This is a genomic window from Cribrihabitans marinus (assembly GCF_900109035.1).
In the GTDB taxonomy this organism is placed as follows: domain Bacteria; phylum Pseudomonadota; class Alphaproteobacteria; order Rhodobacterales; family Rhodobacteraceae; genus Cribrihabitans; species Cribrihabitans marinus.
The window spans coordinates 109040-163658 of sequence record NZ_FNYD01000003.1; the positions used below are offsets into that span (position 1 = coordinate 109040).

Annotated in this window: 61 protein-coding genes (2 of these 61 cut by a window edge); 39 read left to right on the plus strand and 22 right to left on the minus strand. The window is 67.7% G+C overall.

The window, feature by feature from the left end; genetic code table 11:
* From BMX57_RS05485 to rpsF, 5 genes are all read right to left on the minus strand, one after another.
* A protein-coding gene (locus tag BMX57_RS05485; RefSeq protein WP_092363348.1) for a helix-turn-helix domain-containing protein crosses the window boundary here: on the minus strand, positions 1-194 show its 5' end (the start). 211 nt of this gene lie to the left of the window's left edge; the window shows 194 of its 405 coding nt (coding positions 1-194); it begins with the start codon at positions 192-194; its stop codon lies beyond the left edge, outside the window.
* 299 nt (positions 195-493) lie between these two features.
* Complete coding sequence (locus BMX57_RS05490; RefSeq protein ID WP_177175395.1) at positions 494-1003, minus strand: lytic transglycosylase domain-containing protein; 510 nt, start codon at positions 1001-1003, stop codon at positions 494-496.
* Positions 1004-1156: 153 nt separating this feature from the next.
* Complete coding sequence (gene rplI / locus BMX57_RS05495; protein WP_092363351.1) at positions 1157-1795, minus strand: 50S ribosomal protein L9; 639 nt, start codon at positions 1793-1795, stop codon at positions 1157-1159.
* Between the two features lie 11 nt (positions 1796-1806).
* The gene (gene rpsR / locus BMX57_RS05500) at positions 1807-2034 is read right to left on the minus strand and encodes a 30S ribosomal protein S18 (protein ID WP_058860938.1); all 228 of its coding nucleotides are present in this window, start codon (positions 2032-2034) and stop codon (positions 1807-1809) included.
* A 26-nt stretch (positions 2035-2060) separates the two neighbouring features.
* Positions 2061-2414 carry a 30S ribosomal protein S6 gene (rpsF, locus tag BMX57_RS05505; protein WP_092363354.1) on the minus strand — a complete coding sequence of 118 codons (354 nt, stop codon included), beginning with the start codon at positions 2412-2414 and terminating at the stop codon, positions 2061-2063.
* A 320-nt stretch (positions 2415-2734) separates the two neighbouring features.
* Here rpsF and BMX57_RS05510 point away from each other — a divergent pair, with 320 nt between their 5' ends.
* Positions 2735-3253 carry a hypothetical protein gene (locus BMX57_RS05510; RefSeq protein WP_092363357.1) on the plus strand — a complete coding sequence of 173 codons (519 nt, stop codon included), beginning with the start codon at positions 2735-2737 and terminating at the stop codon, positions 3251-3253.
* 229 nt (positions 3254-3482) lie between these two features.
* On the opposite strand, the gene BMX57_RS05515 is transcribed toward BMX57_RS05510, so the two are convergent.
* Positions 3483-4721, minus strand: a complete 1239-nt coding sequence (locus tag BMX57_RS05515; protein WP_092363360.1) for a cytochrome b/b6 domain-containing protein — start codon at positions 4719-4721, stop codon at positions 3483-3485.
* A 170-nt stretch (positions 4722-4891) separates the two neighbouring features.
* Between BMX57_RS05515 and fabD the strand changes: the two genes are divergently transcribed.
* From fabD to BMX57_RS05640, 25 genes are all read left to right on the plus strand, one after another.
* Positions 4892-5830, plus strand: coding sequence for an ACP S-malonyltransferase (fabD, locus tag BMX57_RS05520; protein WP_092363363.1), 939 nt, complete (start codon positions 4892-4894; stop codon positions 5828-5830).
* Between the two features lie 55 nt (positions 5831-5885).
* Complete coding sequence (gene fabG, locus BMX57_RS05525) at positions 5886-6623, plus strand: 3-oxoacyl-[acyl-carrier-protein] reductase (RefSeq protein WP_092364322.1); 738 nt, start codon at positions 5886-5888, stop codon at positions 6621-6623.
* Positions 6624-6832: 209 nt separating this feature from the next.
* Positions 6833-7066, plus strand: a complete 234-nt coding sequence (locus BMX57_RS05530; protein ID WP_092363366.1) for an acyl carrier protein — start codon at positions 6833-6835, stop codon at positions 7064-7066.
* 182 nt (positions 7067-7248) lie between these two features.
* On the plus strand, positions 7249-7788 hold the full coding sequence (locus BMX57_RS05535; RefSeq protein ID WP_092363369.1) for a GNAT family N-acetyltransferase: 540 nt from the start codon (positions 7249-7251) through the stop codon (positions 7786-7788).
* A gap of 112 nt (positions 7789-7900) precedes the next feature.
* Entirely contained in the window at positions 7901-8644 is a 744-nt protein-coding gene (locus BMX57_RS05540; RefSeq protein ID WP_092363372.1) for a 1-(5-phosphoribosyl)-5-[(5-phosphoribosylamino)methylideneamino]imidazole-4-carboxamide isomerase, read from the plus strand.
* A gap of 149 nt (positions 8645-8793) precedes the next feature.
* A complete protein-coding gene (gene fabF, locus BMX57_RS05545; RefSeq protein ID WP_092363375.1) occupies positions 8794-10059 on the plus strand; it encodes a beta-ketoacyl-ACP synthase II in 1266 nt (421 codons plus the stop codon).
* Positions 10059-11219, plus strand: coding sequence for an endolytic transglycosylase MltG (gene mltG / locus BMX57_RS05550; RefSeq protein WP_092363378.1), 1161 nt, complete (start codon positions 10059-10061; stop codon positions 11217-11219). Before fabF ends, mltG begins: the two co-directional genes overlap by 1 nt.
* A 226-nt stretch (positions 11220-11445) precedes the next feature.
* A complete protein-coding gene (locus tag BMX57_RS05555; protein WP_092363382.1) occupies positions 11446-11790 on the plus strand; it encodes a hypothetical protein in 345 nt (114 codons plus the stop codon).
* Entirely contained in the window at positions 11768-13069 is a 1302-nt protein-coding gene (locus tag BMX57_RS05560) for a DNA-packaging protein (RefSeq protein ID WP_229724200.1), read from the plus strand. The genes BMX57_RS05555 and BMX57_RS05560 overlap by 23 nt, the downstream gene beginning before the upstream one ends.
* A 176-nt stretch (positions 13070-13245) precedes the next feature.
* Positions 13246-14418, plus strand: coding sequence for a phage portal protein (locus BMX57_RS05565; protein ID WP_092363385.1), 1173 nt, complete (start codon positions 13246-13248; stop codon positions 14416-14418).
* The gene (locus tag BMX57_RS05570) at positions 14411-14635 is read left to right on the plus strand and encodes a GTA head formation protein, RCAP_rcc01685 family (protein ID WP_092363388.1); all 225 of its coding nucleotides are present in this window, start codon (positions 14411-14413) and stop codon (positions 14633-14635) included. Before BMX57_RS05565 ends, BMX57_RS05570 begins: the two co-directional genes overlap by 8 nt.
* A gap of 34 nt (positions 14636-14669) precedes the next feature.
* Positions 14670-15221, plus strand: coding sequence for an HK97 family phage prohead protease (locus BMX57_RS05575; RefSeq protein ID WP_092363391.1), 552 nt, complete (start codon positions 14670-14672; stop codon positions 15219-15221).
* A gap of 36 nt (positions 15222-15257) precedes the next feature.
* Positions 15258-16436, plus strand: coding sequence for a phage major capsid protein (locus tag BMX57_RS05580; RefSeq protein ID WP_092363394.1), 1179 nt, complete (start codon positions 15258-15260; stop codon positions 16434-16436).
* A 172-nt stretch (positions 16437-16608) separates the two neighbouring features.
* The gene (locus tag BMX57_RS05585) at positions 16609-17208 is read left to right on the plus strand and encodes a head-tail connector protein (protein WP_092363397.1); all 600 of its coding nucleotides are present in this window, start codon (positions 16609-16611) and stop codon (positions 17206-17208) included.
* Complete coding sequence (locus BMX57_RS05590; RefSeq protein WP_092363400.1) at positions 17205-17546, plus strand: head-tail adaptor protein; 342 nt, start codon at positions 17205-17207, stop codon at positions 17544-17546. Before BMX57_RS05585 ends, BMX57_RS05590 begins: the two co-directional genes overlap by 4 nt.
* On the plus strand, positions 17543-17956 hold the full coding sequence (locus BMX57_RS05595; protein ID WP_092363403.1) for a DUF3168 domain-containing protein: 414 nt from the start codon (positions 17543-17545) through the stop codon (positions 17954-17956). Before BMX57_RS05590 ends, BMX57_RS05595 begins: the two co-directional genes overlap by 4 nt.
* A gap of 21 nt (positions 17957-17977) precedes the next feature.
* Positions 17978-18391, plus strand: a complete 414-nt coding sequence (locus BMX57_RS05600; protein WP_092363406.1) for a phage major tail protein, TP901-1 family — start codon at positions 17978-17980, stop codon at positions 18389-18391.
* Between the two features lie 3 nt (positions 18392-18394).
* Positions 18395-18715, plus strand: a complete 321-nt coding sequence (locus BMX57_RS05605; protein ID WP_092363409.1) for a gene transfer agent family protein — start codon at positions 18395-18397, stop codon at positions 18713-18715.
* A complete protein-coding gene (locus BMX57_RS05610; RefSeq protein WP_092363412.1) occupies positions 18712-18921 on the plus strand; it encodes a rcc01693 family protein in 210 nt (69 codons plus the stop codon). The genes BMX57_RS05605 and BMX57_RS05610 overlap by 4 nt, the downstream gene beginning before the upstream one ends.
* Positions 18908-19570 (plus strand): phage tail tape measure protein, encoded by a 663-nt coding sequence (locus BMX57_RS05615; protein WP_092363415.1) that lies wholly within the window; start codon positions 18908-18910, stop codon positions 19568-19570. Before BMX57_RS05610 ends, BMX57_RS05615 begins: the two co-directional genes overlap by 14 nt.
* A 10-nt stretch (positions 19571-19580) precedes the next feature.
* A complete protein-coding gene (locus tag BMX57_RS05620; RefSeq protein ID WP_092363418.1) occupies positions 19581-20213 on the plus strand; it encodes a DUF2460 domain-containing protein in 633 nt (210 codons plus the stop codon).
* The gene (locus BMX57_RS05625) at positions 20213-21103 is read left to right on the plus strand and encodes a DUF2163 domain-containing protein (RefSeq protein WP_092363421.1); all 891 of its coding nucleotides are present in this window, start codon (positions 20213-20215) and stop codon (positions 21101-21103) included. The genes BMX57_RS05620 and BMX57_RS05625 overlap by 1 nt, the downstream gene beginning before the upstream one ends.
* Positions 21100-21546, plus strand: coding sequence for an NlpC/P60 family protein (locus BMX57_RS05630; protein WP_092363424.1), 447 nt, complete (start codon positions 21100-21102; stop codon positions 21544-21546). Before BMX57_RS05625 ends, BMX57_RS05630 begins: the two co-directional genes overlap by 4 nt.
* Positions 21546-25499, plus strand: coding sequence for a baseplate multidomain protein megatron (locus BMX57_RS05635; RefSeq protein WP_092363427.1), 3954 nt, complete (start codon positions 21546-21548; stop codon positions 25497-25499). The genes BMX57_RS05630 and BMX57_RS05635 overlap by 1 nt, the downstream gene beginning before the upstream one ends.
* 4 nt (positions 25500-25503) lie before the next feature.
* Positions 25504-25800 carry a DUF7742 family protein gene (locus tag BMX57_RS05640; protein ID WP_092363430.1) on the plus strand — a complete coding sequence of 99 codons (297 nt, stop codon included), beginning with the start codon at positions 25504-25506 and terminating at the stop codon, positions 25798-25800.
* Here the strand turns inward: BMX57_RS05640 and BMX57_RS05645 are convergent.
* The gene (locus BMX57_RS05645) at positions 25781-26119 is read right to left on the minus strand and encodes a TraR/DksA family transcriptional regulator (protein WP_092363433.1); all 339 of its coding nucleotides are present in this window, start codon (positions 26117-26119) and stop codon (positions 25781-25783) included. The genes BMX57_RS05640 and BMX57_RS05645 overlap by 20 nt on opposite strands.
* Positions 26120-26228: 109 nt before the next feature.
* On the opposite strand from BMX57_RS05645, the gene cysE reads away from it, so the two are divergent.
* Positions 26229-27047 carry a serine O-acetyltransferase gene (cysE, locus tag BMX57_RS05650; protein ID WP_092363435.1) on the plus strand — a complete coding sequence of 273 codons (819 nt, stop codon included), beginning with the start codon at positions 26229-26231 and terminating at the stop codon, positions 27045-27047.
* 69 nt (positions 27048-27116) lie between these two features.
* On the opposite strand, the gene BMX57_RS05655 is transcribed toward cysE, so the two are convergent.
* From BMX57_RS05655 to BMX57_RS05685, 7 genes are all read right to left on the minus strand, one after another.
* Positions 27117-28430 (minus strand): pyruvate dehydrogenase complex dihydrolipoamide acetyltransferase, encoded by a 1314-nt coding sequence (locus BMX57_RS05655; protein WP_092363438.1) that lies wholly within the window; start codon positions 28428-28430, stop codon positions 27117-27119.
* A gap of 1 nt (position 28431) precedes the next feature.
* Entirely contained in the window at positions 28432-28683 is a 252-nt protein-coding gene (locus BMX57_RS05660; protein ID WP_092363441.1) for a hypothetical protein, read from the minus strand.
* The gene (locus BMX57_RS05665) at positions 28683-30077 is read right to left on the minus strand and encodes a pyruvate dehydrogenase complex E1 component subunit beta (RefSeq protein ID WP_092363444.1); all 1395 of its coding nucleotides are present in this window, start codon (positions 30075-30077) and stop codon (positions 28683-28685) included. Before BMX57_RS05665 ends, BMX57_RS05660 begins: the two co-directional genes overlap by 1 nt.
* Positions 30078-30079: 2 nt before the next feature.
* The gene (locus BMX57_RS05670; RefSeq protein WP_092363447.1) at positions 30080-30469 is read right to left on the minus strand and encodes a VOC family protein; all 390 of its coding nucleotides are present in this window, start codon (positions 30467-30469) and stop codon (positions 30080-30082) included.
* On the minus strand, positions 30469-31485 hold the full coding sequence (pdhA, locus tag BMX57_RS05675) for a pyruvate dehydrogenase (acetyl-transferring) E1 component subunit alpha (protein ID WP_092363449.1): 1017 nt from the start codon (positions 31483-31485) through the stop codon (positions 30469-30471). Before pdhA ends, BMX57_RS05670 begins: the two co-directional genes overlap by 1 nt.
* Positions 31486-31588: 103 nt before the next feature.
* On the minus strand, positions 31589-31888 hold the full coding sequence (locus BMX57_RS05680) for an FtsB family cell division protein (protein ID WP_092363452.1): 300 nt from the start codon (positions 31886-31888) through the stop codon (positions 31589-31591).
* Between the two features lie 147 nt (positions 31889-32035).
* A complete protein-coding gene (locus tag BMX57_RS05685) occupies positions 32036-32965 on the minus strand; it encodes a hydrogen peroxide-inducible genes activator (RefSeq protein ID WP_092363455.1) in 930 nt (309 codons plus the stop codon).
* A gap of 131 nt (positions 32966-33096) precedes the next feature.
* Here BMX57_RS05685 and BMX57_RS05690 point away from each other — a divergent pair, with 131 nt between their 5' ends.
* Complete coding sequence (locus tag BMX57_RS05690; protein WP_092363458.1) at positions 33097-33342, plus strand: YdcH family protein; 246 nt, start codon at positions 33097-33099, stop codon at positions 33340-33342.
* Between the two features lie 26 nt (positions 33343-33368).
* Positions 33369-33551 (plus strand): hypothetical protein, encoded by a 183-nt coding sequence (locus BMX57_RS05695; protein ID WP_092363461.1) that lies wholly within the window; start codon positions 33369-33371, stop codon positions 33549-33551.
* A gap of 74 nt (positions 33552-33625) precedes the next feature.
* Here BMX57_RS05695 and BMX57_RS05700 read toward each other — a convergent pair whose 3' ends face one another.
* A complete protein-coding gene (locus tag BMX57_RS05700) occupies positions 33626-34816 on the minus strand; it encodes a phosphoglycerate kinase (RefSeq protein WP_092363464.1) in 1191 nt (396 codons plus the stop codon).
* Positions 34817-34949: 133 nt separating this feature from the next.
* Here BMX57_RS05700 and BMX57_RS05705 point away from each other — a divergent pair, with 133 nt between their 5' ends.
* The 3 genes from BMX57_RS05705 to BMX57_RS05715 all read left to right on the plus strand — a co-directional run bounded on the left by BMX57_RS05705 (position 34950) and on the right by BMX57_RS05715 (position 37257).
* On the plus strand, positions 34950-35456 hold the full coding sequence (locus BMX57_RS05705) for a peptidylprolyl isomerase (RefSeq protein WP_092363466.1): 507 nt from the start codon (positions 34950-34952) through the stop codon (positions 35454-35456).
* Complete coding sequence (locus BMX57_RS05710) at positions 35449-35997, plus strand: peptidylprolyl isomerase (protein ID WP_092363469.1); 549 nt, start codon at positions 35449-35451, stop codon at positions 35995-35997. The genes BMX57_RS05705 and BMX57_RS05710 overlap by 8 nt, the downstream gene beginning before the upstream one ends.
* Before the next feature lie 297 nt (positions 35998-36294).
* Positions 36295-37257 (plus strand): DUF3179 domain-containing protein, encoded by a 963-nt coding sequence (locus BMX57_RS05715; protein WP_092363472.1) that lies wholly within the window; start codon positions 36295-36297, stop codon positions 37255-37257.
* A 13-nt stretch (positions 37258-37270) separates the two neighbouring features.
* Here BMX57_RS05715 and aqpZ read toward each other — a convergent pair whose 3' ends face one another.
* From aqpZ to BMX57_RS05740, 5 genes are all read right to left on the minus strand, one after another.
* On the minus strand, positions 37271-37960 hold the full coding sequence (gene aqpZ / locus BMX57_RS05720) for an aquaporin Z (protein ID WP_092363475.1): 690 nt from the start codon (positions 37958-37960) through the stop codon (positions 37271-37273).
* Between the two features lie 162 nt (positions 37961-38122).
* Positions 38123-38638 carry a bactofilin family protein gene (locus tag BMX57_RS05725; protein WP_092363478.1) on the minus strand — a complete coding sequence of 172 codons (516 nt, stop codon included), beginning with the start codon at positions 38636-38638 and terminating at the stop codon, positions 38123-38125.
* The gene (locus tag BMX57_RS05730) at positions 38628-39956 is read right to left on the minus strand and encodes a M23 family metallopeptidase (RefSeq protein WP_092363481.1); all 1329 of its coding nucleotides are present in this window, start codon (positions 39954-39956) and stop codon (positions 38628-38630) included. The genes BMX57_RS05725 and BMX57_RS05730 overlap by 11 nt, the downstream gene beginning before the upstream one ends.
* A 213-nt stretch (positions 39957-40169) precedes the next feature.
* Complete coding sequence (locus BMX57_RS05735; RefSeq protein ID WP_092364328.1) at positions 40170-40979, minus strand: ferritin-like domain-containing protein; 810 nt, start codon at positions 40977-40979, stop codon at positions 40170-40172.
* 17 nt (positions 40980-40996) lie between these two features.
* Positions 40997-41458, minus strand: a complete 462-nt coding sequence (locus BMX57_RS05740) for a peroxiredoxin (protein ID WP_092363484.1) — start codon at positions 41456-41458, stop codon at positions 40997-40999.
* A 59-nt stretch (positions 41459-41517) separates the two neighbouring features.
* Here BMX57_RS05740 and BMX57_RS05745 point away from each other — a divergent pair, with 59 nt between their 5' ends.
* The 4 genes from BMX57_RS05745 to BMX57_RS05760 all read left to right on the plus strand — a co-directional run bounded on the left by BMX57_RS05745 (position 41518) and on the right by BMX57_RS05760 (position 48231).
* A complete protein-coding gene (locus BMX57_RS05745) occupies positions 41518-44922 on the plus strand; it encodes a YhdP family protein (RefSeq protein WP_092363487.1) in 3405 nt (1134 codons plus the stop codon).
* 48 nt (positions 44923-44970) lie between these two features.
* Positions 44971-46056, plus strand: coding sequence for a tRNA preQ1(34) S-adenosylmethionine ribosyltransferase-isomerase QueA (gene queA / locus BMX57_RS05750; protein ID WP_092363490.1), 1086 nt, complete (start codon positions 44971-44973; stop codon positions 46054-46056).
* A gap of 72 nt (positions 46057-46128) precedes the next feature.
* Entirely contained in the window at positions 46129-47391 is a 1263-nt protein-coding gene (locus BMX57_RS05755; protein WP_092363493.1) for an MFS transporter, read from the plus strand.
* Positions 47392-47652: 261 nt separating this feature from the next.
* Positions 47653-48231 (plus strand): DUF924 family protein, encoded by a 579-nt coding sequence (locus BMX57_RS05760; protein ID WP_092363496.1) that lies wholly within the window; start codon positions 47653-47655, stop codon positions 48229-48231.
* On the opposite strand, the gene BMX57_RS05765 is transcribed toward BMX57_RS05760, so the two are convergent.
* A complete protein-coding gene (locus BMX57_RS05765; protein WP_092363499.1) occupies positions 48228-48644 on the minus strand; it encodes a hypothetical protein in 417 nt (138 codons plus the stop codon). The genes BMX57_RS05760 and BMX57_RS05765 overlap by 4 nt on opposite strands.
* 142 nt (positions 48645-48786) lie before the next feature.
* Between BMX57_RS05765 and lpdA the strand changes: the two genes are divergently transcribed.
* The 3 genes from lpdA (at position 48787) to uvrA (ending at position 54403) form a co-directional block, all read left to right on the plus strand.
* Complete coding sequence (gene lpdA / locus BMX57_RS05770) at positions 48787-50181, plus strand: dihydrolipoyl dehydrogenase (RefSeq protein WP_092363502.1); 1395 nt, start codon at positions 48787-48789, stop codon at positions 50179-50181.
* A 96-nt stretch (positions 50182-50277) separates the two neighbouring features.
* On the plus strand, positions 50278-51441 hold the full coding sequence (locus BMX57_RS05775) for an MFS transporter (RefSeq protein ID WP_092363505.1): 1164 nt from the start codon (positions 50278-50280) through the stop codon (positions 51439-51441).
* Between the two features lie 79 nt (positions 51442-51520).
* Entirely contained in the window at positions 51521-54403 is a 2883-nt protein-coding gene (gene uvrA / locus BMX57_RS05780; RefSeq protein WP_092363508.1) for an excinuclease ABC subunit UvrA, read from the plus strand.
* On the opposite strand, the gene BMX57_RS05785 is transcribed toward uvrA, so the two are convergent.
* Positions 54404-54619: the 3' end of a hypothetical protein gene (locus BMX57_RS05785; protein ID WP_092363511.1), read on the minus strand. It continues 786 nt past the right edge of the window; only the last 216 of its 1002 coding nucleotides appear in the window; its start codon lies off the right edge, out of view — the gene reads right to left on this strand; its stop codon occupies positions 54404-54406.

A 54619-nucleotide genomic window follows, 5' to 3' on the forward strand; every position in this document is an offset into this window, starting at 1 on the left:
TAGCTGATATGGACCTTGAGAAATTCCGCGACCGCCCAGAGCCGCGAGGCGCTGACCCGGTTGGCGCCGGATTCGTATTTCTGGACCTGCTGAAAGCGGACCCCCACCGCACTGCCAAGCTCGGCCTGGCTGTACCCCATTGCAATTCTTCGGGCCCGAATACGCTGGCCCACGATACTGTCAACCGTTTCCATACAAGTCACCTGTTGCTACTGACGCCGGCCGCCCGAGAACAAATGGCCGGGCGTCCGGATTAACGATTGCGACAGTGCAGTATCCTGAAAACCCGATCAACGGATTTCAGGTTAAGGTTGATTTCAATTGGGCATGAACGGCGCTTTGGCCGGTATTGTACGATCTTTTGGCACCACTTGTTTACTTCGGCGTAAACAAACCTTCCAAACACCGGTTTCTGTGTCCGATTTGGGGCGGCACGCAGCGGGCGCGGCGTCTCCGAATCACTTTCCGGGCGAGCGCATGGCGCGCCCTTCATTCATGTAGGTTGAGTCTGAGCGGGCGCCGGGCGCAACCCGGTTTCGACCAGCATGCCGCGCCGTTTCGCCTCGTAGTAGTAGCCGCGCGCATAATGCTGGATCGCCCGGTCCATGCTGCCATCCGACAGCAGCCAGGCGCCGCGCAGGTATTTTCCGGCGTATTTCAGGTTAGTGTCGGCATCCAGCAACCCCTGCGGCGCACCGCGATAGCCCATCGAGCGCGCGGTGGCGGGCAGGATCTGGAGCAGCCCGTAATAGGGCCGGGCCACCGCCCAGGGGCGGTGCGTGCTTTCGCGGATCGCCAGCCGGTGCACCAGCTGGCGGGGCAGTTCGTAATGGTCCGCCCATTTGTTGATCGAGGCCCGCAGCTCGGGCGTCTCGTTGGGATAGAGCGGTGGGTCGTAGGGCTCGTTTCGGGTGCTGGTGCGGGTGACGCTGGCGCCACAGGCGGGCAGGGCGGTCATTGCGGCGAGGCCCAGAATGGCGCTGCGGCGGGTGAACAGGGTCATTGCGAACTCCGATTTTTGCGCAACTCTAGGGCGGTGCGGCCACCGGCGAAACCGCCGCGACGCGCGATCGGCCGGATGTTGCCGAAACCGGGACCAAGAAAAAGCCGCGCAGGGATCCCCGCGCGGCTTTGCATCCCGGACCAGTCGGCCCGATCAGGACTTGGTTTCGTCGTCCTCGACCGGGTTCTCGCCGGTCTGCTCTTCGACAACCTCGGCCAGGGCCTCGTCCTCGGAGGCGGCGCTGCCGATGTCGTCGAACAGCTCGGCGATCTCGAACTCGGCCTCGGCCTCTTCCTCGGCGGCCAGCTGCTGAATCGACTTGCCCGATTCCTGCAGCTCGGCCTCTTCCGGCGAGCGGGCGACGTTCAGCGTGATGTTGACCATCACCTCGGGGTGCAGGTGCACTTCGACGTCGTGCAGGCCCAGTTCCTTGATCGGCTGACGGATCAGCACCTGCTTGCGGTCGATCGAATAGCCGGCCTCGGTCGCCACCATGGCGGCGTCGCGGGTGCTCACCGAACCGTAGAGGTTGCCACCGTCGGACGCCTGGCGGATCACCACGAACCGCTGACCGTCAAGACGCTCGGCCAGGGCCTCGGCTTCCTTGCGGGATTCCAGGTTGCGGGCTTCCAGCTGCGCTTTCTGGTCTTCGAAGGCGGCGATGTTCTCTTTCGAGGCGGTCAGCGCCTTGCCCTGCAGCAGCAGGTAGTTGCGGGCGAATCCGGCCTTGACGTCGACGACATCGCCCATCTGGCCCAGCTTGGCCACACGTTCCAGAAGGATAACTTGCATGATCGCTCTCCTTACTTCACGGCATAGGGCAGCAGGGCGAGGAAACGGGCGCGCTTGATCGCCCGGGCCAGCTCACGCTGCTTTTTCGACGACACGGCAGTGATGCGCGAGGGCACGATCTTGCCGCGCTCGGAAACGTAGCGTTGCAGCAGGCGCGTGTCCTTGTAGTCGATCTTGGGTGCATTGTCGCCCGAGAAGGGGCAGACCTTGCGGCGGCGGAAAAACGGTTTTGCAGCCATTGTCAGTTCCTTTCTTCAGGCGTGGGTCAGCGGCGGTCGCGGCGGCCGTCGCGCTCGTCGCGCTTCTGCATCTGGACCGAAGGGCCCTCGGCGTGCTCGTCGACCTTGATGGTCAGGACGCGCATCACGTCGTCATGCAGGCGCATCAGGCGCTCCATCTCCTGCACGGCGCCGGCGGGCGCGTCGGTGCGCAGGAAGGCATAGTGGCCCTTGCGGTTCTTGTTGATCTTGTAGGCCATCGTCTTGACGCCCCAGTATTCGCTGTCGACCAGCGAACCGCCGTTGTCGGCCAGAACGGTGCCGAAATGTTCGACCAGACCTTCGGCTTGCGTGTTGGACAGGTCCTGACGCGCAATCATGACATGCTCGTAAAGCGGCATGTGAACTCCTGTTTCTGTCAAGGCGCATTTCATAGGCAGGGTCTTTGGCCCTTTCGCGACCCGGCCACGAGAGACTGCGCGGAAAAACGAAAGATGCGAAGGGCCGTGCCCATATACACGCCTGCGCGCCACACGCAAGCCCCCGCGGCCCTTGTGACACCGCGTTCCGGCCTTGTGGCAGGAAGGTGGCGGCGCCGGTTGCGCCGGTCGTCCAATTACCCCCTGCCTGCCCCATTTCGGTCTTTTTGTTTACCGAAGGTTGAACGCGTCGGGACGAGATACCCGGCGTAACAAGAACAGCCTGACGGGACGCGAGAAAAATGACAGCCGTAAGACAGGACGTAATGAAGAACGCCGTGGCCCTGCCTTCCTTCGAGGAGTCGGTGCCGCTGACCATCACATTCGCGGCCAACTGGCCGGTGCGCAAGGTCCTGCTGCGGATCGTCGGGACCGCGCTGATCCTGGGATCGGCCGGGCTGTGGATCCTGCCGGGCTCCAGCGTGATGCCCGAGACCGCGCTGATGAAGCTGGGCGTCTCGGTCTTCTTCTTCCTGGTTGGCCTGGCCCTGCTGATGGTCCATCACGAGCACAACCAGCCCGACGCCTATTTCGACCCGATCCGCCGCGAGGTCCGGGTGTTGCAGAAGAATGCCCGGGGCCGGCCGCAGACGGTGCTGCGCCGGGGCTATGACAGCCTGGGCAGCGTCAAGTTCTCGGACTGCTTCATGGAGCTTTACGACATGGACGGCTCGGTGCTGATGCGCCTGCCGATCGAGACGCCGGAGATTCGCCACGCCCTGCGCACGCAGCTGAACGGGCTGGCACACTCGGCCGCCTGACACCTGTTCACCTGATCGTACAGGCTGTTGGCTGATGTGGACTTCGCGCCGCCTTCGGGCGGCGCATTTCTTGTGGGATGTCGCGGTGATTTCGGCCAGTCATGCAGCACCCGCCATCCAACAGGAGACCACGCAATCAAGTCCACCATGCTTGCCGCCGACCTGACCGCAGCCGACGCAACAACCGCCGGGCCATTGGTTCGGCGGTTTTCGTTTGCGGTTCCTGGTTCTAGGGCTTGCGGGCGGCGGTGAGGGCGACCTCGACCACCACCTGCATGCCCAGCGTCGCCGCGTCGCCGACCTGGGCGCCAACCCCGAAGTCGCGCCGGTCCAGCGTCAGGTTTCCGGCCATCGTCGCAACCCCGTCCTGAATCTGCAGATCGAACGGCAGGACGATGTCGACGCTTTGGTCGCGCAGGGTCAGGGGGCCGTGGGCCTCGTATCCGGTTTCGGTCTTCAGGATCTGGCCGATGAAGCGCGCGGTGGGAAACTGGCTGGCCTCGAGGAAGCCGGGCCCCAGCGCATCGGAGGTGACCGAGCCCAGCGACAGCGAGGCGATCGCGACCCTGACCTGCACCTGCCCTGCCGGGCCGGTGGTCGCAACGGGCTCGAACGTGATGTCCGCGGTCCAGTCGGAGAATTGTCCGGTGAGCGGGGTGCCCATCTGGGTCACGGTCATCGACAGTGTGCCATCCGTCACCTGCCAGTCCGAGGCGGATGCGGCCGGGCGGGCAGGCTCGGCAGCCTGAGCGGCGCCGCCGGAGACTGCGGGCGTTTGGTAGAGGCCCTGAGCGGCCCCGATTACGATCACCGCGGCCCAGACCGCCAGGGCGGCCAGGGCCGGCACTAGGCTGCGTGGCATCGGTGCGGGTTCGGGTGCGCCGCCGCCCGACAACATGCGCCCGAGCGTGGCGTCGCGGTCGATGAAGTGATGTTTCAGCGCGCCGGCCACGTGCAGCAGGATGGCCCCGGCCAGCGCCCAGATCAGCACACGGTGCAGCCCGCCGGTCAGCTTGGCCAGGGCCGGATCCTTTGGCACGAGCGGCAGGTCCTGACCCAGGGGCCACAGGATCGGCGCGAAACCGCTGGTTGCGGCATGCTGGATCCAGCCGCTGAGCGGAACCAGGACGAGCGAGCCATAGAGCAGCCAGTGCACGGTCTGCGCCAGCAGCACCTCGGGCCGCCTGTGGGCGTTGAGTGGGCCGGGATGTGTCTGCGTGATCGCCCAGAGGATGCGCGCGAGCGCCACCGCGAAGATCGCGACACCCAGCGTCTTGTGCAGCGAGAAGAGCAGCGCGGTGCGGGTCAGCAGCTCTTCGCTGGCCACTGTGGAAGGGTCGCGCAGCGACTGTGCCATGGTGTTTGCGATCTTCCCCAACGGCAGGTTGGTGAGGACCAGCAGGGCAGTCAGCCAGTGGAACCACTTGGCGACACTGCCATAGCTGCGGGTGGTGTTGGCAAGGGGCATTGCGGGCTCCGGGTCATTCTGCGCCGGGTCAGCTTGCCGGCGGGCTGGTGCCGCGGCAATGGGCGCGGCCGAACTGGCATTGTGCCGGCATGCAGATCTTGTGCGCCGCGCGCGGGTTGTCTACACGGGCGGGAACGTGGTTTTCGGACGGGTTGAGGCAAGGGGCAGCAATGACAGTCGCTTTCGTTTTTCCGGGGCAGGGGGCGCAGACCATTGGCATGGGGCGCGCGCTTGCCGAGGCATATCCCGCCGCGCGCGCGGTGTTCGACGAGGTCGATGCGGCGCTGGGCGAGGCGTTGAGCGCACTGATCTGGGAGGGCGACATCGCCGATCTGACCCTGACGCAGAACGCGCAGCCGGCGCTGATGGCGACCTCGGTGGCGGCGATGCGCGCGCTTGAGGCCGAGGGCGTGGCGGTGGACCGGGCGGCCTTCGTCGCCGGTCATTCGCTAGGCGAATATTCGGCCCTTGCGGCGGTGGGGGCGATCTCGCTGGCCGACACGGCGCGGCTGTTGCGCACACGCGGGCAGGCGATGCAAAGCGCGGTGCCGGTGGGCGAGGGTGCGATGGCGGCGATCCTGGGCCTGGACCTGGAGGCCGTGCGCGCCGTGGCCGAGGAGGCGGCCCAGGGCGAGGTGTGCCAGGCCGCCAATGACAACGATCCGACCCAGGTGGTCGTCTCGGGGGCCAAGGCGGCGGTGGAACGTGCCGCGACAATCGCCAAGGAGCGGGGCGCGAAGCGGGCGGTCATGCTGCCGGTGAGCGCGCCCTTCCACTGCGCGCTGATGCAGCCCGCCGCCGAGGAGATGGCCGCGGCGTTGGCCGATGTCTCGATCGCCGCGCCGGCGGTCCCGCTGGTGGCCAATGTGCGCGCCGAGGCGGTGAGCGATCCCGAGGTGATCCGCGGCTTGCTGGTCGAGCAGATCACCGGATCGGTGCGCTGGCGCGAGAGCGTGCAGTACATGGCGGCCCAGGGGGTCGACGAGGTCTGGGAAATCGGTGCCGGCAAGGCCCTGTCCGGCATGATCCGCAAGATTGACCGTACCATTGCCTGCAAAGCCGTGGGCACACCGGAAGATGTGCAAAGCGCGGCCGCCGGACCGGCGTGACGCGACCCTTATCTGCAAGCGAGAAGCCGCGGCGGCGGCGGGGAGACTGAAAGACATGTTCGATCTGAGTGGAAAGACGGCCCTGGTCACCGGCGCATCCGGCGGTATCGGGGCCGAGATCGCCCGCGGCCTGCACGCGGCGGGCGCCAGCGTCGGCCTGTCGGGCACGCGGCAGGAACCGCTGGAGGCGCTGGCGGCGGAACTGGGCGAACGCGCCCATGTGCTGCCGTGCAATCTGAGCGACGCCGACGCGGTCGAGGCGCTGCCGAAACAGGCGGCCGAGGCGATGGGGTCGGTGGGCATCCTGGTCAACAATGCCGGCATCACCCGCGACAACCTGTTCATGCGGATGTCGGACGACGAATGGGCGCAGGTGCTGGAAGTGAACCTGACCTCGGCCATGCGTCTGAGCCGGGGCGTTTTGCGCGGCATGATGAAGGCGCGCTGGGGCCGGATCGTGAACATCTCGTCCGTGGTGGGCTCGATCGGCAACCCCGGACAGGCGAATTATGCCGCGGCCAAGGCCGGTATGGCGGGCATGGGCAAGTCGCTGGCCTATGAGGTGGCGAGCCGGGGAATCACCGTCAATTCCGTCGCGCCGGGCTTTATCGAGACCGCGATGACCAGCAAGCTGACCGACGAGCAGAAGGCGGGTCTGATGGTCAAGATCCCGGCCGGCCGGATGGGTTCGGCCGGTGAGGTGGCCGCCGCCGTGGTCTACCTGGCCAGCCCCGAAGCGGGGTATGTTACCGGTGCGACCTTGCACGTAAACGGCGGCATGGCGATGCTGTAGGCAGCCGCGCCGGAGGCTGCGCGAAAGCGTTTGCCTCTGCTGCGGACTGTGCTATAGGCGGCGCATCTTTCGCAAGGGCAGGCCGGCACGGTCGTCCGAAAATCCCCGGTTCGCCGGGGTCCCAACCGCCCGGAACGGGCAACCAAGCCACCCCGTGCGGGCAAGGGCAGAACCGGGCCAGATCGGCCCCGCAGGAATGAGGAATTGACATGAGCGACGTCGCAGACCGCGTGAAGAAGATTGTGGTTGAGCACCTGGGCGTGGAAGAGGACAAGGTCACCGAGAACGCGTCCTTCATCGACGACCTCGGCGCCGACAGCCTGGATACCGTGGAACTGGTCATGGCCTTCGAAGAGGAATTCGGCATCGAGATTCCCGACGATGCGGCCGAAACCATCCAGACCTTCGGCGACGCCGTGAAGTTCATTAAGGAAGCGTCGTAAACGCAGCGCGACCGCAGTAATCGAAAACGGCGCCGCCTTCGGGAGGCGCCGTTTTTCTTTGCGGGGGTGCCCGGATGCGGGTGAATGCGCATCAGCCGGGACCGGACGCCGCGAAACGGGCTTGACCGACCGGCCCGGCTGCCGTCACGGTTCTCTTGAGGCAGAACACGGACCGGCGAGCAATGATCCGATCCATACCGATGATCAACACCGCGCGGCTGACGCTGAGCGGGATGCGGCCCGAGGATTTCGAGCGCTTTGCGCAGATCTGGTCGGACCCGGATGTCGTGCGCCAGATCGGCGTCAGCCCGAAAAGCCGCGGCGAGGCGTGGACCGCCTTTCTGCGCAACGCGGGCCATTGGCAGATGACCGGCTTTGGTCAATGGGCCATCGTGCGGCAGAGCGACCGGCGCATGGTGGGCCAGGCGGGGTTCTTCTTCGAGGACCGGTCGCTGGGCGACGATTTCGATCCCCATCCCGAGGCCGGCTGGGTGCTGAGCCCCGAGGCGCAGGGCGCCGGTCTGGGTTTCGAGGCGGCGCAGGCGGCGCATGACTGGTTCGACCGGGTGATTCCCGGCCCGCTGGTGGCGATGATCGATGCCGGCAATGCGCCGTCGAAGAAACTGGCGGAAAAGCTGGGCTATCGCCGGATGCGCGAGGCCGAATTTGCCGGGACGCCGGTGGAACTCCACTTTCGCAAGGGGCCGCCTGTCGGCGACTGACCGCGCAGGCCGCAAATCGATCGGAAGGTGCCGAAACTGACGCAGTGCGCGACTCGGTCCGCTGTATGCTAGGCTGGTCGAAGAACGGCGAGGCTAGCGGAGGAAGCGGCCGATGAGGATCTACCCCACGATGGAGCTCCGGAAGGGGCGTTGTGTGACTTTGGACAAGGGGCGGCTTGAGGCGGCCATGCTGTGGCATGTCGATCCGGTCGAGACCGCCCGCGCCTGGGCGGCGGCCGGGGCGGAATGGATGCACCTGACGGATTTCGACGCGATCGAGGGCAGCGATGCCAATGCGGACCTGGTCGAGGAGATCATCCGGTCGGTCGGCATACCGGTCCAGTTGGGCGGCGGCATGCGCCGGCGGGAGACGGTCGAGCATTGGATCGACCGTGGCGCGGGCCGCGTCGTTGTCGGAACGCTGGCGGCGCGCGATCCGGCGCTGGTCAAGGAATTGGCCAAGTGGCATCCCGATCAGATCGTCCTGGCGGTCGATGTCTGGAAGGGCAGCGTGATGACCGAGGGCTGGCGCACCGAAAGCGCCTTTGCGCCCGAAGCGTTCATCGACGCGTTCGAAGCGGCGCCCTTTGCCGCGATCATCGTCACCGACATCGACAGCGACATGGCCGAGGTCGAAGCGCAGCTGGGGCTGATTTCGGGTCTGGCGGCGCATTCCCGCACCCCGGTCATCGCCAGCGGCGTGGTTCGCAACGTCGACGACATTTCGCGACTGGCCTATATCCCGAATATCTCGGGCGCGCTTGTGGGCAGGGCGCTGTTCAACAAGTCGATCACGCTGGAACAGGCGCTGGAGGTGGCGGGATCGGCCCGCGAGCCGGTAGCGGAATTCCGCTGAGCGCGCCAGAACCAGCCATACGCGAAGGCACGGCGGCGGCATCCCGGCCCGGGCCGGCGGGCGCCGCTGAACGGTGCGGCCCCTTGCCCCCGGCCCCCCGGGCGCGGTAAGAGCGTTTCTCGTAAAGGCAAGCAGGCAAGAGGCACTTCATGCGCAGAGTCGTTGTTACCGGTCTGGGGCTCATCACCCCATTGGCCAGCGGGGTCGAGGAATCCTGGACGCGGCTTTTGGCCGGCCAGTCGGGGGCGGGCCCGATCACCCGTTTCGACGCGGTGGCGTCGGGCGTGACCACAACCTATGCCTGCGAGGTTCCGCGTGGGGACGGCAGCAACGGGACGTTCAATCCCGATGACTGGATGCCGCCCAAGGAACAGCGCAAGATCGAGGACTTCATCCTCTATTCCATCGCCGCGGCCGAAATGGCCTGCCGCGATGCCGATTGGACGCCCGAGGACGAGGCCGACCGGCTGCGGACCGGCGTTCTGATCGGGTCGGGCATCGGCGGGCTGGGCTCGATCGCCGACACCGCAGTGATGATCAAGGAGAAGGGTCCACGCCGGGTGTCGCCCTTCTTCATTCCCGGTGCGCTGATCAACCTGGCCTCGGGGCAGGTGTCGATCCGGTTCGGGTTCAAGGGGCCGAACCATTCGGTGGTGACGGCCTGTTCGACAGGCGCCCATGCCATCGGAGACGCCAGCCGGATCATCCGTGCCGGCGACGCCGACGTAATGATCGCCGGTGGCGGCGAGGGCTGCATCTGCGAGATCGGCATCGCCGGCTTCAATGCCTGCAAGGCGCTGAGCACAAAGTACGCCGACGACCCCAAGGCCGCGAGCCGCCCCTATGACCAGGACCGCGACGGGTTCGTGATGGGTGAGGGCGCCGGTGTCGTGGTGTTGGAGGATTACGAGCACGCCAAGGCGCGCGGTGCGAAGATCTATGCCGAGGTCAAGGGCTATGGCATGTCGGGCGACGCCTATCACATCACCGCACCCAGCGAGGATGGCGATGGCGCCGAGCGGTCGATGCGCGCGGCCCTGGCCAGTGCCGGGCTGGAACCCACGGATATCGACTATATCAATGCGCATGGCACCTCGACCATGGCCGACACGATCGAGCTGGGCGCTGTGGAGCGCATGCTGGGCGACCATGCCGGAAACGTGACCATGTCCTCGTCCAAATCCATGACCGGGCACCTTCTGGGTGCAGCCGGCGCGATCGAGGCGATCTTTTCGATCCTGGCGATCCGCGACCAGGTCGCCCCGCCGACGATCAACCTGGACAATCCGGCAGTCGAGACGCCGGTGGATCTGGCGCCCAACGCCAAGCGGGAGCGCAAGATCGACTTTGCGCTGTCGAACTCGTTTGGGTTCGGCGGCACCAATGCAAGCGTGATTTTCGGGAAGGTCAGCTGATGTGGCGGGCGCTGGCCTCGAACATGCTGACCGTCCTGGCGGTCGGCCTCTTTCTGCTGGCGGGGCTGCTGGTGTGGGGGCAGAATCAGTTCACCGCCAGCGGGCCGCTTGACGAGCCGATCTGCCTGCGGGTCGAGCGTGGCTCGACCATGACGCGGGTGAGCCGTGAATTGCAGGAGGATGGGGCGGTCAGCAGCGCCACGATCTTTCGACTGGGTGCGCAGTATTCGGACAAGACCGGGCAGTTGAAGGCGGGCAGTTTCCTGATCCGCGAAGGCTCGTCCATGGACGAGATCATCGAACAGATCACCCGCGCCGGTGCCAGCACATGCGGCACCGAGATCGTCTATCGCATCGGCGTCACCCGTCAGACCGCCGAGGTGCGCGAGCTGGACCCCGCCACGCAGGCCTATGTCGAGCTGGTCGAGTTCGATCCCAACGCCGAGGACATCCCGCCGGTCTATGCAGAAAAGCGCGAGAAGTCCGACACGCGGTATCGCATTTCCCTGGCCGAGGGGGTCACCAGCTGGCAGGTGGTCGAGGCGCTGAAGGCGTGGGACGCCCTGTCGGGAGAAGTGGCGGAGGTGCCCGCCGAGGGCATGCTGGCGCCCGACAGCTACGAGGTCGTGGATGGGGCCGAACGCGCCGCGCTTCTGGACCAGATGCAGAGCCGCCAGCGGGCGCGGATCGACGCGGCGTGGGAAACCCGGCAGTCTGATCTGCCGATCTCGACTCCCGAGGAGATGCTGATCCTGGCGTCGATCATCGAGAAGGAAACCGGCGTGCCGGAAGAGCGTGGCCAGGTGGCCAGCGTCTTTGTGAACCGCCTGCGCCAGGGCATGCGCCTGCAGACCGACCCGACGGTGATCTATGGGGTCACCAAGGGCCAGGGCGTGTTGGGGCGCGGGTTGAGGCAAAGTGAGCTGCGCCGTGCAACGCCCTGGAATACATATGTGATCGAAGGGTTGCCGCCAACGCCGATCGCCAATCCGGGGGTTGCGAGCCTGGAGGCTGCGGTGAACCCGGACGAGACGGAATACGTGTTCTTCGTGGCCGATGGCAGTGGCGGGCACGCCTTTGCCGAAACCCTGGAGGAACACAATCGCAACGTCGCCAAGTGGCGCCAGATCGAGGCCGAGCAGCAGAGTTCGGGCAACTGAGGCGGTCTGGCGGAGGCCTATCGCCGGGTATTCGTAAGAATTCGGTAATCATTCCGGACGGTTAAGTGTTGCGCCTGTTGCGGAAGAGCTTGACTCTGCGCGCCTTGTCGCGTATAGGTTGTGTCATGCTAGAGGACGTGGGCAAACGGCCCCGGGGGTGACCCCGGTGGCCGTTTTTTCATGTCTCTCGTGCGGAGATCACTCTCGCATGAGGTCACGAGCACACATGACTTTGATTACCCCGGAGGAGCGAATCCTCGAGACGGCCGAGTTGCTGCGGTCGATTCACGAGTCCATTCGAGGTCTGAGGCAAGCGGCAGAAGACCTGCGCCGTCAGATTGTGGCCGGGGAGGATGCTGAACTTGCTGGCGCAACAAAGCAGTTCGGACAGGTGCAGAGCCTGATCCGCAACTGCCAGACCGTGGAGGCGCAACTTGCCGAACAATACAACCGACAGGCCGGAATCGCACAGGGAGGATACGCGCTCGACCTTGACGCCGCCCGGGTTGAGGTCGGGTGCCGGCTGGCTCGCCTGCGCGCCTGCTGCGGTGCGCGACCGGTTTCTGAGTGACATCGGGGAGGGAGGGCTGTGTGCCCTCCCTTTCCTGTTCGAGTTTTGGGCGCTGCCGCATCAGCTGCCGCCCGAGGGGAATTGGCGGAGCTGGGTGATCCTGGGCGGCCGTGGCGCGGGCAAGACGCGCGCCGGGGCGGAATGGGTGCGCGATCAGGTCGAAGGCGCGCGCCCGCTGGACCGCGGCCGGTCGCGGCGCGTGGCGCTTGTGGGCGAGACCCATGACCAGGTGCGCGACGTGATGGTGTTCGGGGACAGCGGAATCCTGCAGTGCTCGCCCCCCGACCGCCGCCCGCGCTGGAAGGCCACCGAGCGCAAGCTGATCTGGCCCAATGGCGCCGAGGCGCAGGCCTTTTCGGCACAGGACCCGGAAGGGTTGCGCGGGCCGCAATTCGACGCGGCCTGGGTGGACGAGCTGGCCAAGTGGAAGAAGGGCGGTGAGACCTGGGACATGCTGCAATTTGCGTTGCGGCTGGGCGAGGATCCGCGGGTCTGCGTAACGACGACACCGCGCAACGTGAAAGTGTTGAAGGATCTGTTGGCCGTGCCTTCGACGGTGCAGACCCATGCGCCGACCGAGGCGAACCGGGCCAACCTGGCGGCGTCGTTCCTGGAGGAGGTGCGGGCGCGCTATGCCGGGACTCGGCTGGGGCGGCAGGAACTGGACGGCGTGCTGCTGGCTGATGCCGAGGGGGCGCTGTGGACCACGGCGATGCTGGAGGGCGCGCGGGTGGCGCGGGCGCCGGCGTTGGACCGGGTGGTGGTGGCGCTGGATCCGTCGGTAAGCGGTGATGCCCGGGCCGATGCCTGCGGGATCGTGGTCGTGGGGGCGCAGCTTCAGGGGCCGCCGCAGGACTGGCGGGCCTATGTGCTGGCCGATTGCACGGTGCAGGGCGTGGGGCCTGCGGGCTGGGCGCGCGCGGCCGTTGCGGCACGTGATCGGTTCGGGGCGGAACGGCTGGTGGCCGAGGTCAACCAGGGCGGCAAGCTGGTGGAAGAGGTGCTGCGGCAGGTCGATCCGCTGGTGCCTTACAAGGCGGTGCACGCGGCGCGGGGCAAGGTGGCGCGGGCCGAGCCGGTGGCGGCGCTCTATGAGCAGGGGCGGGTGCGGCACCTGGGCGGTCTGGCCGAGCTGGAAGAGCAGATGTGCCTGATGACCGCGCGCGGATACGAGGGGCCCGGCTCGCCCGACCGGGTCGATGCGCTGGTCTGGGCCCTGCACGAGCTGATGATCGCGCCGGCGGCGCGGATCCGGCAGCCGCGGGTGCGCGTGCTCTAATCTGGATCGAACAAGAGCCTGGCACGGAGCGGGCGTCCCTCGGGGCGCCCGTTTTTCGTTTTTCCGGGGCGTTGCGGCAGCGCCGTGCGGTGGCTTTCACCGGTGTCAACGTCTTTGCGGGATAACGATCCCAACACGCCGGATGGTGCGGTGGTGAGCAGATAGGAGCGTGACAGATGGTATTTGATTTCCTGCGGCGGGGCAGCAGCGACGCGGTGCCGGAGGCCAAGGCGAGCGCCTCTGGGCCGGTCGTGGCCCTGCAGGATTCCGGCCGGGTGGCCTGGTCTCCGCGCGACACCGGATCGCTGACACGCACGGGGTTTGCGGGCAACCCGGTCGGGTTCCGGTCGGTCAAGCTGATCTCGGAGGCGGCGGCGGCGCTGCCGCTGGTGTTGCAGGATGCCGCGCAGCGCTATGACACCCATCCGGTCCTGTCGTTGATCCGGCGGCCCAACGCCGCACAGGGCAAGGCCGAACTGCTGGAGGCGCTGTTCGGGCAGCTGCTGCTGTCGGGCAACGCCTATGTCGAGGCGGTGCCGGGCGAGACGGGGGTGCCGGTCGAGCTGCATGTACTGCGGTCGGACCGGATGCGGGTGGTGCCGGGCGACGATGGCTGGCCGGTCGGCTATGTCTATTCGGTCGGCGGCAAGTCGCACCGGTACGACCGTGATGCGATCTGCCATATCAAGTTTTTTCACCCCCAGGACGACCACTACGGCCTGTCGCCGATGCAGGCCGCTGCGATGGCACTGGACGTGCACAACAGCGCGTCGCGCTGGTCCAAGGCCTTGCTGGACAATGCCGCCCGGCCCTCGGGCGCGCTGGTCTGGACCGGTGGCGACGGGCAGGGCGCGATGGCCGAGGATCAGTTCCGCCGCCTGAGTGACGAGATCGAGGCCAACTATCGCGGTGCGCGCAATGCCGGGCGGCCGATGGTTCTGGAAGGCGGCCTGGACTGGAAGCCGATGGGCTTTTCGCCCTCGGACATGGAGTTTCAGAAGACCAAAGAAGCCGCCGCCCGCGAGATCGCGCTGGCCTTCGGTGTCCCACCGATACTGCTGGGGATCCCGGGTGACGCGACCTATTCGAACTACCAGGAGGCCAACCGGGCATTCTATCGCCTGACCGTCCTGCCCCTGGTGACGCGGGTGGCGGCGGCGCTGTCGGAGTGGTTGTCGGGGATCGCCGGCGCGGCGCTGGAGCTCAAGCCCGACCTGGACCAGGTGCCGGCGCTGGCGGCCGAGCGCGATGCGCAATGGGCGCGGGTTGCGGCGGCCGACTTCCTGAGCACTGCCGAGAAGCGCGCGCTGCTGGGCCTGCCGGCGCTGCCGGAGCCGGAGGATGGCTGATGGGCCCGGATACGCGCCGTTCGATTGTGCGCCGGGTCTGAAGCTGGCCGCGCATGAACGGGTGGTCGCGATCCAGCACGAGCACCTGTGCCGCAGGCTGGATCAGCTGGAGGCGGTGCTGGCGCGGCTGGAGAAGCGGCTGTGGCTGGCGGTCTATGGGGTCGTAGCAGTGGTCCTGGCCCAGGCGTTTCAGTCCCTTCTGGTCGTGACACCATGATATTTCAATGAGTTGTATGGAGGTGTTCAGGCGAATGGACACGGGACTGGAACACAAGTTCGCGCGGTTCGGAGACGGGCTGACCGTCACCGACGGAGCGGTGATCGAAGGGTATGCCAGCCTGTTCGGGCAGGCCGACCAGGGCGGTGACATCGTCGGGAAGGGCGCTTACCGCAGCTCGTTGCGGGCGCTGGGGCGGCTGGGGCAGCGGGTCAAGATGCTCTGGCAGCACGACCCGGCGCAACCCATCGGCGTGTGGGACGAGGTGCGCGAGGACGGCACGGGCCTGTGGGTCAAGGGCCGGCTGCTGGAGGCCACGCAGAAGGGGCGCGAGGCGGCCGCACTGATCGCCGCCGGCGCCATCGACGGGCTGTCCATCGGATACCGGACACGCAAGGCCGGCAAGGATGACAAGGGCCGCAGGCTCTTGACCGAACTGGAGCTTTGGGAGGTGTCGCTGGTGACGTTCCCGATGCTGCCCAGTGCGCGGGTGGCGGCAAAGGGCTGTGAGCCCGAGACCGACGACACCTGGCGCAGCATTGCCGAGGTGCTGAACGGGGCCCGGCAGGAATTGGCGCGGCGATAGCCCGCCGGAACACCGTCCAGGGAAAGGGATGTGCAGATGAGCAAGACCGAGCAGGCGGCCTTGGCCGGCGAGGATATGTCCCCGGTTCAGGAGGCGAAGCAGGCGATCAGCCGGTTCGTCAATGAATTCAAGGGGTTTCAAGGTGAAATCCAAAGCAGACTTCAACAAACGGAAGAGCGAGTGACCATGCTGGATCGAAAAACTCAAACCGCGGCGCGGCCGCACCTGGCCGCCGCGACCGATACCGGCGCGCCGCATCAGAAGGCGTTCAACGCCTATCTGCGCTCGGGCGACGATGACGGTCTGCGCGGCCTGGAACTGGAGGGCAAGTCGCTGTCCTCGGCGGTGAACAGCGATGGCGGCTATCTGGTCGATCCGCAGACCGCCGACACGGTCAAGTCGGTGCTGAAATCCACCGCGTCGATCCGGTCGATTGCCAGCGTCGCCAATGTCGAGGCCAACTCCTTCGACGTTCTGATCGACCATACGGATGTGGGCGCCGGCTGGGCCGATGAAACCAGCCCCGCCGCCGAGACCGGGACGCCGTCGATCGACCGCATCTCGATCCCGCTGCACGAGTTGAGCGCGCTGCCCAAGGCGAGCCAGCGCCTGCTGGATGACAGCGCCTTCGATATCGAGGGCTGGCTGGCCGGGCGCATCGCGGACAAGTTCGCGCGGGCTGAGGCCGACGCCTTCATCAATGGCGATGGCGTCAACAAGCCGCGCGGGTTCCTGACCCATGCCACGGTGGACAACGATGTCTGGAACTGGGGCAATCTGGGCTATGTCCCGACCGGAATCTCCGGCGGTGTCGATGCCGATGCCATCGTCGACATGGTTTATGCGCTGGGCGCGCAGTACCGCGCCAACGGCACATTCGTGATGAACTCGAAGACCGCGGGACACGTGCGCAAGCTGAAGGATGCCGATGGCCGCTTCCTGTGGTCCGATGGTCTGGCCGCCGGCGAGCCGGCGCGGCTGATGGGCTATCCGGTGGTGATCGCCGAGGACATGCCGGATGCCAGCGACGGCAGTTTCTCGATCGCGTTCGGGGATTTCCGCGCGGGATACACCATTGCGGAGCGGCCCGACCTGCGCGTTCTGCGCGACCCGTTCAGCGCCAAGCCGCATGTCCTGTTCTATGCCACCAAGCGCGTCGGCGGCGACGTGAGCGACTTCGCCGCGATCAAGCTGTTGAAATTCGGCACCGCCTAGGCGGGCCGGGCAGGGGCCGGGAAACCGGCCCCGGGTGCGGGCGCGTGTCGGGGTTCGGCCCCGCGTTGTCTAGCTGCTCCCCTCCGTCCGAGCAACGTGGGGTCCGGCAGGCGTCCGCAGTCAAGCAGAACAACAGGCGGCCCGGAGGGGCGCGCGCTTGCGGAGTGATTGGATGATGTTGATCGAAGAGACCACCGTACCCGATGCGGCGCTGCCGGTGGCCGAGTTCAAGGCGCATTTGCGGCTGGGATCGGGATTCGCCGAGGATGACGTGCAGGACGAGGTGCTGCGGGGCTTCCTGCGGGCGGCCATCGCGGCCATCGAGGCGCGCACCGGCAAGGTTCTGATCGAACGGGAGTTCTCCTGGACCCTGACCGGTTGGCGGGATCGTGCGGGCGTGCTGCTGCCGGTGGTGCCGGTTCGGTCTGTGGCAGGGATGGTTCTGGTGGATGCCCTGGGTGCCGAGACCGCTGTGGCGGCGTCTGCCTATCGGCTGGAGAAGGATAGCCAGCGGCCGCGCCTGCGCCCGACCGGTGCGCTGCTGCCGTCGGTGCCCCTGGGCGGCGAACTGCGCATCGGGCTGGTGGCCGGGATGGCGCCGGATTGGGGCGCATTGCCCGCCGATCTTGGCCAGGCTGTGCTGCTGCTGGCGGCGCATTACTACGAGTACCGGGCAGAGACGGCGCTGGGCGATGGCTGCATGCCGTTCGGTGTCACCAGCCTGATCCAGCGCTATCGGGTGCTGCGGTTTGGTCTGGGAGCGGCGCGATGAAGGCGCCGCATCTCAACCGCCGGCTGGTGCTGGAGGCCCCGACGCGGGTGCCGGATGGCGCGGGTGGCTATGTCGAAAGCTGGGCGCCCCTGGGCACGGTCTGGACCCACGTGAGTGTCCGCGGCAGCGGCGGTGAACGGGCGGAGGCCGGGATGCCGGTATCGCGCACGCGCTTCCGGATCGTGCTGCGCGGTGCGCCGGTGGGCTCGTCCATGCGGCCTGCGCCGGATCAACGTCTCACAGGAGACGGGCGGATCTATGTCATCCGGGCGGTGGCCGAGCACGACCCGGCGGGCCGCTACCTGACCTGTTTCGCGGACGAGGAGGTGGCGGCATGAGTTATGGCGTTTCGGCGGCGCTGCAGGCGGCGGTCTATCAGCATCTCATGGCGGATGCGGGCGTCGGCGATCAGGTCGGCGGTGCGATCTATGACGCGCTGCCGCCGGGCGAATTGCCGGCGACCTATGTGACGCTCGGTCCCGAGGAGGTGCGCGATGCGTCGGATGGCACCGGCGCCGCGGCGTGGCACCGGTTCACGGTGTCCGTGGTCACGGACGCGGCCGGGTTCGGCGCGGCCAAGACCCTGGCTGGCGCCATCTGCGATGCGCTGGAGGACGCGCCACTCGGCCTGAGCCGCGGGCGCCTCGTGGGGCTGCGGTTCGAACGCGCCTCGGCCCGGCGGACAGGGGCGGCGCGGCGGTTGCGGCGCATCGACCTGCGGTTTCGTGCCCGCGTGGAAGACAACTGATCAAATCCTAGGAGAGAGCATATGGGTGCCCAGAACGGAAAGGACCTGCTGGTCAAGGTCGACATGAATGGCGGCGGTCTGTTCGAGACCGTCGCGGGGCTGCGCGCGACGCGCGTGAGCTTCAACGCCGAGACCGTCGATGTCACCAGCCTGGAGAGCCAGGGCGGCTGGCGCGAGCTGCTGTCGGGGGCGGGTGTGAAATCGGCGGCGATCTCCGGCTCGGGCGTGTTCAAGGACGCCAATACCGACGAGCGGGCGCGGCAGCTGTTCTTTGACGGCGAGATGCCGGACTTTCAGGTCATCATCCCCGATTTCGGCGTGGTCGAGGGGCCGTTCCAGGTCACGGCGATCGAATATGCCGGCAGCCACAATGGCGAGGCGACCTATGAGATGTCGCTGGCCAGTGCCGGCGCGCTGACCTTCACGGCGCTTTGAGCCATGGCCAATCCGTGGACGGGTGAGGTGGCGCTGGTCATCGACGGGCGGCGGCGGGTGATGAAGCTGACGCTGGGCGCGCTGGCCGAGCTGGAGACGGCGCTGGAGAGCGGTTCCCTGGTCGAGTTGGTGCAGCGCTTCGAGGGCGGCGGGTTTTCCAGCCGCGATGTGCTGGCGCTGTTGCTGGCCGGGCTGCGCGGCGGTGGCGAGGAGGTGAGCCGCGAGGCGCTGATGACGGCCGAGATCGCGGGCGGCCCGGTGGCTGCGGCGCGGGCGGCGGCGGAACTGCTGGCGCGCGCCTTCACGGTGCCGGGCGCGGCATGAGCGGGCTGGACTGGACCGCGCTGATGCGGGCCGGGATGCAGGGGCTGCGGCTGAGGCCCGAGGCGTTCTGGCGCCTGACTCCGGCCGAGCTGCGGCTGCTTTTGGGCCAGGGTGGAGGGTCCGCGCCGCTGAATCGCGCCGGGCTGAACGCGCTGATGTCGGCCTGGCCGGATGAGAAACGAGGAGAGAGCGATGACGGATCGTGACGGGTTTTCCGACCTTCAGGACAGCGGCGAGGCCCTGGGCGACACGCTGGGCGACGCGGCGGCCATTGCGGCGGGGTTCGATGCGCAGCTGCGCCGGGTGCGCGACAGTTTCGCGGCCGCGGGCAAGGACGTCGAAGTGCTGGACCGCGGCCTGTCCAAGGGGCTGCGGCGGGCTTTCGACGGGGTCGTTCTGGACGGCATGAAACTGTCGGACGCGCTGGAGACGGTGGCGCGGTCGATGATCCAGACGACCTATTCCGCCGCGATAAAGCCGGTGACGGATCACGTGGGCGGGGTGCTCGCCAAGGGTGTCGGAGGTCTGTTCGAGGGGCTGTTGCCCTTTGCCGATGGCGGCAGTTTCTCGCAGGGGCGGGTGATGCCCTTCGCCAGGGGCGGCGTGGTCAGCGGGCCGGTCGCCTTTCCCATGCGCGGCGGCACCGGGCTGATGGGCGAGGCCGGGCCGGAGGCGATCATGCCGCTGGCCCGCGGACCCGATGGCAAGCTGGGCGTGCGCAATTCCGGCGGCGGCGGGCCGGTCAACGTGGTGATGAACATCTCGACGCCGGACGTCCAGGGATTCCGCCGCAGCCAGGGGCAGATCGCCGCACAGATGAGCCGCGCCCTGGGGCGTGGCAACCGCAACCGCTGAGGGGATGGCAATGAATTTTCACGAGGTGAGGTTTCCCGCCAATCTGAGCTTCGGCTCGGTCGGCGGGCCCGAGCGGCGCACGGATGTGGTGACGCTGGCCAACGGGCACGAAGAGCGCAACACGCCCTGGGCGCATTCGCGGCGCCGCTATGACGCCGGGCTGGGGCTGCGCTCGCTCGACGACATCGCGGCGCTGATCGCGTTCTTCGAGGCGCGGCGCGGGCAGATGTTCGGCTTCCGCTGGAAGGACTGGTCGGACTACAAGTCCTGCGCCGCATCGGGTGAGGTCGCGTTCGATGACCAGGTGATCGGCATGGGCGACGGGCAGGAGACCGACTTCGGTCTGGTCAAGATCTACCGTTCCGGCGACTTCAGCTATGTGCGCCCCATCGTCAAGCCGGTTGCCGGCACGGTGCGGGTCGGGGTCGAGCAGGACGCGCTGCGCGAAGGTGTGGACTATGCGCTTGACGCCGCGCGGGGGCGGGTGACCTTTGCCGACCCGCCGGCCGAGGGCATGGCGATCACGGCCGGGTTCGAGTTCGACGTGCCCGTGCGGTTCGATACCGACCGGATCCAGACCAGCGTGGCCAGTTTCCAGGCGGGCGAGGTGCCGAACGTCCCGGTGATCGAGGTGCGGGTCTGATGGGCGGGATGGACGCGGCGTTCCGGGCGCATGTGGAATCCGGCCTGACGACACTGGCGCGGTGCTGGGCGGTCACCCGGACGGACGGGCGGCAATTCGGGTTCACGGATCACGACGCCGATCTGCATTTCGAGGCCATCCGGTTTCGGGCCGATAGCGGCCTGACCGCGCTGGCCCTGCAGCAAAGCACCGGTCTGTCGGTGGACAACACCGAGGCACTGGGCCTGCTGAGCGATGCCTCGGTGACGGAAGCGGATATCGAGGCGGGCCGCTTCGACGGGGCCGAGGTGCGGGCCTGGCTGGTCAACTGGGCCGACCCGGCGGTGCGCTGGCTGCAGTTCCGGGGCACTATCGGGGAGTTGCGGCGCAAGGGTGCTGCGTTCGAGGCCGAACTGCGCGGGCTGACCGAGGTTCTGAACCGGCCGCAGGGGCGGACCTACCAGAAGCCCTGCACGGCGGTTCTGGGCGATGGGTCCTGCCGCTTTTCCCTGGACACGCCCGGCTTTTCGACCGAACGGCCGCTGGAGGTGGTCGAGGACCGGCGGATCTTTCGTTGGGCGGAGATGGACGATTTCGAACCCGGTTGGTTTCAACGCGGACGGTTGAGCGTGCTGGACGGCCCCGCTGCGGGGCTGTGGTCCTCGATCAAGCAGGACCGGATCCTGTCGGACGGGGCCCGCGAGATCGAGCTGTGGGAGCCGATCCGCGCCGAGGTGTCTGCGGGTGACATGGTGCGCCTGGAGGCCGGGTGCGACAAACGCATGGAGACCTGTCGCCTCAAGTTCAACAACCTTCTGAACTTTCAAGGGTTTCCCGACCTGCCCAGCGAGGATTGGGTGATGGCCGTTCCCCGGCGGAGTGGGGCCAACACTGGCGGGAGCCGGCGATGACGGGGGCGTCGGACAGGATCGTGCGGGCCGCGCGCGGCTGGATCGGAACACCCTACCGGCACCAGGCCTCCACGCGGGGCGCAGGCTGCGATTGCCTCGGGCTGGTGCGCGGGGTCTGGCGCGAGGTGTTCGGGCGGGAGCCCGAGGCGGCGCCCGCCTATTCTATGGACTGGTCCGAGCCGCAGGGCGAAGAGCGGCTCTGGGCGGCCGCGCGCCGCCATCTGAGGGTCTGCGGCGACGCCGCGCCCGCGCCGGGCGATGTCTTGCTGTTTCGGATGCGCGACGGGGCTGTGGCCAAGCACCTGGGCCTGCTGGCGAAGGTCGGATCGGCCCCCAGCTTCATCCATGCCTATTCCGGGCATGGCGTGGTCGAAAGCCCGCTGAGCGATCCGTGGAAACGCCGGATCGTGGCGCGGTTCCAATTTCCTTCGGAGGATACCTGATGGCGACAATCTTTCTTTCGGCGGCAGGCGCGGCCATCGGCGGGTCGATCGGCGGCTCGGTCCTGGGCCTGTCCTCGGTCGCCATCGGGCGCGCGGTGGGCGCGACCTTGGGCCGGGTGATCGACGACCGCCTTCTGGGCGGCAGCAGCGGCGGGTCCGAGGCGGTCGAGACCGGCAAGGTCGACCGGTTCCGGCTGACACGCACCGGCGAGGGCGCACCGGTCGCCCGCGTGTTCGGCCGGATGCGTGTGGGGGGGCAGGTGATCTGGGCCTCGGATTTCCGCGAGACCACGACGACCACGGTCACCGGGGGCGGCGGTGGCGGCAAGGGCGCGCCGCGTCCCACGCAGCCCGAGACCCGGGCCATGGAGTACAGCTATTCCGTGTCGCTGGCACTGGCGCTGTGCGAGGGCGAGATCCTCTCGGTTCCGCGGGTCTGGGCCAATGGCGAAGAGGTTGCGCCGCGCGATCTGAACATGCGCGTCTATCGCGGCACTGCCGACCAGTTGCCCGATCCGGCGATCGAGGCTGTCGAGGGCGCCGGGCAGGTTCCGGCCTATCGCGGCACCGCCTATGTGGTGATGGAGGATCTGCCGCTAGGTCCGTTCGGCAACCGGGTGCCGCAGTTCTCGTTCGAGGTGATGCGCGGCGAGCAATCCGACGACCCGGAATTTCCCGCACGGTTGAGCGAGATCGTCAAGGGCGTGGCCCTGATCCCGGGCACCGGCGAATACGCGCTGGCCTCCGAACAGGTGAACTATACCAGCGGGCCGGGCAGTTTCTGGGCCGCCAACATGCACAGCCGGTCGGGGCAGAGCGACCTGGTGACCTCGGCCACGGCGCTGGACGAGGAGCTGCCGGGCTGCGGCGCGGTCTCTCTCGTGGTGTCGTGGTTCGGGGGCGACCTGCGCTGCGGTTCATGCCGGTTGGAGCCCAAGGTCGAACGCCGCGAACACGATGGCGCCAACATGCCGTGGTCAGTCGCGGGGCTGGACCGGGCCGGTGCGGCAGAGGTGCCGCGTTGGGAGGGCGAGCCGATCTATGGCGGTACGCCGTCCGATGCCTCGGTGGTTCAGGCGATCCGCCATCTGCGCGGTGCCGGCAAGCGGGTGATGTTCTATCCCTTCATCCTGATGGATCAGCAGGAAGGCAACGGGTTGCCGGACCCCTGGACCGGGACGGTGGGGCAGCCGGCGCTGCCGTGGCGCGGGCGCATCACGCTGAGCGTCGCGCCGGGACAGGCAGGTTCGCCCGACGGCACGGCGGCGGCCGAGGCCGAGGCGCAGGCCTTCTTCGGTACCGCCTCGGCCGGCGACTTCAACATCGGTGACGGCACGGTCGCCTATTCCGGCCCGCCGGAATGGAGCCTGCGGCGCTTCATCCTGCACTATGCGGCGCTGTGCAAGGCGGCAGGCGGGGTCGACGCGTTCTGCATCGCCTCGGAGATGCGCGCGCTGACACAGATCCGCGGTGCGGCGGGCTTTCCCGCCGTGGCGCAGCTACGGGCGCTGGCGGCCGAGGTGCGGGCCATCCTGGGGCCGGGCACCAAGCTGGGCTATGCCGCCGACTGGTCGGAATACTTCGGCTATCAGCCGGCCAACGGGTCGGGCGACCGTTATTTTCATCTTGACCCGCTCTGGGCCGACACGGCGATCGACTTCGTGGGGATCGACAACTACATGCCGCTGTCGGACTGGCGCGAGGGCGAGGACCATCTCGACGCTGCGCGCGCGCGCAGCATCTACGAGCTCGGCTACCTGCGCGGGAATGTCGAGGGCGGCGAAGGATATGACTGGTTCTACCGGTCCGAACGCGCGCGCGCCCAACAGATCCGCACGCCGATCACCGATGACGCGCATGACGAGCCGTGGATCTGGCGCTACAAGGACCTGCGCAACTGGTGGGCCAATCCGCATCACGAGCGGATCGGCGGGATGCGCAGTGCCGAGCCCACGCAATGGGTGCCTCAATCGAAGCCGATCTGGTTCACCGAGCTGGGCTGCGCGGCCATCGACAAGGGCACCAACCAGCCCAACAAGTTCATCGACCCGAAATCCTCGGAATCGCGCCTGCCGCGGTTCTCGACCGGGCTGCGCGACGACCTGATCCAGATCCAGTATCTGCGCGCGGTGCTGGGCCACTGGTCCGATCCATCCGCCAACCCGGTCTCGGAGGTCTACGGCGCGCCGATGATCGACATGGCCAACGCCTATGTCTGGACCTGGGACAGCCGGCCCTATCCGGCCTTTCCGGCGATGCTGGAACAGTGGAGCGACGGGCGCAACTACGGCCGGGGCCATTGGCTCAACGGGCGCACCGGCAACCGCACGCTGGCCTCGGTCGTGGCCGAGATCTGCCTGCGGGCCGGGCTGCTGGAGTTCGACGTATCGCAGCTCTGGGGCGTTGTGCGCGGCTACACCATCGAAGAGGTGGGGGATGCCCGGGCAGCCTTGCAGCCGCTGATGCTGCGGCACGGGTTCGATGCGATCGAGCGGGATGGGCTGCTGGTCTTTCGCCCGCGCGACGGGCTGCGGCCGCGCGCGATCGAGGCCGAGCAGTTGGCCGACAGTCCGGACCTGGACGGCGACATCGAACATCTGCGCGAGGCAGAGGCGGCGATGACCGGCCGGGTGCGGTTGCGCTTCGTGCAGACCGGCGCGGATCATGACGTGGTGGCCGAAGAGGCGGTTCTGCCCGATGACACGACCCACGCGGTGGCCACCAGCGAAATCGCGCTGGCCCTGACCCGCGCCGAAGGGCGTCAGACCGTCGAGAGGTGGCTGGCCGAGGCCCGGGTCGCGCGCGAGACGGCGCGGTTCGCCCTGCCGCCCTCGGCAATGGAGCTTGGTGCGGGGGATGTCATCCGCATGCCGTCCGAGGCGGGCTCCGGCCTCTACCGGATCGACCGGGTCGAGCAGACCGACCTGCAACTGATCGAGGCGGTGCGGATCGAGCCCAATCTCTATCGGCCGACCGAGATGCCGGACGATCCGCCGGGGCTGCGCCACTTCACCGCGCCGGTTCCGGTTCTGCCGCTGTTTCTGGACCTGCCGCTCATGCGCGGCGACGAGGTGCCGCATGCGCCGCACCTGGCCGTGACGGCGCAGCCGTGGCCGGGATCCGTGGCGGTCTACGGCTCGATGAGCGACGACAGCTATACGCTCGACCAGATCGTCGCGGCGCGCGCGGTGGTCGGGACCACCGAAGCGCCAGTGCGGCGGGCCGAAAGCGGGCTTTGGGACGGGGCGAACCAGATCCAGGTCAAGCTGGTTGCCGGGGCGCTGGAATCGCGGCCGCGCGAGGCGGTGCTGAACGGGGCCAACCTGGCCGCCATCGGCGACGGCTCGCCGGGCAACTGGGAGCTGTTTCAGTTCTCGCAGGCGCAGCTGATCGCGCCGGACACCTATCTCTTGAGCGACCTGTTGCGCGGGCAGCTGGGCACGGATGCGACAATGCCCGAGGTCTGGCCGGCGGGGTCCAGCGTGGTGCTGATTGACGCCGCATTGGCCCAGGTTGACCGGCCCGGATCGGCGCGGCGGGTGGCGCGGCACTACCGGATCGGGCCGGCTGCGCGCGGATATGACGATCCCGCCTATCTGCACCGGGTGGAAGCCTTCGACGGGATCGGGTTGCGGCCCTATGCCCCGGTTCATCTGCGGGCCGAGGGCGGGCCGGCTGGCATCTGTGTCAGCTGGATCCGCCGGACCCGGATCGACGGCGACGACTGGACCAACCCCGATGTGCCGCTGGGCGAGGAGAGCGAGCGTTATCATGTGCGTGTGCGCAGTGGCGGCGGGATCCTGCGCGAAGAGAGCACCTCCACGCCAGACTGGCTCTATTCGACGGCGATGCAGGCCGAAGACGGGGCGGCGGCACCCTTCCGGATCGAGGTCGCGCAGGTCTCTGGGCGGTTCGGGCCGGGGCCGTTCCGGTCGGTCATCGTGGAGGGCTGACGCCATGCGGCCGGTTCTGCATGGCGACGTGGCCAGCGCGGCGCGCGCGCTTCTGGCCGTGCCGCGCGCGCAACGCGACGCGCTGTGCGTGCGAATGATCCGCGAGGCGGGTATCGCCTCGCGCCACGTGCAGCGCACCGGGCGGATACACCTGCTCTTCGGCAACGGCTCGCTGATGTCGGCGGCGCGCAAGCGTGTTCTGGCGGATGAGCCGGGTTTTGACGATGTCGAATACTGCCAGTGTTTCGAGACGGTTCTGCGGGCTGTGGTCCGCGCGCGCCTCAGCCGGACGCGCAGCTGACGCAGAGGGCGGCGGCGGGGTCGAGCTCCAGACGCGCCGGGGGCAGATCCTCGCCGCACCCGTCGCACCATCCGTATTCGCCCGCCTCGATCCGCCTGAGCGCACCTTCCAGCCGGCGGCGCTGGGCATCGCGGCGGGCCTGTTGGGCCTTGGCCATCGCCTGGTTCTGCAAGGCATCCATGCGGCTCAGCCGGCCCACCGATTGTTGGTCGAGCTGCACCACAGCCTGTCCGCCGGCGCCAAGCCGGTCCTCGGTATCGATCTGCTCCAGCCGCGCGCGGATCCGTTGCTCGAAGCGCGCGATCTCGGTTTCATTCATCCCGCTGATCCGGTCCTTCACAGGTTTGCGTTTGGCAAAATCGCCTCTGGACGCCTATGTTGCGATTGAACTAGATGCCAAGTCTACGGCGAAAGAAGGATGATTTGCCATGGCCCAGACGCGCCGAAACATTGCGCCCGTCGACCCGGTATGGGACCGGATCCGCCACGACGCCCAGGAGGCCGTGCGGCATGAGCCGCTGATGGGCGGGCTGGTCCATGCCTGCGTTCTGCACCACCGCAGCCTGGACAAGGCGCTGTCCTACCGGATTTCCGCGAAACTGGCCTCGAACGAGATGTCGATGGCGATCCTCCGCGAGGTCGCCGACGAGGCCTTTGCCGAGGCGCCGGAACTGACCGAGGCGGCGCGCACCGACCTGGTGGCCGTCTACGAACGCGACCCAGCCTGTCACCGGCTGTTGCAGCCGATCCTCTATTTCAAGGGCTACCAGGCGATCCAGGCTTATCGCGTCGGGCATTGGCTGTGGACGCGCGGGCAGCATGACCTGGCCTATTTCTTCCAGATGCGGATTTCCGAGATCTTCGGAATCGACATCCATCCCGCCGCGCGGATCGGCAAGGGCATCATGATCGACCACGCCCATTCCATCGTGATCGGCGAGACCGCGGTGGTGGGCGACAACGTGTCGATGCTGCACTCGGTCACGCTGGGCGGTACCGGCAAGGAGGAGGAGGACCGCCATCCCAAGATCGAGGACGGGGTCCTGATCGGAGCCGGCGCCAAGGTGCTGGGCAATATCCGTGTCGGCCATTGCAGCCGCATCGCCGCGGGATCGGTCGTGCTGTCCGACGTGCCGGCCTGCAAGACGGTGGCCGGGATCCCGGCCCGGATCGTGGGCGAGGCGGGATGCGATCAGCCCTCGATCAGTATGGACCACATGCTGGGCAAGGACGTGACCACCGATTGAGGATCGCCCGGCAAGAGATTGAAAACAAACGCCGCTCCGCAATTCTCGGCGGCGTTTTTCATGGCCGGCTCAGGCCAGCATCACCATCGGATTCTCCAGGTTGTCGACGATGGCCTGCAGCAGCTCGGCCCCCAGCGCCCCGTCGATGACCCGGTGATCGACGCTCAGCGTGACGCTCATCACCGTGGCGACGGTCAGGTCGCCATCCGCACCCACAACCGGTTTCTTCACGCCCGCGCCGACGGCCAGGATGGCGCCGTGCGGCGGGTTGATGACCGCATCGAAATTCTCGATGCCGAACATGCCGAGATTCGAGATGGCGAAGCTGCCGCCCAGGTATTCCTGCGGCGCAAGCTTGCGGTCGCGGGCGCGGGCGGCCAGGTCCTTCATCTCGGCCGAGAGCGCCGAAAGCGATTTCATCTCGGCATCCCTCAGGACCGGGGTGAACAGCCCACCCTCGATCGCCACGGCCACAGCCACGTCCGAGGGCGCAAGCTTCAGGATGCGATCGCCGGCCCAGACCGCGTTGGCGTCGGGCACCGATTGCAGCGCCAGCGCGCAGGCCTTGATGATGAAGTCGTTGACGCTGAGCTTCACGCCGCGGCTTTCCAGCTGCGTGTTCAACTCGCTCCGGAACTTCAGCAGGGCATCGAGGCGAATATTCCGGCGCAGGTAGAAATGCGGGATGGATTGCTTGGCCTCGGTCAGCCGCGCGGCGATGGTCTTGCGCATCCCGTCGAGCTTGACCTCCTCGAAGTCGCGATCCTCGTAGATGCGGGCTACGGCCTCGGCCGACGGACCTGCGGCCGGGGGGGCGGGCGCAGGCGCGTCCGGACGGGCCTGCTCGGCTGCGGGAGCGGCGGCCTGCGGCCCGGCACCCTCGACATCGGCCTTCACGATCCGCCCATGCGGGCCGGAACCGGTGATCTGCGCCAGGTCCAGCCCCTTGTCGGCGGCGATGCGGCGGGCCAGCGGCGAGGCGAAGATGCGCTTGCCGTCCTTTTCCGGCGCGGGCGGCGCGGCAGCAGCCGGGGCGGGCTCCGCGGAGCCCCCTGCGGGGGCCGCCTTGTCGCCCGCGTCGCCCGCCTGCGCGGTCTCCGGTGCCGGCGCCGAGGTCTCGCCAATGTCCGAGGCGTCCTCGCCCTCGTCCAGCAGAACCGCGATGGGCGTGTTGACCTTCACCCCCTCGGTGCCGCCCTCGACCAGGATCTTGCCGATCACGCCCTCGTCGACGGCCTCGAACTCCATCGTTGCCTTGTCGGTCTCGATCTCGGCCAGCAGGTCACCGGAGGCGACGCTGTCGCCCTCCTTGACCAGCCACTTGGCCAGAGTGCCTTCTTCCATCGTCGGTGACAGGGCGGGCATCAGGATTTCCGTTGGCATGTCAGTTGTCCTCGGCGAGCAGGATCTGGTCGTAGGGCGCGCGCAGCGGGCGGCCGCGCACCAGATCGGCAATGGATGTCTCGATCGCCGCCTTGCGCGCGGCGATCCCTTCATAGGCGGCCTGGTGAGAGGGGCGCTGGCCGGGACGGTCGGCGAACAGCCGTTCGGGCACATGCGCGATGACGCGCACGCCATCCACCTCGACGGCGATGCGATAGCTTTCCAGCCAGCTGTCGCGCCCCAGGATCTCCATCAGCGATAGGTGACCTTGCGCACCGCCTCGATCACCTCGTCGGTGGTGACCAGCGCCAGTTTTTCCAGGTTGGCCGCATAGGGCATCGGCACGTCCTTGCCGGTGCAGTTGATCACCGGCGCGTCCAGCCAGTCGAACGCCTCCTGCATCACCACCGCAGAGATGTAGGCGCCGACCGAGCCCTGCGGCCAGCCTTCCTCGACGGTGACCAGACGGTTGGTCTTGCGCACCGATTTCAGGATCGTGCCGGTGTCCATCGGGCGCAGGGTGCGCAGGTCGATCACTTCTGCCTCGATCCCGTCCTCGGCCAGCTTCTCGGCGGCGTCCAGCGCGTATTGCATGCCGATGCCGAAGCTGACGATGGTCACGTCATCGCCGCTGCGCCAGGTCCGGGCCTTGCCGAAAGGCACGGTGAAATCATCGAGCTCGGGCACGTCGAAGCTGCGCCCGTAGAGGATTTCGTTTTCCAGGAAGATCACCGGGTTGGGATCGCGGATCGCGGATTTCAGCAACCCCTTGGCATCCGAGGCCGAGTAGGGCATCGCAACCTTCAGCCCCGGCACCTGCATATACCAGGCGGCATAGTCCTGGCTGTGCTGGGCAGCCACCCGTGCCGCGGCGCCGTTGGGGCCGCGGAACACCATCGGGCAGCCCATTTGGCCGCCGGACATATAGAGCGTCTTGGCGGCGGAATTCACGATCTGGTCCATGGCCTGCATGGCGAAGTTGAAGGTCATGAACTCGACGATGGGGCGCAGCCCGCCAAAGGCCGCGCCGACGGCGATGCCGGTGAAGCCATGCTCGGTGATCGGCGTGTCGATCACCCGCTTGGCGCCGAACTCGTCCAGCAGGCCCTGGCTGATCTTGTAGGCGCCCTGGTACTCGGCCACCTCCTCGCCCATCAGGAACACGTCGCCGTCGCGGCGCATCTCCTCGGCCATGGCGTCGCGCAGGGCCTCGCGCACGGTCTGCGAGGCAAGCGTCGTGCCTTCGGGCCAGTCCGGGCTGTCATTGACCTGCGGCGCCTCGGGTCGGGCAGAGGCGGGGGCGGGCGCCTCGGAGCCTCCTGCGGAGGCCGCCTCGTTGCCCGCGTCGTCCGGGGCCTCCGCCCCGGCCTCCGGTGCCGGCTCGGGCAGGTCCGAGATGTCCTCCCCGTCCTCGGCCAGCACCGCGATCGGCGTGTTGACCTTCACCCCTTCGGTGCCTTCACCGATCAGGATCCTGCCGATCACGCCCTCGTCGACGGCCTCGAATTCCATCGTCGCCTTGTCGGTCTCGATCTCGGCCAGGATGTCGCCGGAATTGACGGTGTCGCCCTCCTTGACCAGCCATTTGGCCAGCGTGCCTTCCTCCATGGTGGGTGACAGCGCGGGCATCAGGATCTCGGTTGCCATGTTCAATCTCCCTCCTGGGCCGGGGCGATCATGCCCACCACGTTTCCCTGTCCGTCCTCGACATAGGCGCAGCGGCCGATGCCGGGATAGTCGGCGGGCGGCAGCGCCTCGGCGCCGCCATTGGCCAGCGCCCAGCCATAGCGCTCGTCGCAATCCGTCACGTCGAAGGTCATGGTGCCGCCGCGGATCGGATTGCCGGGGGCGGGGGTGTCGCCCATCCGGCGCATGAGGCCGCCGGTCAGCCCGTGCGCCATGCCGATATCGGCGCCTTCGATCAGGTGATAATCCATGTCCTCGCCGCCGGGCATCGCCTCGAACCGCCAGCCGAACAACCCGCCATAGAAGCGCTTGGCGGCCTCGACATCCGCGGCATGTATCTCGAAATGGGGCATCAGGCGTCCTCCACCTGCGGCACCTCGTCGGCGTAGATGTCGGTCCACAGCTCGTCGGTCCCGGGCTCGGGGCTTTCCTTGGCAAACTCGGCCGAGGCGTTCACGACCTCCTTGATCTCCTTGTCGATGGATTTCAGCTCGTCCTCGGACGCGTGCTTGCCCTCCAGCAGCATGGCGCGAACCTGTTCGATCGGGTCGCGCTCCTCGCGCATCTTCTGCACCTCTTCGCGGGTGCGATACTTGGCCGGGTCCGACATGGAATGGCCGCGATAGCGGTAGGTCTTGACCTCGAGGATATAGGGCCCCTTGCCGGACCGGCAGTGGGCGACCGCTTTCTGACCGGCCTCCTTGACCGACAGCACGTTCATGCCGTCGACCAGCTCGCCGGGAATGCCGAAGGGTTCGCCGCGCTTGTGGATCTCCTCGGTCGAGGTCGAGCGTTTCTGCGCGGTACCCATGGCGTACTGGTTGTTCTCGATCACGAAGACCACCGGCAGCTGCCACAGCGCGGCCATGTTGAAGGTCTCGTAGACCTGGCCCTGGTTGGCGGCGCCGTCGCCGAAATAGGTGAAGGTGACGCGGCCGTTCTCCTTGTACCTGTCGGCAAAGGCCAGCCCGGCGCCGATGGGAACCTGGGCACCGACGATGCCGTGGCCGCCATAGAAATGCTTCTCTTTCGAGAACATGTGCATCGAGCCGCCCTTGCCCTTGGAATAGCCGCCCTCGCGCCCGGTGAGTTCCGCCATCACCCCGTCGGGGTCCATTCCGCAGGCCAGCATGTGCCCGTGGTCGCGATAGGAGGTGACACGCTTGTCGCCCTCTTCGGCCGCGGCCTCCAGCCCGACAACGACCGCCTCCTGCCCGATATAGAGATGGCAGAACCCGCCGATCAGACCCATGCCGTAGAGCTGGCCGGCCTTCTCCTCGAACCGCCGGATCAGCAGCATCTCGCGGTAGTAATGCGTGAGTTCCTCGGCCGAGACATTGGGTTTTTTGGTGGATTTGCGTGCGGCCATTGCGGCGCCCTCCCCGTTGCCCGTCAATAGTTTAGCGTTAAACGAGGACTAGAACATTTTTCCCCACGAGGCGAGTGGGAATGTTGACCGTGGGGCAGGGCGTTCAGCGGATGACGATCTCGTCGGCGCGGAGCAGGCCCAGGACCGACCTGGCCTGCTGGTCCAGCAGGTCGAGGTCGAGATAGTCGTCGGACAGCCGGCGGGTCAGGTTCTCCATCCGCGCGATCTCGTCCTGCAGCCGCGCCAGGTCGCGGCTCAGCGCGTCGCGCTCGGCGGCGATCTCGACCCTACGGAAGAGGCCGAAATCGCCCTGCACCGCGGCGAAGGTGAAATAGACGCCCAGAACGAACATCGCGGCAAAGAAGGCGAAGGCGCCGAGGCTGGGTCGGGTGGGGCGGGACACCTGGAAATCCGTTTCTGATACTGCCTGTCACGCGCCCTTTCCGGGCGTCTCGGGGGACTATGGCACAGGCGATTCGCCCTGTGAATCCCCGTTTTTGCCGCCGGCATGTTTTTTCCGCACCGGGTGGTTTTTCAGGCGTGACGCCGCTCAGCCCTGCGCGATCACCACGCCGGCGAACTCCTCGCGCACGACCGCGCCGATCAGCGCGGCGAAATCCGCAAACGCGCGCGGCGTGCCGCTGGCCGCGCGCCAGGCCAGGCCGATGCTGCGGTGCATCCCGCGCAGGGGCATCACCGAGACATCGCCGCCACGCGCCTCGACCTCGGAGCGCACGTAAAGCCCCGGCAGCAGCGTCACCCCCATGTTCATCGACACCATCTGGCGCAGCGCGTCCAGGCTGGTGCCCTCGAAATCCGAGCGCAGGACCGCGCCGGTCTCGTCGCACAGATCGGCGACCTGCCGGTGCAGCGTATAGGCCGGGCCGAGGCTGAGCATCGGCAGGCCGCGCAGGTCGGCCCGGTCGATCCGTTTCGATCCGGCCAGCGGGTGCCCGGGTGCGACCGCAAGATGCAGCGGCTCGCGAAAGAGCGGCTGCACGCGAAAGCTGTCGCCGCGCACCGGCAGGTGGGTCAGAACCATGTCATGCGCGCCCGCCGCCAGGTCCTCGATCAGCTCGCGCGGGGCACCGTCGCGCACCACAAGCCGCAACTCGGGATGCGCCGCGTGCAGGCGCTGCAACACCCGCGGCAAAAGGTAGGGGCCGATCGTGGGCGTCGAGCCCAGCCGAAGGGTGCCGCGCAACCCGCCGCGCAGGGGGCTGGCCTGTTGCGCCAGGGCCTCGACCTCGCGCAGGACGCGCTCGGCCTGGGCCGCCGCGTCGCGCCCCTCGGGCGTCAGGATCAGCCCGTTGCGGTGACGCTCGACCAGGCGCTGGCCCAGCGTCTCTTCCAGCGCGCTGATCTGCAGGCTGAGCGAGGGCTGGCTGATGCCGAGCTGCCGGGCCGCGCGCCGGTACTGCCCGGCTCGCGCCAGCGTGTCGAAATATCGGATCTGGCGCAGCGTGATCTCGGCGGACATGGCGGGTGGCTCCGGGCGGTAAATAGGAAAATCCTATCTATAATCGTCGTTCCATTGCCTCGTTTAAAGGGCAGACTGGCCCATATTCTTCGTGACAAGCCAACCACCACGTGACCCCGACAGGAGGAACAATGCCCGAGAGCCCGCGTATCAAGTTGTTTTCGCTCAAGGTCCGCACCGCCACGCTGCGCCAGCGTCAGATCGAACTCAAGGCGCGGATTATGGAGGAATTGAAACGTCCTGCGCCGTGCAGCACCACGTTGCAGGGGCTCAAACGCCGCAAGCTGCGGATCAAGGACGATCTGGCCCGGCACGAGGGGATCCTGCGCACGCTGGAATCGATGGGCGGGCGGCGTCAGCCGATGGATGTCGCCTGAATTTCAGCGCGTAGAAGGAGGACAGAATGTTCGATATGGTCTTTCGAACCACCGGGCTGCGCTGGATGCACAGCACGGATCTCGATGACATGGCCGAGGCTGTTCTGGACGGCGACCACCGTCGCACGTCCGGACCCGGCAAGACTGACCGGATTGGTGCCGCTTCCGGCAAGGGCCGGGACGATCGAGACCGTCCCGCGCGGCGCTGACAGGTCCCGACGCGGAATAACCCCGCCCTCGAAAGGCCGCACAGACGGTGCCGCGACGTGGACCGGGCCCGGTGTCAGCCGTTCAATGCGGCGACGCCGGGCAATTCCTTGCCTTCCATCCACTCCAGGAACGCGCCGCCGGCGGTCGAGATATAGGAAAAGTCGTCCGCCACCCCGGCCTGGTTGAGCGCGGCGACCGTATCGCCGCCGCCGGCCACGCTGATCAGGCGCTTGGCCCGGGTCAGTTCGGCGGCCTTGCGCGCGGCGGCATTGGTCGCCGTGTCGAAGGGCGGGATCTCGAAGGCGCCCATCGGCCCGTTCCAGATCAGTGTTTTCGCACCCTCCAGAACAGCGGCCACGCGCGCCACCGTCTCGGGCCCGGCATCCAGGATCATCGCGTCGGAGGGGCAGGCATCGGCGGCGACGGTCTCGCTCGGGGCGCCGGCCCTGAACTCCCGCGCCACCACCACGTCCGAGGGCAGCAGGATGGTGCAACCCGCCGCCACGGCCTTGTCCATGATCTCGCGCGCGGTCTCCGCCAGCTCGTGCTCGCAGAGCGACTTGCCCACGTCGATGCCCTGCGCGGCCAGGAACGTGTTGGCCATGCCGCCACCGATCACCAGGTGATCCACCCTGGCCACCAGGTTGCCGAGCAGGTCCAGCTTGGTCGAGACCTTGGCGCCGCCCACGACCGCGACGACCGGGCGTTCGGGTTGGCCCAAGGCGGCCTCCAGCGCCGAAAGCTCGGCCTGCATCAGCCGCCCGGCGCAGGCCGGCAGCAACCGCGCCAGCGCCTCGGTCGAGGCATGGGCCCGGTGTGCGGCGGAAAACGCGTCATTGCAGTAGATGTCGCCCAGCTGGCTCCACTCGGTGGCCAGTTCGATGTCGTTCTTCTCCTCGCCGGGATAGAACCGCGTGTTCTCCAACAGCAGCACCGCGCCCTCGGCGAGGCTCGCCTCGGCCGCCTGCGCGGCGGGCCCACGGTTGTCGGCACAGAAGGCGACCGTGGCGCCCAGCACCTGTTCCAGCGCGGGCACCAGCGGGCGCAGCGACATCTCGGGCACGAACTGCCCCTTGGGGCGGCCGAAATGCGCCAGCAGGATCGGCTTGCCGCCGGCCTTCAGGATGTCGGTAATGGTCGGCTCGATCCGCCGGATGCGGGTGTCGTCGGTGACGCGCCCGTCCTCGACCGGCACGTTGATGTCCACGCGCACCAGCACACGCTTGCCCGCCAGATCCATGTCGTCGAGTGTCTTCCAGCTCATCTTCCGATCCCCTGTCGTTAGCGCCATCAATCGTGCACTTGCCCCGGAATCCGCCGCCCCGTCAATGCGTCACTTGGCTTTGCCCGCGCGGGCGCTTAGGTATGCGCGCAACAGCCAATGACAGGAGGGCCCGATGGCCGAAATCAAGGATCCCGAAAACACCATCCTCATGGAGCTCAAGGACGGCACCGTCACCATCGAGCTGCTGCCGGATGTCGCGCCCAAGCATTGCGAGCGGATGAAGGAACTGGCGCGGTCGGGCGAATACGACAACGTGGCCTTCCATAGAGTGATCGACGGCTTCATGGCCCAGACCGGCGACGTGCAGCATGGCGACATGGAAGACGGGTTCAACATCCGCATGGCGGGCACCGGCGGCTCCTCGCTGCCGAACCTGCCGGCGGAGTTCTCCAAGCTGCCGCATGACCGCGGCACGCTGGGCGCCGCGCGCTCGGCCAATCCCGACAGCGCCAATTCGCAGTTCTTCATCAATTTCAAGGACAACCACTTCCTCAACGGCCAGTATACCGTTTATGGCCGGGTTATCGAGGGGATGGAGCATGTCGATGCCATCACCAAGGGCGAGCCGCCGGCCGAGCCCGACCGCATGGTCAGCGTCAAGGTGGCCGCCGATGCGTAAACTGGCGATCGCATTCACCCTGCTGGCCGGTCCCGCGCTTGCGACCGGCCTGGAGATCGAGATCGAGGGCGAGGGCGCCAACGGCACCATCACTATCGACCTGCTGGAAGACGTGGCCCCCAACCATGTCGAGCAGATCACCGCCCTGGCGGCCGAGGGCGCCTATGACGGCGTGGTGTTCCACCGCGTCATCGACGGGTTCATGGCCCAGACCGGCGACGTGCAGTTCGGCAAGCTGGGCGGCGACATGCGCCAGGCCGGTCGCGGCGGCTCGGACAAGCCCGACCTGGCCGCCGAGTTCTCGGACGAGGCGTTCGAACGCGGCGTGGTCGGCATGGCCCGCGCGCAGGATCCCGACAGCGCCAACTCGCAATTCTTCATCATGTTCGAACCGGGCCCGTTCCTGAACGGCCAATACACCGTCGTCGGCAAGGTGACCGACGGCATGGACGTGGTCGACGCCATCAAGCGCGGCGAGGGCCCCAACGGCGCGGTGATCGGCCAGCCCGACGTGATGAAAACGGTGACCGTCACCGAATAACCGTGACCGCGCGGCCGGGCTCGTCTGGTGACAGCCACCGATCAGCCCGGCTTTCCTCTCGCTGGAAATACCTTGGGGGGTCGCCATTGGCGCGCCATTGGTTCGAGCGACAATGGCGACGGGGCAAAGCCCCCCGACCGGTCGCCGCCACAGGCGGCGACCCATCGCCCGGAGCCGCGCGCGACCCGCAAGCAATCGTTCTCTCGGGTCGTTGAACTCCCTTCACAAGCCCGTGGCGGGGGCTGGGCAACCGGACCGGCCATCGGTCAGGATGGGATCACCCCCAGGAGGTGATCCATGCGCATCCTCGCTCTCCTACTCACGCTGCTTGCAGCAACCGCGCTGGCCGCGCAACCCGAGCAATGGCGGTCGGAATGGCCGGAAACCGACTTTGCGAAAACCAGCATCACCAACTGGTCCGAGATCCGCTCGGGCGGGCCGCCCAGGGACGGCATCCCGGCGCTGAGCGATCCGAAATTCCTGCGCGCGGCCGATGCCCGGCGCATCGAGGGGCGCGAGCCGGTCATCACCGTCGAGATCGGTGAGGCCACGCCGCGGGCCTACCCGATCCGCTACCTGATCTGGCACGAGATCGTGAACGACACCGTGGGCGGCGTGCCGGTGGCGGTGACCTATTGCCCGCTGTGCAACTCGGCCATCACCTTCGACCGGCGCACCCGCGCCGGGGAGCTGACCTTCGGCGTGACCGGCAAGCTGCGCCATTCGGACATGGTGATGTTCGACCGCCAGACCGAGAGCTGGTGGCAGCAGGCACTCGGACAAGCCGTCGTCGGCAAGCTGACCGGCACGACGCTCAAGACCCTGCCCAGCTGGATGGAAAGCTGGGACCAGTTCCGCGCCCGCAACCCGCAGGGCCTGGTGATGGCCGAGCCGCCGCACAATCGCAACTATGGCAGCAATCCCTATCGCGGCTACGACACGGCGCGGCGGCCGTTTCTCTATTCCGGCGAGGATCCGCCGCACGGCATTTCACCGCTGATGCGGGTGGTGCGCGTGGGCGACCGCGCCTGGCCGCTGTCGCGGCTGAGCGACGCGGGCGAGATCACCGAGGCCGGGGTCACGATCAGCTGGGCGCCGGGCCAGGCCTCGGCGCTGGATTCGGGCCGCATCGCCAAGGGCCGCGACATCGGGTCGATCCGGGTCCGCGACGGGCGAGGGCGCGACGTGGCGCATGACCTGATGTTCGCCTTCGCCTTCCACGCCTTCTGGCCCGACGGGCGCTGGATGCTGGGCCGCTGAAAGGCCCGCACGGTCAGTCGTCGTCGGCCACCGCTTTCCACAGCAACCCGCCCAGCGCGCCGCCGATCAGCGGTGCGACCCAGAACAGCCACAGCTGCGCCAGCGCCGGCGCGTCGGCGAACAGCGCCATGCCGGTGGAGCGCGCGGGGTTGACCGACGTGTTGGTGATCGGGATCGACACAAGGTGGATCAGCGTCAGCGCCAGACCGATGGCGATCGGGGCAAAGCCCGGCGGTGCGCCCCTGGATGTCGCGCCGAGAATGATGAAGATGAAGAAGGCGGTCAGCACGATCTCGGCCACCAGGGCTGCCGCCATCGAATACCCGCCCGGAGACGCCGCGCCGTACCCGTTCGAGGCGAACCCGCCGACGCCCTCGAATTCCGGCCCGCCGGACACCATGATGTAGAGCACAAGCGCCGCGACAATGCCGCCCAGCACCTGCGCGATCCAGTAGGGGATCAGGTCCTTGCCCTCGAACTTTCCCGCCAGCATCAGGCCCAGGCTGACGGCGGGGTTGAAATGCCCGCCCGAGATATGGCCGACCGCATAGGCCATCGTCAGGACCGTCAGGCCGAAGGCCAGGCTGACGCCCAGCCAGCCGATCCCGACATTGGCGACCGAAGCGGCGAAGATGGCGCTGCCACAGCCCCCGAACACCAGCCAGAACGTGCCGAGAAACTCGGCGGAGAGTCTTTGAACCATCTTGGGATCCTCCCGATTTCACCCTGACGCCGAGTTTACGCGCGACTCCGGGTATTTGGGAAATTTTTTGCCCCCAGCAACGAGGGGTCTCGGCCCGGTCAAACGAAAACCGCCGCCCGGTGCGGGGCCGGCGGCGGTTTCGACATTCGGTCGGGCGTGGGCTCAGGCGTTCTCGGCCTTGGGCGCCACGGCCGGGTTCGCGCCCGAGCGGGTCGCGTTGCCGGGGTTCAGCGGATCGTCCTGGCGCTGCACCGAGCCTTCGAAATGCGCGCCGCTCTCGATGGCGATGGTCTTGTGGATGATGTCGCCCTCGACCCGCGCGGTCGATGTCAGGCGGACCTTGAGGCCGCGCACGCGGCCGACGATGCGCCCGTTGATCACCACGTCATCGGCGGTCACCTCGCCCTTGATCGTGGCCGATTCACCGATCGTCAGCAGATGCGCGCGGATGTCGCCCTCGACGGTGCCCTCGACCTGGATATCGCCCGAGGTCTTGAGGTTGCCGGTGATGTGCAGGTCGGTGGACAGAATCGATGCCGGCGGCTTGGCCTTCGGGGCCGAGGGCTTGCTGTCGCTCTTCGGGGCGGGGCTCGACGCCGCAGGAGCCGCGGGCGCGTCGGGCTTGGCCGGCTCGGGCGCCTTGGATGCGGGCTCGTTGATTTTGCTCTTAGAAAACATTTCGTGCAGCCTTGATGTAGGTCATGGGGTTAACAGGTCTTCCGTCTACCCGCACCTCATAGTGCAGATGCGTTCCGGTCGACCGTCCGGTGCTACCCATATCAGCAATATGTTCCCCGCGCGAGACCCTTTGACCGACCTTCACGCGCAGCTTGGAATTGTGCGCATAAAACGTCTCGATACCGAAGGCGTGGCGGATCTTGACCAGCCGGCCAAAGCCCGATTGCCAACCGGCATGGGTGACGACGCCATCGGCGGTGGCGAAGATGTCGGTGCCCTGCGACGCTGCGAAATCGGTGCCGTTGTGCATCCTGCGACCGCCGGTCTTGGGGTCACGGCGATTGCCGTAGCCGCTGGTGAAACGGAAGGCGGATTTCACCGGCACGGCAAAGGGCGCCTTCTCGGCGGCGATCCGGTAGAGGTTCAGCTGGTCCATCTGCTGCAAGAGCCGGTTGGCGCGGATCTCGTCGGCCGAGGGTTCCTCGCCGCGGGTGCTGAAGGACAGCGGCGTCAGCGGGCCGCCCTGGCCGCTGTAGCCGCTTCGCACCTGATCGAGGATGCGGTCGGGCGCCATGCCGGCCTGGCGGAACATCTTGTCCAGCGGCTCGACCGAGACGGTCATCGCCTCTTCCAGCTGGCGGAAGATCTGGTCGTTCTTCTCGCGCATCAGCTCGATTTCCAGTTCCAGCTCGTCGCGCTGGTCCAGCGCCGCCCTCGCGTCGGCGATCACCAGATCACGCTCGCGCGCGGTGCGCTCCAGCGCCATCGACAGGAAATCCGTCTGCACCGGTGCCACGGCCGCGACCAGGTGGTCGGCCTGGCCGTTCTCGGTGTCGTGCTTGAGCTGCGCATAGGCCGCGCGGGCCAGTTCCCGCTCGCGCATGGTTTCGCGCAGGGTGGTCTGGATCACCTCGATCCCGGTCTCCAGCTCGCGCCGGCGGGTTTCGGATTCCAGCAGTTCCGACTGCATCACCGAGATCTGTGCCAGCGCCGCGTTGAACCGCTGCTGCGCCGCCAGCGCCTCTTCGGCGCGGGCGTCGCGTTCGAAGGCCAGCGCGTTCAGACGCGCCTGGTAGGTCATCTGGTCGCGCTTGGCCTGCTCGCGGAAATTGCCCGATCCGATGCTGTCCATCAGCAGGATCGCGGTCGCCACGATGGTCCAGGCCACCACCAGCGCAACGCCGGAATAGGCCAGCACCTGCGTCTCGGGTCGCAATCGGATGAATTTGGTGTCGGAGTCGGATTTCAGGAAAACCCTGCGTTCCGGGAAATGCCGTTCCAGAAACGCATGAATCTTGATCGCCAGACGAGTTCGCACGCGCTGTCCCTTAGGTCGTTGTCACATCCAGAAGGCCGATCGGGCCGGAGCCCGAAAGCTTGGCCGTTTGCATACTAGCGCTGCGGCCGCCGGGCAAGTTTGTTGACCAAGAGCGTCGAATTCGTCGCGGTTCAGGCCCCGAATGCGCAAGATCTTGCCGATGACGTAGGGTCCGTGTCCTCTCTGCAACGGTCCGGAGCGCGCTGACGTCGCTCAACCACCGGGTGATTGCTGCCCCTCGGCAAGCGGCCAGTAGAAATCCGGCGGCAATCCCGCCTCGGCGCGTTTCTCCTCATTGAAGGGCGGCTTGAGCGGGCCGTGGAAATAGCGCCGCACCAGGTCGTGGAACACCTCCTTGGGGTCGCAATCCACGCGGCCGCAAAGGAAGTGGAACCATTTCGAGCCATAGGCGACATGGGCGACCTCTTCGGCATAGATCACCTCGAGCGCGGCCACCGCGCCGGCCGCACCGGCCTTGCGGAAGATCTCGATCATGCCTGGCGTCACGTCCAGGCCGCGCGCCTCCAGCACCATCGGCACCACGGCCAGCCGGCCCATCAGGTCGTCGGCGGTGTCCTCGGCGGCGCGCCACATGCCGGCATGGGCGGGCAGGGCGCCGTAGTGGCTGCCCATCGCCTCCAGGCAATCGCAGACCAGGCCGAAATGCTTGGATTCCTCGTCGGCGCATTTGACCCAGTCGTCGTAGAACCCGATCGGCATCGGCACATGGCCGAACCGCGCGATGATGTCCCAGTGCAGGTCGACCGCGTTCAGCTCGATATGCGCCACCGCATGCAGCAGCGCGATGCGCCCGGCGGGCGATCCGGGCCGGCGCCGCGGCACGTCGCGCGGGCTGAGCAGTTCGGGCCGGTCGGGGCGCGCGGGGTGCGACGGCGGGGCGGCCTGGCCCACGGCGATCGGTTCGCCCTTGCCGGCGCGGGTCGCGAACCAGGCGGCGGCATGGGCGCGCGACAGCGCGCACTTGGCGCGGCCATCGGCGGTGTTCAGCACCTCGGTAGCCATCTCGGCCAGTGTCGCGCTCACAGCGCGCGCACCGCGTCCAGCACCTCGTCGACATGGCCCGGCACCTTGACCTTGCGCCAGACCCGCGCGATGCGCCCCTCGGCGTCGATCACGAAGGTCGACCGCTCGATCCCCATCGACTTGCGGCCATACATGTTCTTCTCGACCCAGACGCCATAGCGCTCGCAGGTGTCGCCCTCGGCATCCGACAGCATCGTCGTGGTCAGCCCGTGCTTGGCGACGAACTTGTCATGCTTGGCGACCGTGTCCTTCGAGATCCCCAGCACCGCCGCGCCCGCCTCGGCAAAGGCTTGCAGGTTCTCGGAAAAGCCGATGGATTCCTTGGTGCAGCCCGGGGTATCATCGCGGGGATAGAAGAACAGGACGACGGGTTGGCCGCGCAGGTCGGACAGGGTGATCGTGCCGCCGCCGTCGCGGGGCAGGCTGAAATCCGGGGCGGGATCGGAAACGTCGGGCATATGTGCTCCTGCAGGTTTCGGGTTTCGGTCGGGGCGCATCATAGGGCGCGGCGGAGAAGTTGAAAGAGAGCCAGACCAGATCGGCCGAGCACAGCCAGCGCAGGCGGGCGCGCACGCGGTTCGTCCGCCGGGTGCGGCGTCGGCGGCGGGCCGGTCGTGCCAGCCTCTGGGCGTTTCGCGGGTTTCTCTACCTGCTGGTGCTGGCCGCCTTCTCGGCGCTGATGGTCGTGGGCCAGCGCATCCATGCGCCGGATTGGCTGCGCGAACGGGTCGCCTCGCGGATCGAGCGCGGGCTGGGCGGGCTGCAGCTGGAATTCGGCGACGTGAACCTGATCGTGCACGAGGGCTGGCGGCCCCGGCTGCGGCTGAGCGACGTGGTGCTGCGTAACGCCTCAGGCCAGGAGATCGCGCGGCTGAACGACGCCAGCGCCAGCGTTGCCATGCGTCCGCTGCTGCGCGGACGGCTGCAGCCCAAGCGGATCTCGCTCAGCGGGGCGTTCGTAACCCTGCGCCGCGACGCCGATGGCAACTTCGCTTTGGCCTTTCTCGACGGTGCCTCGCCGCTGCGCGAGGCGCCCAGCCTGACCCAGTTGATCGAGCAGGCCGACGGCCTGTTCCTGCGTCCGCAATTCTCGGCACTGAGCGCGCTGCGCGTCGATTCGGTTACTCTGGCCTACGAGGATGTCGGCCAGGGCCGGACCTGGACCGCCGATGGCGGCTTCGTTCAGGCGACGATCAACGACGGATCGCTGCGGGTCTCGACCGGCTTCTCGCTGCTGGGCGGGCGCTCCTATGCCAGCACGGTCGAGGCCAATTACACCAGCCGCATCGGCCTGCCTGACGCCCGGTTCGGTATCTCGATCGAGGATCTGCCCGCCCAGGACATTGCCGCACAGGCCCCGGCGCTGGCCTGGCTCGAGGTGCTGCGCGCGCCGATCTCGGGGGCGCTGCGCGGCAGCGTGGATGGCGCGGGTGCGCTGGGTCCGGTCTCTGCCACGCTTCAGATCGGTGCCGGCGTGTTGCAGCCCAACCCCCGCACCAAGCCGATCCCGTTCTCCGACGCGCGCACCTACTTCACCCTCGATCCGGCCGCTCAGGCGCTGGACTTCAACGAGGTCGCCATCAACTCGGACTGGGGCAGCGCCCGGGGCGAGGGGCGGGCCTATCTCGACGGGGTCGAGACCGGGCGGCTGGAAACGTTGGAAGCGCAGTTCCGCCTGACCGACCTTCAGATCAATCCCGACGACCTGTTCACCGACCCGTTGGCGCTGGAGCGCGCCGAGGTGGATTTCCAGCTCAAGCTGGATCCGTTCCGCCTGCGGGTGGGGCGCATGACGGTCTGGGACGAGGACCGAACCCTGCGGCTGTCCGGTGGCCTGCTGGCGCGTGAGGATGGCTGGCAGCTGTCGGCCGAAGGCAGCATGGACCGGATCACACCGGCGCAGCTTCTGGCCTATTGGCCGCCGCGCCTGGCGCCCAAGCCGCGCGACTGGGTGACCAAGAACCTGACGGCAGCCCAGGTCAGCGACATCGATCTCGCGCTGCGACTGGAGCCGGGCCAGTCCCCGGTGATGCATGCCGATTTCGAATTCGACGAGGCCACCGTCAGGTATTCCCGCCACCTGCCGCCGCTCACCGGGGCGGCGGGCCATGCCAGCCTGCTGGACACGCGATTTACGGTCATGGCCGAGCGCGGCCGGGTGATCACCGAGAGCGGCGACGAGATCGACGCGGCGGGCAGCGCCTTCATCATCCCCGATATCGGGATCAAGAAGGCCGCGCCCGGCATCCTGCGCCTGCAGGGGGCGGGGCCGGTGCGCGGGGTGATGTCGATGCTGGACGCGCCGCCCGATCCGATTCTGACCCGCGCCAACCTGCCGGTGGATCTGGCCGAGGGGCAGGTGACGCTGACCGGAACGCTGGCGCTTCCGCTCAAAAAGCGCGTGCAGCTGGAGGATATGGAGTTCCATTTCACCGGCGCCATCGACGATGTGCGCAGCGAGGTGCTGGTGCCGGGTCACGTGGTGCGCGCGCCACGCCTGTCGGTCGCGGGCGATCAGACCGGGGTGGTGCTGGAGGGCAACGCGTTTTTCGGCGAGGTGCCGCTCAGCGCGCGCTGGCGGCAGCCGATCGGCAAGGGGCCGGCCAGCCGCAGCCGCCTGACCGGACAGATCGAGGTCGGGCCGGAGCTGCTGCAGGAGCTGAACGTTGGCCTGCCGCCCGGCATGGTGCGGGGGCGCGGTGTGGCGGAGTTGTCGGTCGGCATCGGTGGCGGCGCGCCGGTGCGCATCGAGGCCGACTCGACGCTCCAGGGACTGGTGCTGGCGGTGCCGCAGCTGGGCTGGAGCAAGCCCGCGGGCCGGGCCGGGCAGTTCAGCCTGAGCGCGCAGCCCGGCCCCGGTGGCGGCATCGAGGCGATTTCCCTGCAGGCGGCGGGCCTGCGGCTGGCCGGGTCCATCGCCCTGGCCGATGGCGGCGGTCTGGAGCGGGCGCGCCTGTCACGCCTGACGCTGGGCAACTGGCTGGACGTTCCCATCGACCTCGTGGGCCGGGCGGGCGGCGGGCTGGACATCCGCGTGCGCGGCGGCCGGCTCGACCTGCGCGGCGCGACATTCGGGCCCGGCGGCGGGGGCGGCGGCGGCCCCGCCCCGCGGATCGACGCGGCGCTGGACCGGTTGCAGATCACCGAGAGCATCGCGCTGACCGGGTTCCGCGGCCGGTTCGAGACCGCAGGCGGGCTGGGCGGGCCGTTCTCGGGGCGGGTCAACGGCCAGACCGAGGTGCAGGGCCAGGTCGTGCCGCGCGGTACGCGCAGCGCCGTTGTCATCCAGTCCGGCGATGCCGGCGGCGTGTTCCGTGCCGGCGGCATCCTGAAACAGGCACGCGGCGGCAGCCTTCGGATCACGCTGGAACCGACCGGCGCGCCGGGCTTCTTCGACGGCCAGCTGCGGGCGCGCAACACCCGCATCCAGGACGCCCCGGCCATGGCCGCGCTGCTGAACGCAGTCAGCGTCGTGGGCCTCATTGACGAGATGTCCGGCCAGGGCATCCAGTTCGCCGAGATCGACGGGCGCTTCCGCCTCAGCCCCGGCCAGATCACCATCCGCGAGGGCAGCGCGGTCGGCCCGTCCATCGGCCTGTCGCTGGACGGCACGATCGACACCGTGCGCAAGCGGCTGAACCTGCGCGGGGTGATCTCGCCGGTCTACCTGCTCAATGCCATCGGCAGCGTCCTGACCCGGCGCGGCGAGGGGATGATCGGGTTCACCTACAGGCTGACGGGCTCGACCGCCCAGCCGCAGGTCTGGGTCAACCCGCTCTCCGGCCTGGCGCCCGGCCCCCTGCGCGAGATCTTCCGCGAACCGCCGCCCGCATCCGCGCCGGGCGACCCGGCACCGCCGGAGCGGCCCGACGAGCCGGACACGCCGTCGATCCTCGACAACCGACCGGGCGAGGACCGGTAGGCGCGGCGGCACTGGCCGAATCCGCGTATCCCTCCTATAGCGCGGCACATGAAGCTGAGCGATTTCGATTTCGACCTGCCCGATGAGCTGATCGCGACCCGGCCCGCGCGCCCGCGTTCGTCGGCGCGGATGCTGGTGGCCGAGGGCGACGCGATCCATGACGCGCGGGTGACGGACCTGCCGGGCTGGCTGCGACCGGGCGACCGTCTGGTGCTGAACGACACCAAGGTCATCCCGGCCCGGCTGAATGGCACTCGCACCCGCCAGAGCGCGCAGGGCGAGGTGCGCGCCCGGATCGAGGCGACGCTGCTGGAGCCGCGCGCCGATGGCTGCTGGGCAGCGCTGGTCAAGCCGCTCAAGAAGCTGAAGCCGGGCGAGGAGATCGTGTTCTCGGACCAGCTGTCGGCGGTGCTGGACCGTGTCGAGGGCGGCCAGGCGCTGCTGCGGTTCAACCGCACGGGCGAGGATTTCGACGCCGCGCTGGCGCAGGCCGGCGCCATGCCGCTGCCGCCCTATATCGCCGGCAAGCGGCCCGCCGACGCGCGCGACAAGGACGACTACCAGACGGTCTGGGCGCGGCATGCGGGGGCCGTGGCGGCGCCGACCGCCTCGCTGCATTTCGACGACGACCTGCTGGCGGCGCTGCAGGCGCGCGGCGTGGCGTTCACCCATGTCACGCTGCATGTGGGGGCGGGCACCTTCCTGCCGGTCAAGGTCGAGGACGTGACGACCCACAGGATGCACGCCGAATGGGGCCGCGTCAGTCCGCAGGCGGCCGACGAGATCGCCGCGACCCGTGCCCGCGGCGGCCGGATCATCCCGGTCGGCACCACCGCGCTGCGCCTGATCGAAAGCGCCGCGCGCGACGGCGGGATCGCGCCGTGGGAGGGCGAGACCGACATCTTCATCTATCCCGGCTTCCAGTTTCGCGTGACAGACGCCCTGATGACCAATTTCCACCTGCCGAAATCGACGCTGCTGATGCTGGTCTCGGCGCTGATGGGGCAGGACAGGATGAAGCGGGTCTATGCCCATGCGGTCGAAGCCCGGTATCGCTTCTTTTCCTATGGCGATGCGTCGCTGTTGCTGCCCGGGCCGTCGCATGCGACACGCGCCCCGGACCGCATGTCGTAGACAAGCGCGCCCGAGGGGGCGGTGCCGTGCCACTCCCGACCCGAGGCACAAGGCCGAGATCGGAGGCAATCGATGCTACAAGTGATGTCCAGCGCCTGGGCGCTGCTGCTGGGAATGATGCTTCTGCAGGTCGGCAACGGCATGCAGGGTACGCTTCTGGGGATTCGGGGCGCGATCGAGGGGTTCTCGACCTTCTCGATGTCCATCGTGATGTCGGCCTATTTCCTGGGCTTCCTGTTCGGGTCGCAGATGGCTACCGGCATGATCCGGCGGGTCGGGCATGTGCGCGTCTTCGCGGCGCTGGCCTCGCTGATTTCGGCGGTGATGATCCTCTACCCGACCTTCACCAGCCCCTGGGCCTGGATCGTCGGCCGGGTGGTCATCGGGTTCTGCTTCTCGGGCGTCTATGTCACCGCCGAAAGCTGGCTGAACAACGCCGCCAGCAACGAGACCCGCGGCCAGGCGCTGTCGCTTTACATGATCGTGCAGATGGTGGGTATCGTCTCGGCCCAGGCGCTGATCCCGTTCGGCGATCCGGCCGGGTTCGTCCTGTTCATCATCCCCTCGGTTCTGGTGTCGCTGGCCTTTGCGCCGATCCTTCTGTCGATCAGCCCGACACCGGCCTTCGACACCGCCAAGCCCCTGCCGCTGTCCAAGCTGTTCCAGATCTCGCCCCTGGCCTGTGTCGGCATGTTCCTGCTGGGCGGCGTGTTCTCGGCGCAATTCGGCATGGCGCCGGTCTATGCCGCCGAGGAGGGGCTGAGCGTCAGCCGCATCTCGATCTTCATCTCGACTTTCTTCATCGGCGCGATGGTGCTGCAATACCCGATCGGATGGCTGTCCGACCGGATGGACCGGCGGTTGCTGGTGCTCGCCGCCGCGCTGATATGCGGTCTGGGCGCGCTGATCGGGCTGTTCCTGGGCGGCAGTTTCGCGATGCTGCTGGTGGCCGGTGTGCTGATCGGGGGGATGTCGAACCCGCTCTATTCGCTGCTGATCGCCCATGCCAACGACTATCTCGACCATGACGACATGGCCGCCGCCTCGGCGGGGATGGTGCTGTTCAACGGGCTGGGCGCGGTGGCGGGGCCGCTGATCACCGGCTGGGTGATGGGTGTGGCGGGCCCGCGCGGCTTCTTCCTGTTCGTCGCCGTCTTGATCTTCGGCCTGGCGCTCTATGCCGCGTACCGCATGACCCGGCGCCCCGGGCCGTCGGTGGACGACACCAGCGCCTATGCCACGATGTATCCCACCGCCACCGCCGTCGCGATGGAGTTCGCCCAGGAGGTCGCCATCGAGGCCGCCGAGGAACAGGAGGAGACGGCCGAGGCCTGATTTCGGCCGCAACGGTGTGGCCCTGGCACAACCATCGTTGCAAAATCGGAAACGACCGGGTGGGGCCGGCGCGGCTGGGATCCCGCCGGGAACCCCGGTTTTTTCTGTCTAAATCCGCCGCAATGGTCGGATTTCCGCCAAATTCTCACGCATATGACGGGATCGGCGGAAATTGTCGTAAATCGTGACTGTTACAATTCCGTCAAAGACCCCAAGTTGAAATCAGCCTTTGGGGGGTATTTGAAAGGTGGAGTGAGGCCGATGGTAGGTCCCGAAGATGTATTGAGTTTCTGGCTGGACGAGGTTGGTCCCGCCGGGTGGTACAAGCAGGACGACGCGCTGGACGCGACGATCCGCGACCGTTTCCAGGAAACCTGGCAGGAGGCCCGTGACGGCGGGCTGTCGCTTTGGCTGACCTATCCGAGCGGATGCCTGGCCTATGTCATCCTGACCGACCAGTTCCCGCGCAACATGTTCCGGGGCGAGGCAAAGGCGTTTTCCACCGACCGGGCCGCGCTTGCGGTGGCGAAATGCGCGGTGGACCGGCGCTGGGATCTCAGGATCGACGAACCGGCGCGGCAGTTCTTCTACATGCCGATGATGCATTCCGAGAACCTGTGCGACCAGGAACGCTGCGTGCGCCTGATGTGCGAGCGGATGCCCGACAGTCGCGACAGCAGCCTGCTGCATGCCCGCGCCCATCGCGAGGTGATCCGGCAGTTCGGCCGGTTCCCCTATCGCAACCCGGCGCTGGAGCGGTCGCATACCGCGCTGGAGGCCGCCTATGTCGATGATGGCGGCTATGGCCGGACGGTACGCGAGCTGCAGGCCGCCGGCTAGGTCGCCGGCACGCAGCCGCGGATCGCCATGACACGCTGAGCGGCCGCATCCGCGGTCGTCTCGACGGCATGGTCGATCAACCGCTCGGGCGCGCCGCTCAGCGCGTTCAGGCGTTCGGCCGTCATGTCCAGCCGCTCCTCCAGCACCGCCAGCCGCGCCTGCACCTGTTGTGAAACCGCCGGCCCATCGCCGTCGCGCAGCCCCGCCAAATCCTGGCGCAGGCCTGTCAACTCGTCCTTCGTGTCCTGAACCGTGCCGCGCAGCGGGGCCAGATCGGCCAGCTCCTCGGACAGCCGGCCAGTGACGTCGCGCGCGGTGGATGCGACCTGCCAGGCCAGGAACAGGCAGAGGGCAATGAGGATCAGGGTGGCGTTGAGCAGCGCAAGCGCGAGATCCTTCAGCGTTTTGGCCATGCCGCATCCTTTCGTTTGGTTCGGTGCCGATCCCTTCTATGCCAATCCCCGCGCCGGGAAAATCCCCGTTCGCCCGGCCATTGATGCGCGGGTCGGCGCAAGCTAAGGGTAGGAACGGTCCGTATCAGCGCCGGGGAGTGTCATGGCAGCAAGAGAGTTCGACCTGATCGTGATCGGCGCGGGACCCGGCGGTTATGTCGCCGCGATCCGGGCCGCCCAGCTGGGCCTCAAGACCTGCGTGGTCGAGCGCGAGCACCTGGGCGGGATCTGCCTGAACTGGGGCTGCATCCCGACCAAGGCGCTGCTGCGCTCCTCCGAAGTGTTCCACCTGATGCACCGCGCCAAGGAATTCGGGCTCAAGGCGACGGGGGTGGATTACGATCTCGACGCCGTGGTGGACCGGTCGCGCGGCGTGGCCAAGCAGTTGGCCGGCGGTGTCGGGCATCTGCTGAAGAAGAACAAGGTCACGGTGGTGATGGGCGCGGCGACGCTGGCCGGCAAGGGCAAGGTCGGCGTCAAGACCGACAAGGGCCGCGAGGATCTGAGCGCCAAGCACATCATCCTCGCCACCGGGGCGCGGGCGCGCGAGTTGCCGGGGCTCGAGGCGGATGGCGAACGGGTCTGGACCTACAAGCACGCGCTGAAGCCGCCGCACATGCCGAAGAAGTTGCTGGTCATCGGCTCGGGCGCCATCGGCATCGAATTCGCCAGCTTCTACAACACGCTCGGCGCGCAGACCACGGTGGTCGAGGTGATGGACCGCATCCTGCCGGTCGAGGATGCCGAGATCAGCGCCTTCGCGAAAAAGGCGTTCGAGAAGCAGAAGATGACGATCATGGAAAAGGCCATGGTCAAGAAGCTGGACAGGGCCAAGGGCAAGGTCACGGCGCATATCGAGACCGGCGGCAAGGTCGAAAAGCACGAGTTCGACACGGTGATCTCGGCCGTCGGCATCGTCGGCAATACCGAGGGGTTGGGGCTGGACGACCTGGGCGTCAAGGTCGACCGCAGCCACGTGGTGACCGACGCCTATTGCCGCACCGGCGTCGAGGGGCTCTATGCCATCGGCGACGTGGCCGGGGCGCCCTGGCTGGCGCACAAGGCCAGCCACGAGGGCGTGATGGTGGCCGAGATGATCGCCGGCCGCGACGTGCACCCGGTCAAGCCCGACAGCATCGCCGGCTGCACCTATTGCCAGCCGCAGGTGGCCAGTGTCGGCCTGACCGAGGCGCAGGCCAAGGAGGCCGGGCACAAGGTCAAGGTCGGCCGCTTCCCCTTCATCGGCAACGGCAAGGCCATTGCCCTGGGCGAGGCCGAGGGGATGATCAAGACGGTCTTCGACGCCAAGACCGGCGAGTTGCTGGGCGCGCACATGGTCGGCGCCGAGGTGACCGAGCTGATCCAGGGCTATATCGTCGGGCGCCAGCTGGAAACCACCGAGGAGGACCTGATGCACACGGTCTTCCCGCATCCGACCCTGTCCGAAATGATGCATGAAAGCGTGCTCGACGCCTATGGGCGCGCGATCCACTTCTGAGCCCGCCGCGGTCTTCCTCTTGCCGGAAATACCTCGGGGGAGTCGCCGCAGGCGACGGGGGCAGCGCCCCCGCACCCGGGTGCCGGGGCGCGGCGCATGATGCCCGAGCGCACCCGCTGGGCACTCGTGCTGCTGATCTGGGTTGCCGGCCTGGCGGCGGCGGCGCAATACGGCAAGATCAGCGTGATCTTCGACCGGATCGGCGCGTTCTACCCGCAGGCCGGCGCCTGGCTGGGCTTCACCGTGTCGATGGTCGGTGTCCTTGGGATCCTGCTGGGCGCGGTGGCGGGCGCCTTCGTGGCCGCGATGGGATATCGCCGGATGCTGCTGGCCGCGCTGTGGATCGGTGCCGCCATGTCGGCGCTGCAGGCGCTGGGCCTGCCCTTCGCCCTGTTTCTGGCGACCCGCGGGATCGAGGGCTTGTCGCATCTGGGACTGGTGGTCGCGGCGCCGACCTTGATCGCCCAGATCAGCGCCGAGCGCGACCGGGGCGCGACCCTGACGCTGTGGTCCACCTTCTTCAGCGTGGCCTTCGCGCTGCTGGCCTGGCTGGGCATCCCGCTGGTCGAACGGTTCGGGGTGACCGCGCTGTTTGCCGCCCATGCCGCTCTGATGGCCCTGCTGGCGGTGCTGCTCAGGCCGGCGCTGGCCCGCGTCCCCGCGCCGGTGCGCCAGCCGATGCCGCGCCTGCGCGACCTGCCGGCGGTGCATCGGGAGATCTACCGCTCGCCGCACATCGGCGCGCCCGCGGCGGGCTGGCTGTTCTACACCTGCTGTTTCCTGGCGGCGCTCACGCTGCTGCCGGCGCATGTGGACCCGGGCCTGCGGGCGCTGGTGGCGGGGGCGATGCCGCTGGTCAGCATCGTGGTGTCGCTGACCTTTGGCGTCTGGCTGTTGCGTCACATGCCGGCCGTGACCGTGGTCGAGATCGGCTTCGGTCTCGGCACGCTGGCGGCGGCCTGGCTCTGGCTCAGCCCGGGCGGGCCGGCGGCCAGCCTGGGCCTGGCCGCGGCGCTGGGGCTGGTGCAGGGGGCGACCTTTGCCGCGGTGCCGCAGCTCAACGCCACCGCCGCGACCCGGGCGCAGGCCAACGGCGCGCTGGCGCAGGCCGGCAACCTGGGCAACACGCTGGGCACGCCGCTTTTGCTGGCCGCGACCTCGGTGGCGGGCTATGCCGGGATGATCGCGCTGATGGCGCTGTTGCTGCTGGCGGGGCTGGCGGTGCATCGCGGCTTGGCGGGCCTGCGCCGGGTCGTGTGATGTTCCGGTAACGTTCTCTTTTTTTAGTTGGAGACTCGGGCGCGGTTCACTATGTGTTAACCGGACATGAGGGGCACGAATGGCTGAGCTGAAACATATCGAGGTGCGCGGCGCGCGCGAGCACAACCTCAAGAGCATCGACGTGGACATTCCCCGCGACCGGCTGGTGGTGATCACCGGGCTTTCGGGGTCCGGCAAGTCCAGCCTTGCCTTCGACACGATCTATGCCGAGGGTCAGCGCCGCTATGTCGAAAGCCTCAGCGCCTATGCCCGCCAGTTCCTCGACATGATGGAAAAGCCGGATGTGGACCATATCAGCGGTCTCAGCCCGGCGATTTCCATCGAGCAGAAGACCACCAGCAAGAACCCGCGCTCGACCGTCGGCACGGTGACCGAGATCTACGATTACATGCGGCTGCTCTATGCCCGCGCCGGCACGCCCTACAGCCCGGCCACCGGCAAGCCCATCGAGGCGCAGCAGGTGCAGGACATGGTCGACCGGATCATGGCGCTGGAGGAGGGCACGCGCGGCTACCTGCTGGCGCCCATCGTGCGCGACCGCAAGGGCGAATACCGCAAGGAATTCCTGGAGCTGCGCAAGCAGGGCTTTCAGCGGGTCAAGGTGGATGGGCAGTTCCACGAGCTGGACGAGCCGCCGGAGCTGGACAAGAAGTTCCGCCACGACATCGACGTGGTGGTGGACCGGATCGTGGTGCGCGAGGGGATGGAGACGCGGCTGGCCGACAGCCTGCGCACCGCGCTGGACCTGGCCGACGGCATCGCCGTGCTGGAGACCGCACCGAAAGAGGGCGAGCCGGAACGCATCACATTCTCCGAGAACTTCGCCTGTCCGGTCTCGGGCTTCACCATCCCCGAGATCGAGCCGCGGCTGTTCTCCTTCAACGCGCCGTTCGGCGCCTGCCCGGATTGCGACGGGCTTGGGGTCGAGCTGTTCTTCGACGAACGCCTGGTGGTGCCGGACCAGTCGCTGCGCCTCTATGACGGGGCGCTGGCGCCCTGGCGCAAGGGCAAGTCGCCCTATTTCCTGCAAACCATCGAAGCCATCGCGCGGCATTACGAGTTCGACAAGAGCACGCCCTGGAAGGACCTGCCGGCCCATGTGCAGCAGGTCTTCCTGCATGGCTCGGGCGACGAGGAAATCCCGTTCCGCTATGACGAGGGCGGCCGCGTCTACCAGGTCACGCGCAGCTTCGAAGGCGTGATCCCCAACATGGAGCGGCGCTATCGCGAGACCGACTCGAGCTGGATCCGCGAGGAGTTCGAGCGCTACCAGAACAATCGGCCCTGCGGCAGCTGCGGCGGCTATCGTCTGCGTCCCGAGGCGCTGGCGGTCAAGATCGGTCCCGCTGACGGCGGGCCGGACAAGCTGTTGCATGTGGGCCATGTGGTGCAGATGTCGATCAAGGAGGCGTTCGACTGGACGCGGGAGGTGCCCGAGCATCTGAGCGCCCAGAAGAACGAGATCGCGCGGGCCATCCTCAAGGAGATCCGCGAGCGGCTTGGCTTCCTGAATAACGTGGGGTTGGAATACCTTACGCTGAGCCGTTCAAGCGGCACCCTGTCGGGCGGCGAAAGCCAGCGCATCCGCCTGGCCAGCCAGATCGGCAGCGGTCTGACCGGCGTGCTCTACGTGCTGGACGAGCCCAGCATCGGGCTGCACCAGCGCGACAACGACCGCCTGCTCGGCACGCTCAAGAACCTGCGCGACCAGGGCAACACGGTGATCGTGGTCGAACATGACGAAGAGGCGATCCGCGAGGCCGATTACGTGTTCGATATCGGCCCCGGCGCGGGCGTGCATGGCGGGCAGGTGGTCAGCCACGGAACCCCCGACCAGATCGCCGCCGACGCGGCCTCGATCACCGGGCAATACCTGTCGGGCAGCCGCGAGATCGCGATCCCCGCCAGCCGGCGCAAGGGCAACAGGAAGAAGGTGACCGTGGTCAAGGCCACCGGCAACAACCTCAAGGAGGTCACCGCCGCCTTCCCGCTGGGCAAGTTCGTCTGCGTCACCGGTGTCTCGGGCGGGGGCAAGTCCACGCTGACCATCGAGACGCTGTTCAAGACCGCCTCGATGCGGCTGAACGGCGCGCGCCAGACGCCCGCGCCCTGCGAGACCATCAAGGGGCTGGAGCATCTCGACAAGGTGATCGATATCGACCAGCGCCCGATCGGCCGGACTCCGCGTTCGAATCCAGCGACTTACACCGGCGCCTTCACGCCGATCCGCGACTGGTTCGCCGGTCTGCCCGAGGCCAAGGCGCGCGGCTACAAGCCGGGCCGGTTCAGCTTCAACGTCAAGGGCGGGCGCTGCGAGGCCTGCCAGGGCGACGGCGTCATCAAGATCGAGATGCACTTTCTGCCCGATGTCTATGTCACCTGCGAGACCTGCAAGGGCGCGCGTTACAACCGCGAGACATTGGAGATCAAATTCAAGGGCAAGAGCATCGCTGATGTGCTTGATATGACTGTGGAAGACGCGCAGGAATTCTTCAAGGCGGTGCCGTCGATCCGCGACAAGATGGACGCGCTGGCCCGTGTGGGCCTAGGCTATATCAAGGTCGGCCAGCAGGCCACGACGCTCTCGGGCGGCGAGGCGCAGCGAGTGAAGCTGTCCAAGGAGCTTTCCAAACGCTCGACCGGGCGCACGCTCTACATCCTCGACGAGCCGACCACGGGGCTGCATTTCGAGGACGTCAAGAAACTGCTCGAGGTGCTGCACGAACTGGTCGAGCAGGGCAATACGGTCATCGTGATCGAACACAATCTCGATGTCATCAAGACCGCCGACCACATCATCGACATCGGCCCCGAGGGCGGCGATGGCGGCGGCGAGATCGTGGCCGAGGGCACGCCGGAGCAGGTGGCCGACGAGGGACGCAGCCATACCGGCCGCTATCTCAAGCCGATGCTCGCGGCGCGCAAGGTGGCGGCGGAGTAATCAGCCGCCCCGGCGCGCACGGGCCTGGAGGTTGCGCTCGAGCACCTGCCGGAAGGCCCGGTTGCGCATCAGCCTTTCGCGGGCCGCCTGTGCCGCGGCGCGCTTGTTGCGGGCGCTCTGGATCTCGCGCAGCATGGCCCGCACATCCGAGGGCCGGCGGCCGATGAACTGATCGATGGAGTCCTGAACCGCGCCGTTGATCTGGTCGGCGGTCAA

Coding starts and splice junctions, on each gene's coding strand:
- BMX57_RS05515 (WP_092363360.1), bottom strand. CDS start 4,721: ATGCCCCTTGCCAACACCACCCGCAGCTATGGCAGTGTCGCCAAGTGG.
- BMX57_RS05705 (WP_092363466.1), top strand. CDS start 34,950: ATGGCCGAAATCAAGGATCCCGAAAACACCATCCTCATGGAGCTCAAG.
- BMX57_RS05595 (WP_092363403.1), top strand. CDS start 17,543: ATGAGTTATGGCGTTTCGGCGGCGCTGCAGGCGGCGGTCTATCAGCAT.
- mltG (WP_092363378.1), top strand. CDS start 10,059: ATGTGGCGGGCGCTGGCCTCGAACATGCTGACCGTCCTGGCGGTCGGC.
- BMX57_RS05555 (WP_092363382.1), top strand. CDS start 11,446: ATGACTTTGATTACCCCGGAGGAGCGAATCCTCGAGACGGCCGAGTTG.
- BMX57_RS05655 (WP_092363438.1), bottom strand. CDS start 28,430: ATGCCAACGGAAATCCTGATGCCCGCCCTGTCACCGACGATGGAAGAA.
- BMX57_RS05670 (WP_092363447.1), bottom strand. CDS start 30,469: ATGCCCCATTTCGAGATACATGCCGCGGATGTCGAGGCCGCCAAGCGC.
- BMX57_RS05510 (WP_092363357.1), top strand. CDS start 2,735: ATGACAGCCGTAAGACAGGACGTAATGAAGAACGCCGTGGCCCTGCCT.
- BMX57_RS05665 (WP_092363444.1), bottom strand. CDS start 30,077: ATGGCAACCGAGATCCTGATGCCCGCGCTGTCACCCACCATGGAGGAA.
- BMX57_RS05645 (WP_092363433.1), bottom strand. CDS start 26,119: ATGAATGAAACCGAGATCGCGCGCTTCGAGCAACGGATCCGCGCGCGG.
- BMX57_RS05615 (WP_092363415.1), top strand. CDS start 18,908: ATGACGGATCGTGACGGGTTTTCCGACCTTCAGGACAGCGGCGAGGCC.
- uvrA (WP_092363508.1), top strand. CDS start 51,521: ATGGCTGAGCTGAAACATATCGAGGTGCGCGGCGCGCGCGAGCACAAC.
- BMX57_RS05725 (WP_092363478.1), bottom strand. CDS start 38,638: ATGTTTTCTAAGAGCAAAATCAACGAGCCCGCATCCAAGGCGCCCGAG.
- BMX57_RS05600 (WP_092363406.1), top strand. CDS start 17,978: ATGGGTGCCCAGAACGGAAAGGACCTGCTGGTCAAGGTCGACATGAAT.
- BMX57_RS05530 (WP_092363366.1), top strand. CDS start 6,833: ATGAGCGACGTCGCAGACCGCGTGAAGAAGATTGTGGTTGAGCACCTG.
- BMX57_RS05630 (WP_092363424.1), top strand. CDS start 21,100: ATGACGGGGGCGTCGGACAGGATCGTGCGGGCCGCGCGCGGCTGGATC.
- BMX57_RS05775 (WP_092363505.1), top strand. CDS start 50,278: ATGATGCCCGAGCGCACCCGCTGGGCACTCGTGCTGCTGATCTGGGTT.
- BMX57_RS05620 (WP_092363418.1), top strand. CDS start 19,581: ATGAATTTTCACGAGGTGAGGTTTCCCGCCAATCTGAGCTTCGGCTCG.
- rplI (WP_092363351.1), bottom strand. CDS start 1,795: ATGCAAGTTATCCTTCTGGAACGTGTGGCCAAGCTGGGCCAGATGGGC.
- BMX57_RS05695 (WP_092363461.1), top strand. CDS start 33,369: ATGTTCGATATGGTCTTTCGAACCACCGGGCTGCGCTGGATGCACAGC.
- BMX57_RS05690 (WP_092363458.1), top strand. CDS start 33,097: ATGCCCGAGAGCCCGCGTATCAAGTTGTTTTCGCTCAAGGTCCGCACC.
- BMX57_RS05585 (WP_092363397.1), top strand. CDS start 16,609: ATGATGTTGATCGAAGAGACCACCGTACCCGATGCGGCGCTGCCGGTG.
- BMX57_RS05685 (WP_092363455.1), bottom strand. CDS start 32,965: ATGTCCGCCGAGATCACGCTGCGCCAGATCCGATATTTCGACACGCTG.
- BMX57_RS05700 (WP_092363464.1), bottom strand. CDS start 34,816: ATGAGCTGGAAGACACTCGACGACATGGATCTGGCGGGCAAGCGTGTG.
- BMX57_RS05635 (WP_092363427.1), top strand. CDS start 21,546: ATGGCGACAATCTTTCTTTCGGCGGCAGGCGCGGCCATCGGCGGGTCG.
- rpsF (WP_092363354.1), bottom strand. CDS start 2,414: ATGCCGCTTTACGAGCATGTCATGATTGCGCGTCAGGACCTGTCCAAC.
- BMX57_RS05740 (WP_092363484.1), bottom strand. CDS start 41,458: ATGCCCGACGTTTCCGATCCCGCCCCGGATTTCAGCCTGCCCCGCGAC.
- BMX57_RS05760 (WP_092363496.1), top strand. CDS start 47,653: ATGGTAGGTCCCGAAGATGTATTGAGTTTCTGGCTGGACGAGGTTGGT.
- BMX57_RS05660 (WP_092363441.1), bottom strand. CDS start 28,683: ATGGAGATCCTGGGGCGCGACAGCTGGCTGGAAAGCTATCGCATCGCC.
- BMX57_RS05575 (WP_092363391.1), top strand. CDS start 14,670: ATGGACACGGGACTGGAACACAAGTTCGCGCGGTTCGGAGACGGGCTG.
- BMX57_RS05625 (WP_092363421.1), top strand. CDS start 20,213: ATGGGCGGGATGGACGCGGCGTTCCGGGCGCATGTGGAATCCGGCCTG.
- BMX57_RS05755 (WP_092363493.1), top strand. CDS start 46,129: ATGCTACAAGTGATGTCCAGCGCCTGGGCGCTGCTGCTGGGAATGATG.
- BMX57_RS05765 (WP_092363499.1), bottom strand. CDS start 48,644: ATGGCCAAAACGCTGAAGGATCTCGCGCTTGCGCTGCTCAACGCCACC.
- BMX57_RS05610 (WP_092363412.1), top strand. CDS start 18,712: ATGAGCGGGCTGGACTGGACCGCGCTGATGCGGGCCGGGATGCAGGGG.
- BMX57_RS05535 (WP_092363369.1), top strand. CDS start 7,249: ATGATCCGATCCATACCGATGATCAACACCGCGCGGCTGACGCTGAGC.
- BMX57_RS05605 (WP_092363409.1), top strand. CDS start 18,395: ATGGCCAATCCGTGGACGGGTGAGGTGGCGCTGGTCATCGACGGGCGG.
- BMX57_RS05565 (WP_092363385.1), top strand. CDS start 13,246: ATGGTATTTGATTTCCTGCGGCGGGGCAGCAGCGACGCGGTGCCGGAG.
- fabG (WP_092364322.1), top strand. CDS start 5,886: ATGTTCGATCTGAGTGGAAAGACGGCCCTGGTCACCGGCGCATCCGGC.
- BMX57_RS05715 (WP_092363472.1), top strand. CDS start 36,295: ATGCGCATCCTCGCTCTCCTACTCACGCTGCTTGCAGCAACCGCGCTG.
- fabF (WP_092363375.1), top strand. CDS start 8,794: ATGCGCAGAGTCGTTGTTACCGGTCTGGGGCTCATCACCCCATTGGCC.
- BMX57_RS05735 (WP_092364328.1), bottom strand. CDS start 40,979: ATGGCTACCGAGGTGCTGAACACCGCCGATGGCCGCGCCAAGTGCGCG.
- BMX57_RS05540 (WP_092363372.1), top strand. CDS start 7,901: ATGAGGATCTACCCCACGATGGAGCTCCGGAAGGGGCGTTGTGTGACT.
- BMX57_RS05590 (WP_092363400.1), top strand. CDS start 17,205: ATGAAGGCGCCGCATCTCAACCGCCGGCTGGTGCTGGAGGCCCCGACG.
- lpdA (WP_092363502.1), top strand. CDS start 48,787: ATGGCAGCAAGAGAGTTCGACCTGATCGTGATCGGCGCGGGACCCGGC.
- rpsR (WP_058860938.1), bottom strand. CDS start 2,034: ATGGCTGCAAAACCGTTTTTCCGCCGCCGCAAGGTCTGCCCCTTCTCG.
- BMX57_RS05490 (WP_177175395.1), bottom strand. CDS start 1,003: ATGACCCTGTTCACCCGCCGCAGCGCCATTCTGGGCCTCGCCGCAATG.
- aqpZ (WP_092363475.1), bottom strand. CDS start 37,960: ATGGTTCAAAGACTCTCCGCCGAGTTTCTCGGCACGTTCTGGCTGGTG.
- pdhA (WP_092363449.1), bottom strand. CDS start 31,485: ATGGCCGCACGCAAATCCACCAAAAAACCCAATGTCTCGGCCGAGGAA.
- fabD (WP_092363363.1), top strand. CDS start 4,892: ATGACAGTCGCTTTCGTTTTTCCGGGGCAGGGGGCGCAGACCATTGGC.
- queA (WP_092363490.1), top strand. CDS start 44,971: ATGAAGCTGAGCGATTTCGATTTCGACCTGCCCGATGAGCTGATCGCG.
- BMX57_RS05570 (WP_092363388.1), top strand. CDS start 14,411: ATGGCTGATGGGCCCGGATACGCGCCGTTCGATTGTGCGCCGGGTCTG.
- BMX57_RS05640 (WP_092363430.1), top strand. CDS start 25,504: ATGCGGCCGGTTCTGCATGGCGACGTGGCCAGCGCGGCGCGCGCGCTT.
- BMX57_RS05580 (WP_092363394.1), top strand. CDS start 15,258: ATGAGCAAGACCGAGCAGGCGGCCTTGGCCGGCGAGGATATGTCCCCG.
- BMX57_RS05710 (WP_092363469.1), top strand. CDS start 35,449: ATGCGTAAACTGGCGATCGCATTCACCCTGCTGGCCGGTCCCGCGCTT.
- cysE (WP_092363435.1), top strand. CDS start 26,229: ATGGCCCAGACGCGCCGAAACATTGCGCCCGTCGACCCGGTATGGGAC.